Raw genomic sequence first — 57,671 nt, 5'->3', positions numbered from 1 at the left:
CGGCACCTCCCCGTACGCCCACACCCCGGACGACCCGGCCCTGCGCGCCCTGCGCGATCCCGGCCTGTTCCCGACGACAGGCGGCTGCACGGCCTGGGACGAGCACCGGACCGCCGCCGGGGACTGCACCCGGATCAACCGGCCCGCCGTGCACACCGTCTACCCGCCGGTCGCCGAGGCCTGGTTCCTCGCCGAACACCCCTTCGGCGGCGGGGTGCGCGGCGTCCAGGTGGGCGGCGCCCTGCTGGCCGTCGCCACCACCGGCGTGCTGCTGGCCGTCGGCGGGCGCAGCCGGCGGGCGGCGCTGTGGGGCTGGTGCCCGGGCGTGACGGTGTGGGCCGTCAACGACGCCCACGTGGACACCCTCGGCGCGCTGCTGATGGTGGCCGGCCTCGGCTGTGCGGCCCGCCGCCGGGCCGGGGCCGGCGGCGTCCTGCTCGGGGCGGCGGTCGCCACCAAGCTGCTGCCGGCCCTCGCCCTGCCCGGGGCGCTCTCGGGCCTGCTCGCCCGGCGGCCCGCCAAGCGCGACCTGGTGCTGCTCGCCTCGGCCCTCGGCACCTTCGCGGCGGCCTACCTGCCGTACGTCGCGCTCTCCGGCGTGGGCGTCCTCGGCTACCTGCCCGGCTACCTGCGGGAGGAGGGCTACGAGCAGGGCCACCTGGAGCGCTTCGGCCTGGTGCGGGCGGTGCTGCCGGACCGCTGGGCGCCGTGGGCGGCCGCCCTGGTGCTGGCGGCGGTGGTGCTCCGGGTGCTGCGGCGCGGTGACCCGGACCGGCCCTGGCGGGGCGCGCTGACGGTGACCGGGACGGCCCTGCTGCTGGTCGCCCCCAGCTACCCCTGGTACGGGCTGCTGGTGGTGGCCCTGGTCGCGCTGGACGGCCGCTGGGAGTGGCTGGCCGTCCCGGCGGCCGGGCAACTGCTCTACCTGGTGGGCGGCGAGGAGGCCCAGCGCACCGCGTACGGCGCCGCGCTGGCCTGCGTGCTGGTGGTCCCCGCGGTGCGCGGACTGGCCCGCGCCCTGCCGCCGCGGCCGGTGCGCGGCGCCGGGCCGGAGATGACGAAAGTCTGACGGGACGCCGCCGCGACTGGCCCCGGACCGGGTCGAACTGGTCGAATCGTCGCGTGGACAGTCGCGTGGACAGTACAGACGAAGAGGGCCGGGGCACCCCGGTCGGGCGCCGGGTGGTGCTCGGGCTGCTCGGCCTGGGGGCGGCCGGGGTGGCCGCCGGGCCGTTCCTGCAGCGGGTGGAGTCCGGGCTGGCGGAGCGCGACCCGAGCGGCCTGACCGGGCTGCTGCCCGGCAACAACGGCTTCCGCTACTACTCGGTGGTCACCTCCGTCCCCGAGCGCGGCGCGGCCGACTACACGCTCACCGTGGACGGCCTGGTGGACCACCCCGCCACCCACCGGCTCGCCGACCTCCAGGCGATGCCGCAGCGGCGGCTGGTCAAGGACGTCCAGTGCGTCACCGGGTGGCGGGTGCCGAACACCCCCTTCGAGGGGGTGCCGCTGGCGCACCTGCTGGACGCCGCCGGGGTGCGGCCGGGCGCGAAGGCCGTCCGCTTCAGCTGCTTCGACGACGCCTACACCGAGAGCCTCACCCTCGAACAGGCCCGGCGGGACGACGTGCTGGTGGCGCTGCGGCTGGAGGACAAGCCGATCGGCCACCAGCACGGCGGGCCGGTGCGGCTGTACGTCGCGCCGATGTACTTCTACAAGTCCGCGAAGTGGCTCTCCGGCATCACCGTCACGGACTCCGTCCAGCCGGGGTACTGGGAGGGCAACGGTTATGACGTCGACGCCTGGGTCGGCCGGTCGAACGGGCGGGACGATGCACCGACGAGCTGATCTGGTCCTGCGCTTCACCCGCGCCGAGCGCTGGGTGCACCGCACCACCGCCGCCCTGATGGGCGTCTGCCTGGCCACCGCCGCCTGCCTCTACCTCGCGCCGCTCGCCCAACTGGTCGGCAACCGGCCGCTGGTGGTCACCGTGCACGTGTGGTGCGGCCTGGCACTGCCGGTGCCGCTGCTGCTCGGCCTCGCCTCCCGGGCGCTGCGCGCCGACTTCTCTCGGCTGAGCCGCTTCACCCCGGCGGACCGGCAGTGGCTGCGCGCCCGCCGGGCCCGGGCCGCGCACCGCCCGGCCGGCAAGTTCAACGCCGGGCAGAAGCTGTACGCCCAGTGGACGCTGGGTTCGATGCTGGTGATCCTCGGCACCGGGCTGCTGATGTGGCTCACCCACCTCGCTCCGCCGGCCTGGCGCACCGGCGCGACCTTCGTGCACGACTGGCTGGCCGCCGCCATCGCCGTGGTGATCGCCGGGCACGTCCGGATGGCCTGGCGGGACGGCGAGTCGCGGCTGGGGATGCGCACCGGGCTGGTCGAGCGGAGCTGGGCCGAGCGCGAGCACCCGCAGTGGCGCCCGGCGCCCGAGGACCCGGAGCCCGAGGGCCCGGAGCCCGAGGGCCCGGAGCCGCTGCGGACGGGCGCCGGCGAGCGGACCTGACGGCCGGCCGTCACCGCGGGGGCAGCAGCAGGCTCCACACGTCGCGCTCGGCGGTGGCCGACCAGACCACGTCGCCGTGGCCGTAGTCCGGCACCACCCGGTAGTCGACGTTCGCGCCGCCCCGGGCGATCAGCCGGGCGCCGAGGTCGTGGTCGCCGCGCCCGAACTCGGCGTTCAGCCAGACCACTTCGGCCCGGATCGCCGCCCAGTCGATCGCGTAGGTCTCCGTCCGGCCGGCCCAGATCGCCGCCAGGTCGCGCAGCAGCGCGGTCGGCTGGAGGCCGCTGCCGAGGCGGGCGACCGCCTGCTGCCAGACGGCCAGCGGCGTGTGGGTCAGGGTGAAGCGGTCCTCGGCGGGGGTGGCGCCGAAGCGGTAGCCGCCGGTGCTGTGCCCGCGGTGGTGGATCCAGTTCGCCGGGCCGGGCAGGTCCCGGGTGTGGGTGAGGGCGTAGTGGAGCAGCCCGAGGTTGCTGAACGGGGCTGACCCGTCCACCGGCCGGGGCACCCCGCTCGGGGCGTCCGGGGCGGCGGCCGCGCGGGCGAACAGGCCCTTCAGCCCGGGGTCGACGGTCCGGACGCCGGCGTCCAGCTGCTGCCGGAACAGGTCGGTCAGCGCCTCGGCCCGGGCGAGCGACTCCGGCTCCCGCTGCGGGTGGTAGGGGCCGGTGGTGTCCAGGACGAGCACCCGCCGGGGGCCCGCGCCGCCGCTGCGGGCGGCGGTGGCCAGGGCGAGCGCGGCCCCGGCCGAGTGGCCGAGCAGCTCGTGCGGCAGGCCGGTGGCGGACTCGGCGGCGGCGATGACCCGTTCGAGGTCCGCCCGGTGGCCGTCCAGGCCCCAGTCGGCGCACCGGGGGCCGATCCGCTCGGGGACCAGCGCGTCCTCGCGGGGGGTGGTGCCGATCACCAGGTAGCCGTGGTCGGCGAAGTAGCGGGCCAGGCTGCGGCCCTGGGCGGTGCAGTAGTCGGCGTCGACGTTGAGGCCGCCGCCGGGCAGGAGGTGGAGCACCCGGTGCGCGGTGCGTCCGTCGCCGAGGACGTCCACGGTGAAGCCGTCGCCGTGCTGGTCCGGGACGGCCAGCCGGTGGTGACCGGGGCGGACCTCCCGTACGGCGTCGTCCCCGCCCCCGAGTGCCGCCGCCAACGCCCTGACGGTGTCCGTGCCCACCGCTGCCCCCTCCCGTACCCGTGCCGCCCGGTCCGCCGGACGACGCGCACCAGTGTGGCGCACGGGGCTCCGTGCGGGCCGGTTCAGCCCTTGCGCAGGGCGAGGAAGCGGCGGCCGTGCGAGGTCCAGCGCTCCGCCTCGACCAGCCCGGCGGCGCGGGCCCGTCGCAGGGCGGCGGCCGTTCCGAGCCGCGCCCAGGGGAAGGCCGGGCCGAGTCGGCCGTCCGGCCCCTCCACCCGGACGACGGACCGCTCGTCCACCTCCTCCGCCTCCACCTCCACCAGCAACAGCCCCTCGGGGGCGAGGAGTTCGGCACCCCGGCGGAGCAGGGCGTCCGGGTCGCCGCCGATGCCGAGGTTGCCGTCCGCGAGCAGGGCAGCGCCCCAGCGGCCCTCGGCGGGCAGCCGGTCGAACACCGAACGGCAGAGCGCCGCCCCGCCCAGGCCCACCGTGCGGGCCACCGCCGCCCTGGTGACGTCCACCCCGAGGGCCGGCACCCCGAGGGCGAGCAGCGCGGCCACCAGCCGGCCCGGGCCGCAGCCGAGGTCCAGGACGGGCGCGGCCAGCCGGGCGCAGCGCAGCAGCAGGCTGTGGTCGGCGCCGGCCGCCGGGGCGCACCAGCGCTCGATGTCCAGGTGCAGCCGCCGGCCGTCCTCGCGGCGCAGCCAGAGCGGGCCGTAGCCGGTGCGGACGGCCTCCGCGAAGGGGTCGTCCACCCAGGGTGCGGCGACCGTCAACTCGCCACCTCCGGAACGGAGTCGAGGGCGCGCAGCCGGGTGGCGAAGCGGCTGTGCGGGGCTTCCTCGGCCACCTGCCGGGCGTCGTCGACGGTGTCGACGTCGGTCAGCCGGGGCAGCCGGTGGACGGTCAGGCCGGCCTCCGCGAGCCGCCGGAGCAGGGCCGCGCCGGTGTCCGGGGTGGACATCGGGACGTCGTGCAGCAGGTGTGCCGCCAGCCGCTCGGTCGGCCGGGCCAGGCCGAGCGCCCAGAACCCGCCGTCGGCCGCCGGGCCGTACCAGGCGTCCAGGCCCGGCCGCCGGGCGGCGGACAGCGGTTCGGCGAGGGCGGCCGGGTCCAGTTGCGGGGTGTCCATGCCGACCAGCAGCGCGGGGGCGTCCGGGGCCAGCCGGGCGGCGTGGGCGAAGGCGGCGGCGAGCCGTCGGTCCAGGCCGCCGCCGCACTGGGGGAGGACGTCCCAGCCCGGCGGCAGCCAGTCGCCCGGCTCGCCGTCCAGGACCAGCAGGCGGCGCCCGGCGGGCATCGCGGTCAGGGCGTGCAGGGTGTCGGCCAGCGCGGCCTCGGCCAGGGCGGCGGCCTGCGCCGGGGTGCAGGGCGGGGTGAGCCGGGTCTTCACCCGGCCGGGGACGGGCGCCTTGGCGATCACCAGCAGGGTGGGCGGCGGCGCGGCCAGCACCGCCCGCATGTCGCGGACGGCCTGGCGGGTGCCGCGCAGGGTGCCGGTGACCTTGGAGCGGCCCGCGCGCGGCAGGTAGTCGACGGGCGTCTCGGCGATCCGCAGCCCGGCGGCGGAGGCCGCCAGGACCATCTCCAGCGGGTAGCCGGAGCGCCGGTCGCCGAGCCCGAGGGCGAGCAGCCGTTCCCGCCGGGCGGCCCGCATCGGGCCGAGGTCGTGCAGCCGGGCGCCGGTGCGGGCCCGCAGCCGGCGGGCGAGGACGGCATTGGCCAGCCGGGCGTGCACCGGCCAGGCGCCGGCGGTGGCGGGCCGGCGGCGGCCGAGCACCAGGTCGGCGGCGCCGGCCAGCACCGGGCCGGTGACCCGGGGGAGTTGGGCCGGGTCGAGCGAGCCGTCGCAGTCCATGAAGCAGACCAGCTCGGCGGTGGCGGCGCGCAGCCCGGCGTGGCAGGCGGCGCCGAAGCCGCGCCGGGGTTCCTCGACGACGGTGGCGCCGAGGGAGCGGGCCAGCTCGGCGGAGCCGTCGCGCGAGCCGTTGTCCACGACGACGGCCCGCCAGCCGGCCGGGATGCGTCCGAGCACCCAGGGCAGGGCGGCGGCCTCGTCGAGGCAGGGCAGGACGACGTCGACGACCGCTGCGGGAGCGAGGGGAGGAGTCACGCCGGTCACGCTAACCGCGGCCGGCACCGCCGGGGCCCAGCCGCGCCCTTACGGAAGTACGACGGCCGGGCGGCGGGGCCCGTTCGGGGGAGCGCGCGCCGGTGCCGGGCACCGCCGCGAGGTTCTTACGGAAGTCGGACGCGGGGCCCGCAGGCCGTCCGCCGGGGCCGGCGCCTCGTATCCTCGGCGGGGTGAACGAGAGCCCCATCCCCGCCGGAGCGGCGCCCATCCCCGCCGGAGCGGTGCCCGCCCCGGCCGGCCCGGCGACCGCCCCCGCCGGCCCGGCGCGGCCAGGCCGCATCCTGGTGGTCGACGACGACCCCACCGTGGCCGAGGTCGTCGCCGGCTACCTCACCCGGGCCGGTCACCAGGTCGACCGCGCCGCCGACGGCCCCGCGGGGCTGGCCCTGGCCCGTAGCGCCCGGCCGGACCTGCTGGTCCTGGACCTGATGCTCCCGGGCATCGACGGCCTGGAGATCCTCCGCAGGCTGCGGGCCGACCCGGACGGTGCGGAGCTGCCGGTCGTCCTGCTCACCGCCAAGGGCGACGAGACCGATCGCATCCTCGGGCTGGAACTGGGCGCGGACGACTACGTCACCAAGCCGTTCAGCCCGCGCGAACTCGTCCTGCGGGTGCAGTCGGTGCTGCGCCGCTCCCGTGCGGGCGCGGCGGCCGGACCGGTCGGCGGGCGGGTGGTCTCGGGGGACGTCGCGCTCGACCCGCAGGCCCGCCGGGCGTACCGGGACGGACGTGAACTGGCGCTCACCCTGCGGGAGTTCGATCTGCTGGCATTCCTGCTCCGGCACCCGCACACGGTGTTCGCCCGGCAGGAGCTGATGGAGCGGGTCTGGGGCTGGGACTTCGGCGACCTCTCCACGGTGACCGTCCACGTCCGCCGCCTGCGGGAGAAGATCGAGGACGACCCGGCCGCGCCGCGGCTGATCTCCACGGTCTGGGGCGTGGGCTACCGCTACGACCCGGCCCCGGCCGGAGGCCCGGAGTCCGGCAGAGCGGCGGGCGGCCCGGAGTCCGGCGGAGCGGCGGGCGGTCCGGAGACGGGCGGAGAGGGCGGGGCGGCGTGAAGGACCTGCTGCTGATCGCCCTGTTCGCCGCGCTCGGCGCCGGCGGGGCCGGCCTGCTCGGCTGGCTGGCGGTGCGGCTGCTGCGGCGCCGTTCGCTCGCGCTGTCGCTGTTCTGCGTCGCCGCCGTCACCGTGCTGGCGGTCACCTCCGGGACCTTCGCGGTGGCCCAGGCGATGTTCCTGTCCCGGCACGATCTGGGCGTGGTGATCACGGTGCTGGCGATGGCCGCCGTGGTCTCGCTGGCCACCGCGGCGCTGCTCGGGCGCCAGGTGGTGGCCGGGAGCCGGGCGCTGACCGCCGCCGCCCGGACGGTCGGCAGCGACACCGGGTTCGCCGCGCCGGAGCGCCCGCTGGGCCTGGAGCTGGCCCAGCTGGGCGCCGAACTGGCCGCCACCAGCGCCCGGCTCGCGGAGTCCCGGGCCCGGACCCAGGCCCTGGACGCCTCCCGCCGCGAGCTGATCGCCTGGATCTCGCACGACCTGCGCACCCCGCTGGCGGGCCTGCGGGCCATGGCGGAGGCGCTGGAGGACGGCGTCGCCGAGCACCCGCAGGACTACCTGCGGCGGATGCGCGCCGAGGTCGAGCGGCTCACCGGGATGGTGGACGACCTCTTCGAGCTGTCCCGGATCCAGGCCGGGGCGCTGGCCCTGTCGGTGTCCCGGGTGTCGGTGTACGACCTGGTCGACGAGGCGCTCGCCGGGGCCCATCCGCTGGCCCGCCAGCGCGGGGTCCGGCTGGAGGGCGGGCAGGTCGCCGCCGAACCGGTGGAGGTGGACTCCGGCGAGATCACCCGGGTGCTCGGCAACCTGCTGGTCAACGCCATCCGGTCGACCCCGGAGGACGGCGTGGTCGCCGTCTCCGCCCGCCGGGAGGCGGACGAGGTGGTGCTGGCGGTCACCGACGGCTGCGGCGGCATCCCGGAGCCGGACCTGCCCCGGGTGTTCGAGACGGGCTGGCGCGGCAGCACCGCCCGCACGCCCCGCTCGGCCGATCCGGGCAGCGCCCGGGAGCGGGGTGAGGGCGGCGCCGGGCTCGGGCTGGCCATCGTCCGCGGCATCGTGGAGGCGCACGCCGGGCGGGCCCGGGTGCGCAACGTCGCCGGGGGTTGCTGCTTCGAGATCGTGCTGCCGGCCGCCCGGGGCTGAGCACCGGGCGCGGTCACCCGCGCTGGGGCGCCGCCGCGAACTCCGTCATGCCCGCCGTGAAGGCCACCCGGGCCCGCCAGCCCAGCTCCGCGCGCAGCCGCGCGGAGTCCGCGGTGATGTGCCGGACGTCGCCGAGCCGGTACTGGCCGGTGACCACCGGCGCCGGCCCGCCGTGGGCGGCGGCCAGCGCCCCGGCCATCTCGCCGACCGTACGGACTTCGCCGCTGCCGGTGTTGTACGCCCGGACGCTGCCCGGCGGGCGGTCGCCGACGGCCGTGAGCGCGGCCAGGTTGGCGTCCGCGACGTCCCGGACGTGCACGAAGTCCCGGCGCTGCCCGCCGTCCTCGAACACCCGCGGCGCCTCGCCCCGGGCCAGCGCCGAGCGGAACAGCGAGGCCACCCCGGCGTACGGGGTGTCGCGCGGCATCCCGGGGCCGTAGACGTTGTGGTAGCGCAGCGTCAGGAGCCGGCCGCCGCAGGCGCGGGCCCAGGCGCCGGCCAGGTGCTCCTGGGCGAGCTTGGTGGCCGCGTAGACGTTGCGCGGGTCGGCCGGGGCGTCCTCGGCGACCAGGCCGGGGTGCAGCGCGGCGCCGCACTCGGGGCAGGGCGGCTCGAAGCGGCCGGCGTCCAACTCGCCGGGGTGCCGGGGGCCGGGGGCGACCTCCCCGTGTTCCGGGCAGCGGTAGCGGCCCTCGCCGTAGACCACCATGGAGCCGCCGAGGACCAGGCTGCGCACCCCCGCGCGGGCCATCGCGGCGAGCAGGACGGCCGTGCCCAGGTCGTTGCAGCCCGCGTAGGCGGGCGCGTCGTCGAGGTCCAGGCCCAGGCCCACCATGGCGGCCTGGTGGCAGACCGCGTCCACCCCGGCCAGCGCCGAGCCGACCGCCGCCTCGTCCCGGACGTCCCCGTGCCGGAAGTCGACGCCCTCCGGCAGCGCGGGGCACGCCCCGGTGGGGTGGACGGCGGGCAGCAGCGCGTCCAGGACCCGGACGTCGTGGCCCGCCGCGACCAGGGCCCGCACGACCGCCGAACCGATGAACCCGGCGCCGCCGGTGACCAGAATCCTCATGACCGGCGACGCTATCGCCCGCCGCCCCGGCGACGGGCCGATCCGGAGGTCGTGTCACGCTTCGGTAAGACTCCGGGCGGTGCCGTGCTCTGTCGACAACAGTCGACAACAGTCGACAACAGTCGACATCCGGCGACTCGGTCGACCGCGAGGTAGCGCTGGGTAGAGATGACATGTACGCTGCGTGTCGCCGGATGAACAGCAATCGGGCCCGGCCGCTGCTCCGTGGGGGGAGTCACGCCCAGGCCCGGTCACCGGTCGGGGCCCGGTCGCACTCGTGGGGGAGTTGCGGCCGGGCCCATAACCGGTTGCTGGTCTTATGCCCGCCCTGAAGCCCCGTCAGACCTGCCAACTGTCCAGTAGGAGACCGGTTCCGGGCTCGTCCGTCCAGAACTCCAGGTCAGCGAAGCGGGATTGGTCGGTCCTGGGGTCCGTCCACCGGGTCTTGCGGATCAGCGCGCGGCGGTGATCTTCTGCTTGAGTGCGCCGAGGAGGTCCTGGAGGAGCGCGATGGTGCCCTCGTCCACCAGGTCGCCCTGCTCGTCGAAGCGCTCGTGCGAGCGGAAGACGATGACCTCGGGCTTCACCACGACGTCGCTGTGCGTCCAGATGAACACCTGCCGCAGCGCCAGCTGGGCCCGGACCGAGCCGAAGTTGGTCGGGGCGGCACCGAGGATCGCGATCGGCTTGCGCTGCAGCGGAAGGCCCTCGGACTTGGTCCAGTCGGTGCTGACCCAGTCGATCGCGTTCTTCAGGACACCGGGGACGGAGTAGTTGAACTCCGGTGTGGCGATCAGCAGTCCGTCGGCCGCGGCGATGCGGTCGCGCAGCTCCTGCACGACGGCGGGCCGGGCCTCGGGGGTGTCCAGGTCGAAGTCGTAGGGCGGGATCTCCCGCAGGCGGTCGTACACCTCGATCTCCAGGCCGCCCGGGTTGAGCTTGCGGGCGGCGTGCAGCAGGGCGGTGTTGTGGGACTGCGTGCGCAGGCTGCCGGATATGGCGAGGATCTTCAGGTCGGTCATGGCTGGTCCTTGGCTCGGGAACTGCGGGGAACCCACCGGCCCCCCGGTTTCGACCGTAGGCGGGGCCGGGCCGCCCGGCGGGAGGCCGGACGCGTCACCGGGGGGACCGACGGCGCCAGCGGGGACCGTTCACGCCGGGAGGGGGGCACTTCGCGACCGGTGGGTGCCCCGGCCTTGCTCTCTGGCGTGCCATTAGACTCGCGCGCTGTGCACAGAGACACGGTTCCCGCCCACCTGGTGCGGCTCGTCCGCAACAGCGCGCTCCGCCTGGGGATCTCCCCGCAGGAGATCGCGCTGGCCACCGGGCTGGAACCGGCCGCACTCGCCGATGACCTGACGCGGGTCCCCACCGCCGCGATCAACCGGATCTGGGAGCTGATCTTCGCCCGGGGCGGGGACGGGGCCGGCCTCCTGGTCGCCTCGGACGCCCCGACGGGCAGCCTGCACGCCTGGGACTACCTGGTCACCAGCGCCCCCACACTGGCCGACGGCCTGCGGGAGGGCGCCCGTTGGATCACCGCGCTGACCGACCCGGCCGTCTCGCTCGACGTGATCGAGGACGGCCGGCGGCTCACCCTGAACTACCACGGGCTGCCGTTCCGGGACGGCGTGGACCGGGAGATCAGCGTCTTCGCCCTGGCCACCTTCCTGCGGCGGATGCGGGAGGCCGGCGGCACCTCGGCCGGATTGGCCCGGGTGGCCTTCGCCCACCCGGCACCACGACGGCACCGCCACCTGGTCGACGCCTTCGGCACCGCCCGCATCGACTTCGACCAGCCCGCCAACTCGATCGTCCTGCTCGACGCCGGGCGGGCGGCCGCCACCGCGGACCCGGAACTGGCCCGCATCATGCGGCGCTACGTCGAGCTGGGCCTGGCCGCGGCCAGGCCGGCCCCCGACTGGCGCGACACCTTCCGGGCCACCCTGGCCGAAGCCCTGGCCGACGACCTGCTCTCGCTGGAACGCGTCGCCGGCCGGCTCGCGGTGAGCCCGCGCACCCTGCAGCGCCGGCTCAGCGACCACGGCACGACCTGGCGCGAGGAGATCGACGCGGTCCGCCACGAACGGGCCGCCCACCTGCTGCGGGACACCCGGCTCTCGGTCCAGTCGATCGCCGCCCGCCTCGGCTACGCCGACCCGCGGGCCATGCGCCGGGCCTTCCAGCGCTGGACCGGCCACACCCCGGACAGCTACCGGAAGTCGGCCCTCCTCCCGGCGGGCGCCGCCGAGAACGGCTGAGACGGGCGGACCGCTCAGAGGGGCAGGTCCATCCGCTGCTCGACGGTGTCCAGGCCGAACTTGTGCGCCGGGCGGCAGACGGTGAGCTCAGACCATCCGGGCCGTGGTGGGGGCCTCCGCCCCCTGGCGGCGGGCATCGCGGCGGGCCCGCCCCGGGGTCGGTCCGGTGCCCAGCACCCGGCCGGCGCCGAGGGCCAGCCAGCTGCCCGGCGGCGCGCCCTCGGGGGCGGGGGCGGCCAGGGCGGCGGCGAGTTCCGTGTCGGACGGTGGCGGCGGGCCGGAACGGCCCTCGCGCCACTGGGCGGTGGTGCGCTCGCCGCCCGAGCGGCGCCGCCAGTGGAGGTGCTGGGCGACGATCAGCGGGCCGAGCGCGGTGAGCAACGGGAAGCCGGTGGACAGCAGGCCGAGCGCGAAGCAGGCGCTGACGGCGCTCGTCACCAGCAGGCCGGCCAGGGCGGCCGCCCACGCGGCGGTGCGGCCGTAGGCCTTGGCGGCGACCAGCGGGAACAGGACGAGCAGCAGCAGGTCGCCGAGGCCGACCGCGACCGGCTGGGGCCCGCCGGTGAGGGCCAGCATCGGGGCGAACGGCCGGTCGCGGACCTGCTCGAAGAAGCGGGCGGTGGTGTCGGTGAGAGTGGTGGCGACCAGGTCGTAGCCGGTGAGCACGGCGGCCAGCGCGGCGGTGTGGCCCGCCCGCAGGCCGCTCTGGGTCCACAGGTTGGCGACGCCGACCACCGCGACGGCGATCAGCAGGTCGCCGCCGGCCCGGGCGCCGCCAGGGTGGCCGGTGAGGGCGGCGAGTCCGGTGGCGGCGGTGCCGCCGAGGGCGGCCGCCCAGGACCACGGCGCGGCCCGCAGCCCGGTGGCGGCGAGCAGCGGGGCGAGGGTGAACTGCACGGCCAGGCAGAGCACCAGGCCGAACACGGCGGAGACGGCCGCCCCGGGCAGCGCGGTGTACAGCAGCGGCGCGACGACCACACCGGCGCACAGCACGGCGATGTCGCCCCCGGTGTACACCCCGACCGGCGGCCGGGGCATCCGGACCCCGGCCAGGTACCGGGCCGCGACGGCGATCTCGACGGCCACGGCGCCGCTCAGCGCGGTGAGCGCGAGGGGGCTGACGTCCATTCACGGCCTCCCGGGGCGCCCGGCGCCCGATGTCTCGAAGCTGTGTTCGCGCAGGTCGGCGCGGACGGGGGCGGTCGGCGGCATGGTGGCCCGGTCCTCGTGCAGCACGATGCCGGCCAGCCGCAGCCCGGCCTCCCCGGCCCGTTCCTCCAGCCGGCCGTGCAGGGCGGTCGCGGGCAGCCGGGGGACCAGCAGGTGCAGCCGGGCGGGGCCCTCCGGTCCGTCCGGCCCCTCGGTGAGGGCGTGGCGGGCGGGCAGCGGGACCTCCGGTTCGGCCTCCACCAGGTCGAGCACCTGCCGGGTGGTGACGGCGGTGCTCAGCGGGCCGGACCAGCGGCCGAGGATCTCCGAGGTGGCCGGCAGGTGGGCGAGTTCGCAGTCCGGCGGCCCGTCCGGGAGGCGGACCAGGTCCCCGGTGGCGTAGCGCAGCAGCAGGGTGCACTCGCGGTAGGGCACGTACGGGGTGTGCACCACGGTGCCGATCCCGCCCGGAGCGGTCGGCTCCCCGCTGACCGGGTCGAGCACCTCCAGGTGCCCGAACTCGGTGGTGTGGTGCAGATGGCCCCGGGCGCAGGGGGTGGCGCCGGACGGCAGGATCTCGGTCATCAGGTACGCGGAGGACACCGCGGCGCCGAACACCGCCTCGGCCCGGCGGCGCAGCGGCGCGGAGAGCACCTCGCCGCCGACGCTGATCGACTCCAGGCCGAAGTCGGCGCTCTGCCACTTCTGCCGCTCGGCCTCCTGGACCAGGGCGGCCAGGTAGGAGGCGGAGGTGGTCAGATGGGTGATCTGCGGGTCCTTGCCGGGCAGGCCGAGCGGGGCCGCCAGGCGGTCCAGCGCCAGCGCCGGGTCGACGGTGCCGAACTGGACGAAGCCGGCGCCGGTGCGGGTGGTCGACTCCTCGGCGTACACCAGCGGCAGGGTGGCGCGGGAGCAGCCGGCGTAGGCGACGGTGTGGCGGGGCCGCAGCCCGAGGCCGAGCACGGCGGAGATGGTGCTGAAGGCGATGGCGGTCTCGATCTCGTCGCGGGAGAACCACACCGCGGTGGGGGTGCCGCTGGTGCCGGTGGTGAGCGCCATCAGGGCCGGCGAGGCGGCGGCGGAGACGAAGGCGGCGGGCAGCGCGCGCAGCGCCTGCTTGGGGGTGACCGGCACCCGCGACCAGTCCTCCGGCTCCAACGTGGCCGGATCGAGGTCGAGTTCGGCGAACAGCCGGTGGTAGTAGGCGGTGTGCCGGGCGGCGGCGCGGGCGGTGGCGCGCAGGCTGCGCCGGGCCACCTCGCGGCGCAGCTGGGGGTCGACGTGCCCGGCCCGGCCGGGCAGCAGCGCGGAGTCCTCGCCGGGCTCGCCGAACTCGGCGATGGTGGCGACCAGGTCGCGGGCGAGGCGTTCCAGGTCGCCCGGCCGGATCCGGCGATTCGTCAGGATCGACGCGCCGTAGCGCAGTTGGCTCATTGCGGTCGCGAACAAGCGGGCTCCCCGGGCCAGGGTCGGACGGTACGCCACCCGGCCCTGGCCGGGGTCGTGCGGATCAGGCCATGTGCAGGAACATCGCGGCGGTGAGGGTGCTGAAGGCGTACTTGAGGTAGTGCTTGACCATGCTCGGTTCCTCCTCCGTGCGGGCGCGCGCGGCGAGTTGGGGCCGAGCGCGCTGCGGTGTCGCCCGCAGGACGTGGTCGGCGGGCAGCGGCAGTCTAGGGGCGGTGCGGGCGCCGGGAACAGCCCATGTGCATGGGTAATTCTCCTGTGATTCATATCAGTTGTCAGTTGCCCCGGCGGGAAGGCTCTGGTGGGCGCTCAGCGGCAGGTCCGGCACCCCGGGGTCGGACAGCCCGGCCCGCCGCCCTCGCGGGCGTCGTACGAACTCCTGTGCGCCCCTTGCGCCATTCGGGTTCTGACGGTCCGTCCCCGGCGGTTCCGGCCCGAACTCTCGCCAGTGGCGTGCCCCGGAGTGCAGGCTGCTTCCGTGGCCGCGCCAGTACGGACGCGGCGTGACCGGAAGGACGAACATGACGAGCACACGAGGCCGCGTCGCCGCCCTGCTGGGCGCCGTCGCGGTGGTCGCCGGCACCACACTGGCCGGCCCGGCCGTCGCGGCGCCGGCCGACCCGCGGCGGTACGGCGGCGGAATCACCGGGCAGGCGCCCTGCCCGGACGCGCCCGAGTTCACCTGCGGCACCCTCACCGTGCCGCTCGACCACGGCGGCGCCACCCCCGGCACCCTCCCGCTCGACGTGGCGATGAGCGGCAACGCCGACGCCCCCAAGGGCGACCTGCTGTTCCTGGTCGGCGGCCCCGGCCAGCCCGGCGTCCCGACGATCAAGCGGATGGCGGACAAGCTGGCGCCCGTCCTCAAGGACTACCGCCTGGTGATGTTCGACCAGCGCGGCACCGGCCGGGGCGCGCTCCAGTGCCCGGGACTCCAGGAGGACATGGGCTCCTCCGACCTCGCCCTGCCCCGCAAGCAGTCCATCGCCGCCTGCGCCACCGCCCTCGGCCCGAACGCCCGCTTCTACAGCACGGCCGCCACCGTCGCCGACATCGACCTGCTGCGGCGCGCCCTCGGCGACCGGCGCCTCACCCTGGACGGCGTCTCCTACGGCACCGTCGTCGCCAGGCGCTACGCCCTCGCCCACCCGGACCGGGTGGCCCGGCTGGTGCTCGACTCGGTGGCGCCGCGCGAGGGCTTCGACCCCCTGGACCTGGCCGCGCTGCCCGCCACCGCCCGGGTCCTGCGGGCCGCCTGCCGGGCCACCGGCTGCACCACCGACCCGGCCGCCGACCTCGCCGCCACCGTCCGGCGGTACGGCAACGGGGCGCAGATCCTGAGCGCGCTCACCGGCTACGAGTTCATCGACCCGGACTACGGCGCCGTCCCGGAGATCCTGCACGAGGCCGCCGCCGGGCAGCCCGCCAAGCTCCAGGACTTCTTCGACCTCGTCCACCGGGAGGTCGACGCCGCCCCGGCCGAGGAGCTCAGCCAGGGGCTGCACTCCGCCGCCCTGTGCGCCGACTCACGCTTCCCGTGGGGCACCGCCGACACCCCCGTCGAGGGCCGCGCGGCGGCGGTGGAGCGCACCCGGCAGCGGCTCACCGCCGAGCAGACCTGGCCGTACGACCCGGCGACCGCGACCGGGCTGGGCTCCCTGCTGGTCTGCCTGGACTGGCCGCGTGAGCAGGTGCCGCCGCTGCCGCCGGAGCACCGCAAGCTGCCCGACGTGCCGGTGCTGCTGCTCGGCGGGGACCGGGACCTGGCCACGCCGTACGAATGGCTGTACCAGCAGGCCGAGTCGGCGCACCACCCGGAGATCGTGATCGTGCCCGGAGCGGCGCACTCGGTGCAGAACCGGGCGGCCAACCCGGCCGGGCGGCAGGCGGTCTACGACTTCCTGCTGAAGTAGCGGACACCGTCAAGCGGGCCGTTCCGTACGGGGGGACGGAACGGCCCGGCCTCAGGGCCTGTCCACGGCCTCCTCAGCCGCCCTCGCGCTTGATCCACTCGCTGTAGCCCGGCGGGTAGTCGTAGCCGGGGCGGTTGACGTTCGCGCTGGTGCGGAAGGGCGTCCCGCGGTTGTCGACCCGGACGGTGCCGTGGCGGTCCCCGCTGGACCAGTCCACGCTGAGGTCCCAGCGGACGTCGTGCGCCTTGGCGTGCGCGACGACGTAGAAGACCTCCGGGTCGGACTCGCTGACCTTGTACGGGAAGTCGCGCTGGCCGCCCTTGACGGTGATCACCGGACCGCGTCGGCCAGGATCCAGCTCCGGTGCAGCTCCATCAGCTCTTCCGGCGTCGCGCGGCACAGGCGGGCGAACCGCTCCGCCGCCACGAACTCATGGGGCAGCGCCGTGCCGTTGCAGTAGCGGTGCAGCGTGGACGTGCTGGTGTGCAGCCGCTTGGCCAGCGTCCCGTAGCTCAGTCCGGAGCGGGCCTTGAGCCGGTCCACCCTACCCATCGCACCGGTGGACCTCCCGGCCGGGACGGCTCGCTCCGCACGCACCCGTGTTCGCCGTCCAACTCGCCCTCACCGCAGGCGAATCCGACCGGGTCGAAGGTCCTGCTGACGGACCACGTGGTGCCGGGGCAGCGGGATCAAGTGGCGGGTGACAGTGGTGTTCCCGGTGGCCGGTGGCAGCCTGAGCGCGGCCCGTCGCTCCCGCCGCTGACCTGCGACGGCCGTCGGGCGGCCGGGTTCGGCCGCCCGACGGTTCGGGTCTCGGCGGGGCTCTCCAGGAGCACCGTTCGGGCGGAACGGGTCAGGGCTGGACGGTCAGGGCGAACAGGTGGATCGCGGGGGCGTCGGGCAGGGTGACGGAGCGGACGGTCTTGCCGGGCGTCAGCGGGACGGTGTTGGTGAAGACGCCGTAGCCGATGCCGTAATTGGCCGGGCCGGTGGGCGTGTTGCGGTGGTCGGTGGTGAAGGCGGGCTTGGCGCCGTAGGCGTCGGTGGGGGCGCAGCACCAGTTGGGGAAGCCGAGTTGGCCGGTGCTGGTGGTGCCGTCGGTGTAGGTGACGGTGACCGTGCCGGCGGTGAAGCCCGCTTCGGCGCCGAGGAAGCCCAGCGCCTGGCCCTGGCCGCCGAGGGTGATCTGCTGGCCGGCGGCGGACACGTTGTCGGCGGTGCCCGGGTCCGCGGACGGCCAGGTGAAGCCGAGGCCGTTGGCGCTGATGGCGGCGCCCGGGGTGGCGCCGGCCTTGGCCAGGGCCTCGGTCGAGTAGCTGTCACCGTTGCCGTCGAAGTCGCCGGGCGCGGGGTCGCTCTCGGAGGTGGCGCCGACGTTGTTGAACGCGGCCGTCAGCGAGGGGTAGGGCACGACCTGCACGATCGTCTGATCGCCGCTGACCGTGTCGACCTCGGTCGGCCGGGCCCGGTAGCTCGCGGTGGCGGTGATCGCGGTGACCGTGGTGCCGGGGGTGCCCTGCGGGCCGTGCACCGTCACGATGGCCGAAGCCGTCCCGCCCGGTTCGATGCGGGGCAGGGCGGCGGTGGCCGGGGTGACGGTCCAGCCGGCGGGGGCGCTGATCCGCAGCCGGGCGTCGTCGAGCGGGACGGCGCCGTGCTCGGCCAGGGTGATCCGGTAGGTGCCGGGGGCCTGCGCGGTGCTGATGTCCTGCCAGGTGAGGGCGGTCGCCGGTGCCGCGCCGCGGGTGGCGCCGGGATGGACCCGGTAGAGGACGGTGGCGTGCGGTGGCACGTCCGCGGAGATCACGCCGGTCGTCTCGGTGACCTGCTTGGTCACCAGGTCCTTGAGCGCGTAGCCGGCGGTGGCGGGCAGGCCGGCCCGGGCGGCGGTCGTGGTGATGGTCTGCGCGGTGTCGGAGGAGTTGAAGAGCGCGACCGCGCGGTCCCCGCCGGCCAGCGGCTTGCTGAGCACGTCGTAGCCGGTGCCCTGCTGGACGATCTGGCCCTGGACGCCGAGCCGGTCCTGGTCGACGGCGATGACGTCCTCGTTGCCGAGGGCGGTCAGCGCGGCCGGGGAGAGGTGGGTGAGGTCGGTGCTGGAGATCAGTGGCGCGGCCATCACGGCCCAGAGCGAGACCTGGCTCTGGATCTCGTCCTGGCTGAGCCCGGAATCCCCGGCGAGCAGGAAGTCGGGGTCGTTCCAGCGGCCGGGCCGCTGGAACGCGGTCAGCCCGACGTTGTAGCCGTAGTTGTCCTTGATCGAGGCCCACTTGTCGCGGCCGGGGGCCTGGCCGAGCGCGATGTCGTCGCCCTCCCGCCACAGGTTGCCGAGCTGCGCGGACCAGCGGATGACGGAGTCCCAGTTCGCCGTGCCCTGGAAGTAGGCGGGTGCGGAGATCGAGAAGACCATCGGGCGGTGGGTGTTGAGCAGGGCCCGGCTCATCGCGGTGTAGGTGTCGCGGTAGCTCTGCTCGTCGGTCTCGCCGGGCTTGGTGGGGACGTTGCAGCCGTCGAGCTTGACGTAGTCGACCGCCCAGGACGCGAACAGGTCGGCGTCCTGCTGCCAGTGGTCGAGGGAGCCGGGATAGCCGCCGCAGGTGGTCGTCCCGGCGTCCTCGTAGATGCCGAACTTCAGCCCGAGCTGGTGGAGTTGCCGCCCGAGGTAGGCCATCCCGTGCGGGAACAGGGCGGGGTCGGCGACCAGGGCGCCCTTGGCGTCGCGCTGCTGGGACATCCAGCAGTCGTCGATGGTGACGGTGTCGTAGCCCTTCTTCGCCAGCCCGGTGGTGACCAGGGCCCGGGCGTTGCCGAGGATCGTCTTCTCGTCGATCCCGCACTGGTAGTACGACCAGTCGTTCCAGCCCATGGGCGGGGTGGGGGCGTAGTCGGGGTACTGGGCGGTGGCGCCCGGCGGGGCGGGCGGTGCGGCGGCCGCGGGGTGGGCGAGGAGCGTTCCCGTGGACGCCGCGGCGAGCGTCGTACAGCAGGCGACGGCGGCACGGAGCCACCGGGGGAGGGCAGTTGACACGCTTCGACCTCACGGAGTCTTCGGGGTCAGGGCATGGTGAACGGCGTTGCCTCAGCGGGATCAGTTGTACGGGGCTCTGCTCATTTCTGACAAGACCACGGCAGGATCAATCAGTAACGATCAGATCCGAGGCGGGTTCGGAGCAGGGGTGTGCATGCGGTGCGCAGGCAGAAACGGGAGCGGCCGGGCCCCGAGCGGTTCGACCGCACGGGGCCCGGCCACTTCGTGGACGGCGGGAATTGTCGGACACGCCCTACGGCAGGGTCCAGCGCTGGTTGGCGCCGGCGTTGCAGTCCCAGATCTCCAGGCGGGTGCCGTTGGCGGTGGCGAGGCCCGGGTCGTCCAGACAGCGGCCGGACTGGGTGCTCTTCAGGGTGCCGTCGGACTGGGGAGTCCACTGCTGGTTGGGGCCTGCGTTGCAGTCCCACAGTTCGACCGGGGTGCCGTTGAGGGTGGCGCCGCCGGTCACGTCGAGGCACTTGCCGTCGTGGGTGAGGGTGCCGTTGGACCAGGTCCACACCTGGGAGCTGCCGCCGGTGCAGTCCCAGAGCTGGACGGCGGTGCCGTTGGCGGCGGAATCGCCGCTGTCGTCGACGCACTTGCCGGGCAGGGCGGAGGCGATCGGGCCGGTGTGGGTGGTCGGCGTGCCGGGGGTGAGGCCGAAGCGGTCGAACTGGTCGGTCTGGTAGCCCGTCACCCCGAGGCCGGCCTGTCCGTTGGTGAAGCTCGCGTCGGTGGCGCTGCCCACCGTGACGCCGTCGATGGCGGCGGTGAGGGTGGTGCCCTGCATGGACAGCGCGACGGTGTGCCAGCGGCCGGTGCCCGGCGCCGTGACGGTGCCGCTCGCGAGGGTGGTGAAGTGCCAGCTGGTGTCGCTCTTGTCGATGGACCAGCCGCCGGTGTCGCTGAACCGCAGGTGGTAGGCGTTGAGGCCGTTGTTGTTGCGGCCCTGCTGGTTGACCCGGCCGAGCAGCTCGACGCTGCCCGACTGCTCGAACAGGGTGTCGGCGGACACGGTGTAGTTGGACCAGCTGCCGTCGCCCATGATCGTGTACGGGGCGTTGTACGGCTCGTCGGTCCAGCGGATCGGCGAGGTCGGGGTCATCTGGCGCAGGCAGCTGCCGGCGCGGCCGCCGCCGCACGGGACGGTCTGGAAGGCGCCGTTCATGTCGGCGAAGTACTTCGGCGAGGTGGTGGTGGCCGGGGTCTCGAAGTCGTCCGCGTAGGGCAGGCTCATCGGGGCGGCGGCCGGCGGGGTGGCGGTGCCCTTGCCCTGGCCGGTGGTGGTGGTCACGGTGTAGACGCGGCCGGGCTGGAGGGTGAGGGTGTAGGCGCCGCCGTGCGGGGTGACGTCCTGGGCGTGGACGAACCACTGGGACGGGTCGGTGGAGTTCAGGTCGGTGGACCAGACGTGCACGGCGCCGGTGGACAGGCCGCCGGTGACGGTGAAGCTCGCGGTCTGGGGCGCGGTGGCGTCCATGGTCTCGATGACGGTGCTGTAGTCGCGGTTGTTCGTGGACTTGAGCGTGACGTAGCTGCCGTTGGTGCGCGCGCCGCCGAGGTAGCCGCCGGCGGAGTCGATGTAGTGCCAGCCGGGCTGGGTGAACTGGGTGGTGTGCGCGGTGACCCAGGTGGTCTTGCCGATCGTGTAGTGGCCGGACCACGGCTGGTTGGCGATCGACATGCCGTCGCTGGAGAAGAACAGGTTGGGGTAGAGCGCGGCGATGACCGGCCAGTTGATGAAGGAGGTCATCCGGCCGTCGAGGTAGTCGCGGTTGATCCCGCGCGCGACCGCGCCGGCGCCGCCGTCGGCGTCCTCGGAGCCGTTCTCGCTGGCCCACAGCGGCTTGCCGAGCCCCTGGGCGGTGGGGGTGCTGGGACAGCTGGTGAAGTTGCTCATGTACCCGCAGGGGTAGTGCACGCCGACGACGTCGACGGCGTTCTTGAACGCCGGGTCGGTGGCCATGGCGTCGGCGACGGCCCAGGAGTCGTCGGCGGCGACGACCTTGGTGGAGCCGTAACCGTGCGACACCAGCGCGGACTTGAGGTTCTCGTACCAGGTGGCGTTGAAGCCGCGTTCGTTCCAGCCGCCGAGGTAGGAGACGTTCAGGTGGTGTTGGGCGGCGCAGCCCATCCAGTCCATCAGGTAGCCGACGGTGTCCTGGGACCAGAAGTCGCCGCCGCTGCCGGTGTTGCCGATCCAGCCGGGGGCGCCCCAGCTCAGGCCGTAGAACTTGATCTTCGGGTTGCGGGCCATCGCCTGCTCGGCGAGCCACCACTCGTAGCCCTGGTCGCAGTCGACGGTGCCCTTGGTGTGTTCGATGCTGGGCTCGGCGCCGTCGGTGGAGTTGGTGTCGCCGCCGATCTCCAGCTTGAGCACCTGCAGCGAGGCGCCGTAGCCGGGCTTGAACAGGTAGTCCAGGAGCTGGCTGCGCTGCGGCTCCGGATAGTCCACCAGCAGCCGGGAGTTGCCGCCGCCGCCGGAGATCGCGCCGACCCCGTCGAAGGCGAGGCCCGGGTGGGTGCCGTCGACGGTGATGGCGGTGGTCGGGGCGGGGGTGGCAGGGGTGGCGGGGCCGGCGGCCTGGGCGGCGGGGGGCGCGGCCAGGCCGCCGAGGGCGCCCAGCAGCAGGGCTGCGGCGCCGAGGGCGGAGCGGAGTTTCGAGGGCAGGTGTGTGCGGCCCATGGAGGTCTCCGAGGGGTGGGGGACGGGTGGGTGGGACGGTCGTGTTACGCGACGGTCCAGCGCTGGTTGGCGCCGGTGCCGCAGGTCCACTGGATGGCCTGGGCGCCGTCGGTCGTGGAAGCGCCGGTCACGTCGAGGCACTTGGCGCTGTTGGCGGAGACGATCTGTACGGTGCTGGTGCCGGGTACGGGCACCAGGGTCCATTGCTGGTTGGGCTTCCCGGCTCCGCAGGTCCACTGGATGGCCTGGGCGCCGTCGGCGGTGGAAGCGCCGGTCACGTCGAGGCATTTGGCGCTGTTGGCGGAGACGATCTGTACGGTGCTGGTGCCGGGTACGGGCACCAGGGTCCATTGCTGGTTGGGCTTCCCGGCCCCGCAGGTCCACTGGACGACCTGGGCGCCGTCCGCCGTCGAAGCGCCCGTCACGTCGAGGCACTTGCCGCTGTTGGCGGAGACGACGGCCTGGGTGGGCGGCGCGGCGAGCGGGGTGACGGTGGTGTTGGCGAAGTCGACGTGCTGGAAGCCGCCGACGCCCAGGCCGAGCTGCCCGGTGTGGTGGGCGGCGTCGGTGACCGAGGCGACCTGGTTGTGGTCGATGGAGGCGGTGATGGTCTGGCCCTGCATGGCCAGCGTGAGGTGGTGCCAGGTGCCGGCTCCGGCGCCGGGGTAGCTGCCGCCGGCGAGGACGGTGTCGGTGCCGGTGCGGTCCTCGGTGAACAGGCTCCAGGCGCCGGTGTCGTCGATCTTCAGGTGGTAGGCGCTGCGGTCGTGGTCGACGTGGTCGATGCGGCCGAGCAGTTCGGCCGAGGTGCCGGCCTGTTCGAGGTCGACGTCCGTGCTCGCCTGGTAGTGGGTCCAGGACGGGTCGCCGAGGAAGGTGGCCGGGGTGTAGTTCATGTCGTCGTGCCAGGGGATGGGGGCCTGGGTGATGACCTGGCGCAGGCACATCGGGGTGTTCGTCCCGGCCGGGCAGGGGGCGGTCTCGAAGGAGCCGGCCCAGTCGTGGAAGTAGCGGGCGGTGGCACCGGCCGGGTCCCCGCTGAGGTCGGCCTGGTACGGGAGCGCCATCGGGGCGGCGGCCGGCGGGGTGGCGGTGCCCTTGCCCTGGCCGGTGGTGGTGGTCACGGTGTAGACGTGGCCGGGCTGGAGGGTGAGGGGGTACGACCCGCCGTGCGGGGTGACGTCCTGGCTGTGGACGAACCACCGGGACCGGTCGGTGGAGTTCAGGTCGGTGTCCCACACGTGCACGGTGCCGGTGGAGAGGCCGCCGGTGACCTGGACGTTCACGGTCTGGGTGGCGGTGGCGTCGGTGGTCTCGAACACGGTGCTGTAGTCGTGCTTGTCGGTGGACTTGAGGGTGACGTAACTGCCGCTGTGCGGATCGCCGTTGGCACCCGTGCCGGGCAGGTAGCCGCCGGCCGAGTCGAGGTACTGCCAGCCGGGCTTGGCGAACTGGGTGGTGTGCGCCATCACCCAGATGTCGCGGCCCACCGTGTAGTTGCCGGACCAGGGCTGGTCGGCGCCCATCAGCCCGGCGCCCGCGTACGGCAGCTCGGAGGGCCAGGAGCTGACCAGGGCCCACTTGATGTCGGAGGTGACCTTGGCGTCGACGTACTCGCGGTTGACGTTGCGGGCCAGGGCCGCCGGGTCGGCGCCGTAGCTGTCGTTGTCGTCCTCGGAGGCCCACAGCCGCTGGCTCAGCCCGGTGGCGGTGCTGCTGCCGGGGCAGCCGGTGTAGGACGGGGTGGAGTGCCAGCAGGTGCCGTGCAGGCCGATGACGCCGACGGCCTTGGCGAAGGCGGGGTCACCGGCGAGGTCGGTGGCGATCGACCAGTTCTGGTCGTCGCTGTCGGAGGCGACCAGGGTGGTGCCCTGGTGGCCGTGACTGTCGAGGGAGGCGCGCAGCTTCTCGAACCAGGCCTTGTCGTAGCCGCGCTCGTTCCAGCCGCCGAGGTAGCCGACGTCGAGTCCGTGCTGCTGGGCGCAGCCGAGCCAGGACTGCAGATAGGTGATGTTGTCCTGGGACCAGATGCCGCCGTTCAGCCAGCCCGGGGCGGCCCACTCCAGGCCGTAGAAGGTGATGTTCGGGTTGCGGGCCTTGGCCTGTCCCATCAGCCACCACTCGTACCCGCGATTGCAGTCGACCTCGGTGGGGGTGCGCTGGTGGGAGGGTTCGGGGCCGTCGCTGGAGTTGGCGTCGCCGCCGATCTCCACCTTGAGGGTCTGGAGCGAGGCGCCGTAGCCGGGCTTGAACAGGTAGTCCAGCACCTGGCTGCGCTGGGGCTCGGGGTAGTCGACCAGCAGGCGCGAGGTGGCGCCACCGCCGCTGATCGCGCCGAGGCCGTCGAAGGCGCGCCCGGGCGAGGAACCGTCGATGGTCACCGTCCGGGTGGCGGTGGCGGTGGCGCTGGCGCTGGTGGGCGCGGCGACTGCTGCCGGTGCGCCCGCGACGGCTGTCGCGACGCCCAGGGCGAGGGCCGCCGCGGCGGCGAGTCCTCTGCGCCATGGTCGGGGGGATCTGCTCATGAACTGCTCCTGTCCGGCGGCTCTGGCGGTGTGGGGGTCCGGCAGGACTCGGGGCGCGGGGTCGGCGGAGCGGTGTCGTCGAGCGCGGTGGCGGGTACATGCCGGGACGCCGGGCAGGAGCGTAGACCCAACTTCCAACACTAATCAACAACTTGGTCCAGCAAGATTCAACGCCGCTGCCCGCTGTCGTCCCGCGCCAGTCCCGCCGCCACGACCCACCGCACACGATCGGACGCCCCCGGTCACAGCTCCGGGCGCCCGGAGCCGAGCGTGCCACCGGAACCGCCCCGCCACCTGCTATTGACGTCGTACCGGCGATACCTGAAGCTATCGGGGCGCTTACTTACCGGCTAGTAGGGGGCTTGGGGCGCTCGGGTCGATCGGGACATAACGAGACGGTGTCGAAACGGCCCGGATGGCAAACCCGAGCTTGACTCAGCTCTGAACTGGGCGTTTCCTGTTGGCTCATCGCGTTTGATTGCGATGTTTTCTGATCGGTTCTGTTGTTACTGGCCGATCTGCCCGACACCCTCAGGAGCCTTTCAGCATGCACCTCACCCTCCGTGGCCGCCTGGCCTCGCTCGCCGCGCTGAGCCTGGTCACCTCCGTCGGCCTGACGGCCTGTTCCACCGGCCAGACCTCCTCCTCCGGGGCCGACGCGCCGGTGGCCACGGTGTCCGGCAAGGTCTCGATCACCTACCTGCAGAAGCAGGGCGACCAGCAGTACTTCGTGGACGAGGCGGCCGGGGCCAAGGCCAAGGCCGCCGAACTGGGCGCCGACCTGAAGGTGGTCAACCTCGGCAGCGACGCCAACAAGACGGTCGGCGAGGTGCAGGCCGCGATCGCCCAGAAGAGCAACGGCCTGATCATCGTGGTGCCGGACCCGGCGGTCGGCCCGCAGGTGGTCCAGACCGCCCGGGACGCCAAGGCCGCGCTGCTCACCTCCGACGACCAGGTCTGCGCGAGCGGCCCCGACCCGGCCAAGTGCGCGGCCGGCGACCTGGTGCCCCGGATCGGCTTCTCCGGCCAGCAGATGGGCCAGCAGGTCGGCCAGCGCGCCGCCGAGGAGTTCAAGAAGGCCGGCTGGAACGCCGCCGACACCCGGATCATCTCCGCCTGGAAGCAGGACGTCACCGTCTGCGGTGACCGGGTCAAGGCCGCCAAGGCCGCCTTCGACCAGAGCGTGCCGGGCGTGCAGACCATCGACGTCGCCACCGACAACACCCCGACCGGCGCGCAGGACAAGGTGGCCGCCACCATCACCGCCAACCCGGGCGTCAAGCACTGGGTGACCTGGGGCTGCAACGACGAGAACGTCCAGGGCTCCGTCACCGCCCTGCAGAACGCCGGGATCAGCCCGGACGACATCGACGGCGTCGGCCTGGGCGCCTACCTGGCCTGCAAGGACTGGGCCGCCGGCAAGCCCTCCGGCATGAAGGCCGCCCTGTTCATCAACGGCAAGGACGTCGGCGCCCTGTCGGTGCAGACCATGTACGACAAGCTCAAGAACGGCAAGGACTTCCCCAAGGAGGCCTTCGCCCCGACCAAGATGGTCGACGCCGCCACCTGGCAGTCCGCGGGAGTGTCCTGCAGCTGACGCCGCGTTCGAGGCCGTGCCCGACGCCAGGTCGGGCCGGCCGTGCGGCGGGGCCACCGGGTTCCGCCGCACGGTTGCCGCAGCCGTCACCGCCGCAGCCGTCACCGCCGCAGCCGTCACCGCCGCAGCCATAGCCGTCGCGCCGCCGCCGCTTCCGCGGCCCGTCCGCACCTCCGCCCGTACCGCACTGCCAACGAGGCCCCGATGACCCCACCCGAACCCTCGCCCCTCCCGCCACCGGGCGGCTCCGCCGGCCTGAGCGCCGAAGCGGTGTCCAAGCGCTTCGGCGCCGTCCAGGCGCTGACGGACGTCACGCTCTCCTTCCCGCCCGGCCAGGTCACCGCGCTGATGGGCGAGAACGGCGCCGGCAAGTCCACCCTGCTGCGCATCCTCACCGGCGACCACCGCCCCACCGAGGGGCGCGTCCTGCTGGACGGCCGGCCGCTGGACCTGCACTCCCCGCAGGACGCCCGCCGCGCCGGGATCCGGATCATCCCGCAGGAACCCGAGATCATCCCGCACGTCCCGGTCGCCGAGAACGTCTACGCCGGCTCGCTGCCGCGCACCGCCCTGCGCCGGCTGGACCGCGCCGAGCTGCGCCGCCGGATCACCGCCGACCTGGCCCGCCTCGGCTTCGACAAGGTCCTCGACCCGGACCTCCTCGGCTCCGAACTCACCGCTGCCCAGCGCCAGTTGGTCGAAATCATGCGGGCCTTGACCGGCGCGGTCGCGCCGCGCGCGATCGCCTTCGACGAGCCGACCTCCTCGCTCTCCGAGCACGAGGTCGAGGCCCTGTTCGCGCTGATCGGACGGCTGCGCGACGAGGGCATCGCGGTCATCTACGTCTCCCACCGGATGAAGGAGATCTTCCAGCTCGCCGACCGCATCGCCGTGCTGCGCGACGGCCGGGTCGCCGGGGTGGTCCAGGCCGCCGCCACCGACGAGAGCGAACTCGTCCGGCTGATGGTCGGCCGCGACCTGTCCTCGCTGTTCGTGCGCCAGCAGGTCGCCACCGACCGCGTCGTCCTGGACGTCGCCGACGTCACCACCGACGACGTACGGAACATCAGCCTCCAGGTCCGGGCGGGCGAGGTCGTCGCCCTGGCCGGTCTGATCGGCGCCGGACGCTCCGAACTCGCCCTCGCCCTGGCCGGCGACGCCCCGATCCACTCCGGCACGGTGGCCCTCAACGGCGAGGTGCTGCGCCTGCGCAGCCCGCGCGACGCCATCGCCGCCGGCATCGGACTGGCACCCGAGGAGCGCAAGGCCCAGGCGCTGTTCCTGCAGCGCACGATCCGCGACAACACCTCGCTGGTCAGCCTGGGCCGCCTCAGCCGGTGGCGGTTCGTCAAGCACCGCCAGGAGAAGGCCCTCGCCCAGGAGTACGCCGACCGGCTGCGGGTCCGCGCCCCCTCCATCGAGGCGGAGGTGCGCACCCTGTCCGGCGGCAACCAGCAGAAGGTCGTCCTGGCCCGCTGGCTCGCCCGCCGGCCCGAGCTGCTGATCCTCGACGAACCCACCCGTGGCGTCGACATCGGCGCCAAGGCCGAGATCTACCAGATCATCGCCGACCTCGCCCGCGAGGGCACCGCCGTCCTGGTCATCTCCTCGGAACTGCCCGAAGTGCTCGGCCTCGCCGACCGGATCGTGGTGATGCAGAACGGCCGCACCACCGGCGAGCTCACCCGTGAACAGGCGACGGAGGAGGCCGTCCTGGCCCTCGCCATGGCCGATGACCTCTCCACGGCCGACGACCTCGCCTCCGCCGACCGGCTCGGCACCGCCGACCACCTCGCCACGGCCGACCACCGCGCCGCCGCCACCACCCCCGCCCAGACCGGAGAGACCCGATGACCACCGCCACGCCCCCGACCGCCCCGGCGCCGGACGCCGGAGCCCTGCCCGCGCGGTCCGGCGGCCCGCGCGCCCTGCTCGCCGCGATCGGCGGTCAGAATCTCAGCCTGATCGGCGCCCTGGTCGCCGTCGTCGCCCTGTTCGGCACGCTCAACCCCAACTTCGTCGGCTGGGACAACATCCAGGTCATCGCCGAGGCCGCCACCATCTCCGGCCTGCTGGCCGTCGTCCAGACCGTCGTGATCATCTGCGGCGGCCTCGACATCTCGGTCGGCTCCCAGGCCGGCCTGGCCTCCGTCACCAGCGCCATGGTCTTCACCTCCACCGGCGCCAACCCCTACCTCGGCATCGGCGCCTCGCTCGCCATCGGGGCGGGCATCGGCCTGTTCAACGGCGTCGTCATCATCTACGGCCGGGTCAACCCGACCATCGCCACCCTCGCCGGACTGGCCGCCTACAAGGGCGTCGCCCAGCTCGTCTCGGACGGCCGCGCCCAGGGCTACGTGCTCAACGACCCGGTCTTCGTCTTCCTCAGTCGGGGCAAGATCGCCGGCCTGCCCACCATGGTCTGGCTGCTGATCCTCACCGCCGTCGCCGTGCACGCCCTGCTGACCTACACCGACATCGGCCGCAACATCTACGCCATCGGCGGCAACGACACCGCCGCCCGGCTGGCCGGCATCAACCTCAACAAGTACCTGATCGCCGCCTACGCCCTCTCCGGCACCGTCGCCGCCCTGGCCGGCGTCCTGCTCACCGCCCGCACCGGCAGCGGCCAGCCCGTCTCCGGCAGCGAGGGCCTGGAGCTCCAGTCGATCACCGCGGCCGCGCTCGGCGGCTGCGCCCTCAAGGGCGGCAAGGGCAGCATCGGCGGCACCCTGCTGGCGGTGGCGCTGCTCGGCGCGCTGCAGAACGGCCTCACCGTCCAGGGCATCAACGCCTTCTGGCAGAACGTCGCCCAGGGGGCCCTGCTGGTGGCCGCGGTGGTCATCCAGCAGCGCCGCAACCGGGAACGGGCGGTCGGCCTGCCGGCCTGACGCCGCGCCGCACCCTCCTGCGCCCGCACCCTCCTACGCCCTCGCGCTCCCGCGGGACCGGACGGACTCTCCGTCGCCGCGGTCCCGCGGGCCGGGGGCCGGGAGCGCACCCGGCCCCCACACGGGTGCGCTCCCGCGCCTCCACCTCCGCGGCGGTCCGGTGGTCCGGTGGTCCTGTTGGTCCCGGGGTCAGGACCCGGGGCCCGTCGGGGGCGGGGATAATGGATCACGCAGGCTCCGGCCGCGTCGCCGGTCGCCGACGGGGACGCCCCGGCCGTACGCGCTCGTTCGATCGAAAGGTCCTCCGTGGCTGACCAGACGTTGCTCGCCGCCCAGCGCCAGGCGCTGATCCTGGAGGCGATCCGCCGGACCGGCGCGATCCGGGTCGCCGAGCTGGTCGAGCAGTTCGGCGTGTCCGACATGACCATCCGCCGGGACCTCGACGCGCTGGTGCGCCAGGGCACCGTGGAGAAGGTCCACGGCGGCGCGGTGGCGACCGGGACGGCCAGCACCTTCGAGCCCGGCTTCGACGCCAAGTCCGCCCTCGAGGAGGGCACCAAGGCCGCGCTCGCGGACGCCGCGGTGCAACTGGTGGAGCCGGGCAGCGTGGTGGCCCTGTCGGCCGGCACCACGACCTACGCGGTCGCCTCCCGGCTGCTGGAGGTCCCGGAGCTGACCGTGGTGACCAACTCGCTGCGGATCGCCGACCTGCTGTGGGCGGCGGGGAGCGAAGGGCGGGAGAGCGTCCCGACCCTGCTGCTGACCGGCGGGTCGCCGACCCGCTCGGCGGCCCTGGTGGGGGCGCTGGCCGACCAGACCATCCGTTCGCTGCACGTGGACCTGCTGATCCTGGGCGTGCACGGGGCGAGCGAGCAGGCCGGTCTCACCACGCCGAACCTGGCCGAGGCGCAGACCAATCGGGCCCTGATCGCCTCCGCCCGCCGCACCGTCGTGGTCGCCGACCACACCAAATGGGGCGTCGTCGGCCTGAGCAGCTTCGCGACCCTGGCGGAGGTCGACTGCTTCATCACCGACGACGCCCTGCCCGCGGCGGCCCGCGGGGTGCTCGCCGAGGCGGTCGGCGAGCTCCTGGTCGTCCCGGCCGCCGGCTGAGCCCTTCGCTCCCGGCGGCGCACTGGGCGGTTGGGCCGCCTGGTGGCCAGCCCGTCGTCCGGTCAGCCCGTCGTCTGGTCAGCCCACCTTGCGGGCGCCGGCCGAGGGAACGGCGGTGAAGGTGACCGGTTCGGCGAAGCCCGCGGTACGGAAGGCCGCCGTCACCGACGCCGAGACCTCCGCCACCCGCGCGGCCCCGACCAGGGCGATGACGGATCCGCCGAACCCGCCGCCGGTCATCCGGGCGCCCAGCGCCCCGGCGGCGACGGCGGCCTCGACCGCGAGGTCCGTCTCGGCGCAGGAGACCCTGAAGTCGTCGCGCAGCGAGGCGTGTCCGGCCGTCAGAATCGGGCCGAGCGCGGCGAGGTCGCCGCGGACCAGGTGGTCGACGGTCTCCAGCACGCGCCCGTTCTCCGTCACCACGTGCCGTACCAGCGGCCGGAGTTCACCGGGCAGCCGGTCCAGGGCCGGGCCCAGGTCGGCGGCCGCGAGGTCGCGCAGCGCGGGCAGGCCGAGCAACTCGGCGGCGCGCTCGCAGCCGGTCCGCAGGGCGGCGTAGGCGCCGTCGCCGAGGTCGTGCTTGACCCGGGTGTCGATCACCAGCAGCCGCAGGTCCGCCGCCGCCAGGTCGAACGGGACGTGCCGCTGCTCCAGCGTCCGGGTGTCCAGGAACAGCGCGGTGCCGTCCGTGCAGCAGGAGGAGGCCATCTGGTCCATCACGCCGCAGGGCACGCCGACGAAGGCGTTCTCGGCCCGCTGGGCGAGCACGGCGAGCTCCGGCGCGCTCAGGCCGAGGCCGTACAGGTCGTTCAGGGCGGCGGCGGTCGCGCACTCCAGGGCGGCGGAGGAGGAGAGGCCGGCTCCGCTCGGCACGTCGCTGGCGAAGAACAGGTCGGCCCCGCCGACCGCGTGCCCGGCCTCGGCGAGTGCCCAGAACACGCCGGCCGGGTAGCCGGCCCAGCTGGTGACCACGCCGGGCGCCAGGCCGTCGAGCGCGAGGTCGGTGATGGTGCCCCCGCCCTGGGCGCTGAACAGGCGCAGCCGGCCGTCCTCGCGGCGGCGGGCGGTGACCCGGGTGGTGTGGGGGAGGGCGATGGGAAGGACGAAGCCGTGGTTGTAGTCGGTGTGTTCACCGATCAGGTTCACCCGGCCGGGGGCGGCCCAGGTGCCGCTCGGGCGTACACCGTGGACGGCCTCGAACTCGGTGGCCTCGTCGATCATCTGCAACTCCATGCCTGGGGTGCGCGGTGGTTCCCGCCGTCGGCCTGCACCGGCACGCGGGAAGCGAATTCCGACATAATCAAACACGACTGCCCCCAGGGTCAATATCTGCCGATGTCCATGTTCATTTGCGTCGAGCAGACAGCCGGAAGCGGTATCACCAGCAGAGATGCTTGTTGACAAGCGATCGTCTCTGTTTGAATCTGTTGAAGCTCGAACTGCCCGGGCCGACGTCCCACGCGCGTAAGGAGTACAGCGGTGCACAGAACCGCCACCAAGTTGGCCGACGGCCGCGAACTGGTCTACTTCGACCAGGGGCCGGGTGCGCTCCGCGAGGTCCCGGACGAGCGGCCGCTCGAACCGACCGCGAGCCTCTCCGAGACCCGGCTCGACCCGGTGCTCGGCGAGTGGGTGACGGTGGCCGCGCACCGCCAGCAGCGCACCTACCACCCGCCGGCCGGCGAGTGCCCGCTGTGCCCCTCGCGCGACGGACGGCTCAGCGAGATCCCCGCGCCGGACTACGAGGTCGCGGTGTTCGAGAACCGCTTCCCCTCGCTCGCCACCGGCTCCGCCGACCACGTCGCGGCCCGGGACGAACCCCTGCACACCCTCCGGCCCGGCAACGGCCGCTGCGAGGTGGTCTGCTTCACCTCCGACCACGACGCCTCCTTCGCCGACCTCGACGAACCGCGGGCCCGCCTCGTCCTGGACGCCTGGACCGACCGCACGGCCGCGCTGTCCGCGCTGCCCGGCGTACGGCAGGTGTACTGCTTCGAGAACCGCGGCGAGGAGATCGGGGTCACCCTCGCCCACCCGCACGGGCAGATCTACGCCTTCCCGTTCATCCCCTCCCGCACCGCCCGGATGATCACCCGGGCCGAGGCGCACCGGGCCCGCACCGGCCGCAACCTCTTCGAGGACCTGCTCGCCACCGAACGGAACACCCCCGAGCGGCTGGTCCTCCAGGGCGAACACTGGACCGCCTTCGTCCCGTTCGCGGCCCGCTGGCCGTACGAGGTCCACCTCTACCCCCACCGCCGGGTCCCCGACCTGACCGCGCTCGACGAGGCCGAGCGCGCCGAGTTCCCCGGCCTCTACCTCGACCTGCTGCGCCGCTTCGACGCCCTGTTCCCCGCCGGGCCCGGCGGGGCGCCCAACCGCACCCCGTACATCGCGGCCTGGCACCAGGCGCCCAAGGACAGTGGCGCCGAACTCGCCCTCCACCTGGAGCTGTTCACCATCCGGCGGGCGCCCGGCAAGCTCAAGTACCTGGCGGGCGTGGAGTCCGGGCTCGACGCCTTCGTCACCGACGTCAGTCCGGAGGCCGCCGCCGAGCGGCTGCGCGCCGCCGGGCCGGCCTGACGCCGGACCCCGGACATGACGGTGGCCTCCCGCCCCGGCAGGGGGTGGGAGGCCACCGTACGAGGGGGAGACCCCGTTGCCCGGTGTCGCGTCGGGTCAGACGGACGGCGTGGCGGTGGGCGTGGTGGAGGGCTTCGTGGAGGGCTCGGCGGTGACCAGGGCGGTGATCTCCTTGGCCAGGTCGGGTCCGAGTTCGCCCCAGCCGGCCTTGTAGCCGTAGACGCCGGCCAGGGTGCGGGCCTCGTAGTCGCCGTTCATGATCTCGATGTCGTCGGCCGTGATGAGCGACGGGTGGGCGACGCCGACGGCCGAGGAGACCTTGAGCAGTTCCTTGCGCAGGGTGCGCAGGTAGACCGCGGCGCGGGTGGACTTGGACGCCGGGTCCAGGCCGCGGGCCAGCCACTGGTTCTGGGTGGCGATCCCGGTCGGGCACTTGTCGGTGTGGCACTTCTGGGCCTGGATGCAGCCGATGGACAGCATGGCCTCGCGGGCCACGTTGATCATGTCGGCGCCGAGGGCGAAGGCGACCGCGGCGTTCTCGGGCAGGCCCAGCTTGCCGGAGCCGATGAAGGTCAGGTCGTCGGTCAGGCCCAGTTCGGCGAAGGTGCCGTAGACCCGGGAGAAGCCCATCCGGAACGGCAGGGACACCGAGTCGGCGAACATCCGCGGTGCGGCGCCGGTGCCGCCCTCGCCGCCGTCGACGGTGACGAAGTCGACGCCGCGGTCGCCGCGCTCCATCAGCGCGGCCAGCTGCTGCCAGAAGCCCAGGTCGCCGACCGCGCTCTTGACGCCGACCGGCACACCGGTCTCGGCGGCGAGCAACTCGACGAAGTCCAGCATCGAGTCGACGTCGCCGAACGCGGTGTGCCGGGACGGCGAGGCGCAGTCCTGGCCGACCGGGATGCCGCGGATCGCGGCGATCTCCGGGGTGACCTTCGCGCCCGGCAGCATCCCGCCCAACCCGGGCTTGGCGCCCTGGGAGAGCTTGATCTCTATCGCCTTCACGGGCGCGCCGGCGACCACGTCCTTGAGCTTGGCGAGGTTGAAGCTGCCGTCCTCGTTGCGGCAGCCGAAGTACGCGGTGCCGAGCTGGAGCACGAGGTCACCGCCCTGGCGGTGGTACGGGGAGAGGCCGCCCTCACCCGTGTTGTGCATCGCGCCGGCCTCCGCCGCGCCCCTGTTGAGCGCCGTGATCGCGGCGCCGGAGAGCGAGCCGAAGCTCATCGCCGAGATGTTCACCACGCTCGCCGGGCGGAACGCCTTGGCCCGGCCGCGCGGCCCGCCCAGCACCTTGGCCGAGGGCAGCGGGGACTGCGGGTCGTGGAGGTCGGGCAGCGCGTCGGCGAAGGTGCGCTGCTTGACGTAGGCGTGCCCCTGGACGTGCTCGACGTCGACCTCGGTGCCGAACCCGAAGTAGTTGTTCTGCTCCTTCGCCGACGCGTAGATCCAGCTGCGCTGGTCGCGGCTGAAGGGGCGCTCCTCCTCGTTGGAGGTCACGATGTACTGCCGCAGCTCGGGCCCGATCGTCTCCAACAGGTACCGGGCGTGGCCGAGCACCGGGAAGTTCCGGAGCAGCGCGTGCTTCTTCTGGATGAGGTCGCGGGCAGCCAGAAGCGCCACCGCAGTCGCGGCGGCCGCGCCGATCTTCCGGGCTTGCATGGAGATTCCTCCTCGGTGCACGACTCCATCGCCGTCGGTGGAGCCGTCGTGTCGTGCGTCGGGTGGTGCAGGACGTGGAACGTGCGTCGGGTGGTGCAGGACGTGGAACGGTGGCGGGCGCCCGGCCGGTCCGGCTTCGGCGTCCGTCGAAGAATGCGGACCGATCGTAAGAGGCCTCCCCGAGCGGCCCGCGCCCAGGGGGCGGTTCAGGGCAGGGGCCGGTCGCCGCGGTGCTACTCCACCGCCGTGCGCACCGCCAGCGCGGCCTCTCGGACGTCCGCTTGTGGGTGTCGTCGGAGCGTACGGAGGGCGGCTCGCCACTGTGGCTGCCATCCGGTGCGCGGGCCGAGGGCGTGGGTGAGGCCGACCGCGAACAGGCCGTGCGGGCAGCCGCCGTGGGCGGCGAGCCGGTCGACGGCGTGCCGCAGTACTGCCGGGTCGCCGGGGCGGCGGGTGGCGTTGAGCCGGGCGTGCAGGGCCTCGGCCGTGCGGGCGGCCAGGATCGGGCGGTCGGCGTGCAGGGCGGCCAGTCGGTCGAGTTCGGCGAGCAGGTGGTCGTGCGGTGCGTCGAGATCCAGGGCGGCGGTCCGGAGCTGGATGGCGTGGGAGACGAAATCGGTTGCTGGGGCGAGGAGTTCGGCCGCCTCCTGGGCCGCCGCCACGGCGGCCGCCGTAGGGCGGTCACCGGTGCCGGCCCGGAGCCGGGCCACCAGGAAGTCGATCCGCTGCCGGGCCGGCCGGTCGCGGTCGGCCGTCGCGTCAAGCCCGTCCCCCTCGGTGCCGACGACCTCGGCCTCGCTCGCCAGCAGCCGGGCGAGGGCCTCGGTGAGCCGCCGGCCGGTACCGCCGATGGCCATGGCCACGAGGCCGCTCGCGGAGGACCGCCAGGAGGCGCGGTCGGCGAGGTCGACGGTGCCCGCCAGCAGGAGGTCCTCCGCCGCGGGGTACCAGGGTGCCCAGGCGGCCAGCAGGTCGAGTGCGGTCCGGGCGGTCTCCGGGTCATCACCGCTCGCCACCCGGCTCACCAGGGCGGCGTAGCGGGGGCGGTCGGCGGCGGGCAGGTCCAGCGGCCGGGTGCGCAGCACCGCGGACCGGGCCACGGGCGGGCCCGCCGCGGCACCGTCGAGCATCCGCCAGGCCGCGGGCGCGGGGAGCAGGCCGACGGCCGCGGCCACGGCGGCCGCCCGCACGTCGCGGTGTTGCCCGGGCAGGTCGTGCACCTCGGTGAGGAGCGCGAGGGCGGTCTCCACCGGCAGCAGGCGGGCGGCCAGCCGGACCAGTTCCTTGCGGCTGGTGACCTTCACCCCGCTCCCGGTGGTCGTCCCGCTCCCGGTGGTCGTCCCGCTCCCGGTGGTCGTCCCGCTCCCGGTGGTCGTCCCGCTCCCGGTGGCCGTCCCGCTTCCGGCGGTCGTCCCGCTCCCGGCGGTCGCCTCCCGGCCGGGAGGCGCCGTCTCGGCGGGGCTGTCCGGACCGGGCAGCAGGGCCGACCGCAGCACGGGCGCCAGCCGAGAGGGCGCGACGAACCCGGCTGCCCGCCCGGCCGCGTACAGTGCCACCCGCGCCCGGTCGTTGCCGGCCTGGGCCAGCAGCAGCGGCAGCGCCTCGGCGGGCCGGTCCGTCCAGACCAGCGCTCCGAGCGCCGCCTCGGCGAGCACGGTGTCCGGGGCGGCGGCGTAGCGGCGGGCGGCGGCGAAGCCGAGCTCGGGGACCGCCACCATGGCGCGCAGGTGCCCGGTGCGTACCTGGGCGGGCAGCGAGGCGTCGTCCGTCGCCCTGGCCAGCAGGCGGGCCGCGGCCGCGCGCTGCCTGGGCACCCAGCACTCGATCCCGCTGACCGGCGGCAGCCAGTGCGATCCGGCGGCCAGGAAGCGCCCGTACGGCGGGGTGTCGGCGAGCACGGTGTCCAGCAGGTCGGTTCGCCGGCGGGCCAGTACGGCCAGCACGGGCGCCAGGACGGCGGCCGACGGCTCCAGTTCCAGCACCCGCGCCACCCGCTCGCCCCGGTGCGCGGGGTCGGCGAGCCAGTAGCCGACGGCCCGGCTGACGGTCGCGTTGTCGCCGAACTGGATCGCCTCCCAGAGGAGTTCCTGCAGTTCGGGCAGGTGGTGGGCCCGACGGCCCAGGGCCCCGGCCAGGGCGAAGGTCAGCGTGTGGTCGACCTTGTCCGCGCCGGCCGCCAGCCACGGCCGCAGCGCTTCGAAGACCTGGACCTCCTGGCCGTGCCGCAGCACGGTGTCCAGCCGGCCCAGCGGCACACTGCCGAGGGCCCCGGAGAGCTGCCGCAGGGTGGCCAGGGCCCAGCCCAGCAGCGGCTGTTCGCCACTCACCGCGTGCTCGCGCAGTACGGCGAGGGCCAGCCGGGAGAGGGCCTGGCGGGTGGGCCAGGAGGTGTCCCGGGCCTCGACGGCGTCGGTGACGATCCGGCCGAGGGCGTCGGCCGCCGCGCCGGTGAAGAGCGCGGGCGGGACGGCGGCCAGCGCGACCAGGGCGGGGGAGCGGACCGGATCCTGCTCGTTGCGCAGCCGCAGCAGCTCGTCGAGCAGTTCGCCGACCGCAGCCTTCTCGCCCGAGCGGGCGGCGTTGCGCACCAGCAGCGGGTAGGCCAGCGCCCGGTCCTCCGCGGCGGGCCTGCGGGTCGCGGCGAGCAGCAGCGGCCGGGCCTCGGCCACCGGCAGATGGGCGACGTGGGCCAGCACCACCGACCACGCGGCGCCGCGCTCGGTGGCCTGCGCGGCCATCCGCCGGGCCTCGGCCTGCGCCCGTCGCCGGGGCAGCGCGTCGAGCACGGCCTCGGACAGGTCGCTGTGGCCCAGCTCCCGGCCGGCGGTGGCGTGGTCGTAGAACGCCTCGCGCCGGGACGGCGGCAAGGCGCGCAGCAGCTGGGCGAGCCACAGCGGGGCGGTGCTCCACGCCCGGCCCAGGTCCGCCAGCTCGGGCGGGTCGAGCCGGGCGGCCCGGGTCAGCGCGCTGCGGGAGATCGACGCGGTGGCGGCCCGTTCGGGCAGCGTGATCAGCCGGATGGTCCGGCCGGGCGCGGCGGTCAGCAACCGGCCCAGGCACTCCAGCACCGGCTGCGGCAACCGGGTGGGGCAGTGCTGTTCCAGCAGCTCCAGCACCCGCTCCGGCCGCTTCCCGGCCACAGCGGTCAGGGCGTCACCGTTGCGGTACCACCAGGTGTCGCGGGCCGGCTCGGGCAACTCGGCGAGCTGGCGGGCCACTTCGTCCAGCAGCAGGTCGGGGTGGCGGCGGGCCAGGTTGCGCCAGTGGGTGACGGCCAGGAACAACTCGGGCAGGAGCCTGGCCACGGTCTCGGGCCCGCAGCCCGGCAGCAGCCGGGCGGCCGCCGTATCCCCCCACGACTGCCGGAAGGACCCCAGCAGCCGCTCCGCCAGCGCGGTGCGCCCGCGGGCCACGACCAGGGCGGTGAGCCGGTGGCGCAGGACGGCGGGTGCGTCGGCCAGCGCCGCGGCCAACGCCTCGTCCGCGACCGGCAGATGGAGCGCGGCCTTCAGCGCCTGGCGGCTGACCGCCGGGTCGGGATCGGTGAGCCGTGCGGCGATGAACGCGGCGTCGCGGGCGACCGTCGCGGCGACCCCGGCCAGCCCTCGGCCGTAGGACCCGCGGGTGTCCAGCTCCGCCAGCAGCGGGCCGAGGCGCTCCGGCCCGTCGTCGTGGCACAGCTCCTTGGTCCAGGCGGCGAGCCGCCGTATCCGGGCCGGGTGGGCGAGCGGGTCGAGCTCGGCGAGGAGGAGGTCGACGGCTTCGGCGGGACTCTGCGGTGCGCTGGACATGGGCGCCATTCAACAGGGCCACCGGCTCCGCCGTCGTACGGTTTTCGGGCGGACGGGAAGAACGGGAGGGATGGCGGGCCGGTGTGCGCTCGTCGGGCCGCGCGGGGCCGGGGCCGAGGGTCGGGTGCGGTGCCGGGGTCACGGGTGAGGTGTCGGGCGTGGTGCCGGCTGCGGTGTCGGGTGCCCGGTGAGGTGGGCCTGGACCATGGGCAGCGCGACGCCCTCCAGCGCGCCCGGGCCGCTGATCGCCGGGTGGACGTTGACCTCGAAGACGCATCCGCCGTCCTCGACCGCGAGGTCGACGCCGCCGAAGGACAGTCCCAGCGCGCGGGTCGCCGCGATCGCCAGGTCGGCGAGCCGGCGCGGCAGTTCCTCGGGCGGCAGCACGGTGGAGCGTGCTCCGCGTGCCTCGTTGCACGGCTCGTCGAGCGCCTGCTGCACGTGCTCGCACACCCGCAGCACGCGCTCGCCCAGCACGACGACGCGCAGCTGATGCCGGCGGCCCCGGGCGTCGAAGTTGCGGGCGTCCCGGGAGAGTTGCCACTTCTGGCCGGTGGCGGCGTAGCGGTCGCGGGCGGTGAGGAGTTGGGCGGTGGTGGTGGCGTGGAACACGTCGTTGCCGCCCAGTCCGGTGGCGGGCCGGGTCCACACGTCTCCGCCCAGGCGGCCGAACGCGGCGAGCGCGGAGTCCTGGTCCGGCGCGTGCAGGGTGATGGTCGGGGCGTGCGGGACGCCGTGCCGGGCGAAGCGTTCGACGGTGCGGCTCTTGTCGGTGGCGTTGCGCCAGGCGGCACTGTCGGCGGCGCCCAGGCGGGCGGTGTCGCTGCGGGCGAGGACACGTTGGAAGTCCTCGAAGCGGTGGCGGTCGCCCGGGGGTATCTCGTAGACGATCACGGTGTCGGGCGTGAGACTCAGGCCGTCCTCGGCGAGATGCAGGGTGAGGCGGCCGTGGCGGACCTCGGCTCGGCCGGCGCCGCCGGACATGAACTGACGCGCGTCGAGGGGTATCGCGGCGGTGCCGGTGAGCTGTTTGACGGCGGCTTCGAGGACGGCGCTGCTGCCCTCGTCGGAGCCGTGGTCGGTGAGGACCACGATGCGGCGCTCGCCGTCGGTACCGCGGGGGTGGGGAGTCGTGGGCACGGCGGTCGCTCCTGGGTGCTCGGGTGGCGGGCGATGGCGGCGGCGGCCGTCTCGACGGTGCGGGTCGTCCTGACGGTGTGGGGGTCCAGGCCGGCGTCGTCCAGGGCCGCGATTCGCCGCACGACCCACTGCCCTTCCCTTCAACGCCTCGACCGACTCCGGTCGATCCCTACCCGCGCGGACACCGGCGACACGGTGGGGACCAGCCATCCCACGACAAGATGGCCGGCCGGTCGCTAAGAGGCTCCGCCAGGAGGGCATCGATGAGATCCGGCTGCTGACCACACCTAGTCTCGAAGGGGTTATTGCCTGGAGCGGGCTTCACACTGCTGGGGTCAGCCGGATAGTGTGCGTTCGCTGATGCGGTCTTCAAGCTGAAAAAAGAAGAACATGCACATCCTGGAAGACCGCTCGGGTCTCTCCCTGCGTGCCATTGCCCTGCTCGACCGCACCGGATGCCGGCAGGAGCCGACGGAGCCCAGGCTCCCCACGGAACTGCTGCGGGTCCGTGACCGCAAGGGCCGGTCGATCCCCGCCCCGATGGAGCTGGTGATCCGGCGCGAGGGCTTCGCGCAGAGGTACGGCGGACTGCGCTACACCGTGCGAAGAAGCCTCGTGGGCGCGAACGGCGGGCGCTCGGAACGCAGCCTTGAGTGGAGCCACGAGCTGGGGCCGTACGTGTGGCCCGATCCCGTGCGGGGCTGGTTCTTCGACTGGTGGGGACCGCGCGCCGCCCACCCGATCCGCTACCTCCTCCACACCGACGGGCGCGTGGGAGCCGAGAACACCGCCGGCGACGGTGTCTTCCAGGAGATGGAGGCATCCATGCTCCACCGGATCGAGTCCCACGCCGTTATGGACGAGGTGTCGGCATGGGATCCGTGGCCGATCGACGGCGGCGGCCTCGCCATCGCCCGGCACCTGAACAACCTCAGCGAGATCGCCGAAGCGTCAGGCCCCATGCGGCGCTGGCGGATGTCCGATGCCGTCGCCGTCATGGAGTTCGCCTACGTGAGCCGGGAGTTCCCGCGCGAACGTCAGGCGTGGATCTGGTTCCGGGGCGAGGAAGGCCATCGGCAGGTCAGCGCAGCAGCCCTGCTTGCCCACCCATGCGGAACCCTCCCTGAACACCCGTTTCCCGGCTGCGCCGCACGCTAGCGGCCGCCACTGACAGGGCCGACCGGACCGCTCGACGACCCCTGTGTACTCGGGACCTTCGCGTGCAGCCGCCCGAAGCCCGTCGCGCAGACCTGCTCCTGCCGGGCACCGGTGCGCCACGGCAGCAGCCCGGTCCGGCCGGCGCGCAGCAGCACCTGGTCGGCCACCGCGAGCGCGGTGAGCGGCGGGACGACCCCCGGCAGCGCGACGAGCGCGAGCATCCCCGTGCGGCCGGTGTCACCGCCCTTCTCGCCAGCTGCAGACCGCCGAGGCCCAGGCCGGGAACTCCTTCCGGTACGTGGACCCGCCCGCCCTGGACCCCGCCGAGATGTCCGACCGCCTCCACCCCAACGACAGCGGCTACCGGCGGATCGCGCAGGCCTTCTACGGCGGGCTGGACCAGGCGTTCTCCGAGCGTGCGGCGCAGGCATCCGTGACCTCGAACACCGCCAGCGAGTCGGGCGGCCTCGGCCGCGTCCGGTACGCGGACTTCGACGGGGACGGCAAGGCCGACTACCTCACCATCGGAGCCAACGGCGCGGTCGACGTCTGGCTGAACAAGGGCGGTGACGGGCGCGGAGGTTGGCAGCCGCTCGGCCAGGTCGCCACCGGTGTGACCACCGACCCGGCCCAGGTCCGCCTGGCCGACAGGTCGGCGAGCTGCTGGGAGGGCTGGCGGTGGGAGCAACCCCCGCGCTGGCGGGGGTTGCTCCCGGGGAATGGCGACGCCGAGGGCGAGGACGACGAGCGGCCACACCAGGGGGGAGTTGGGCGGGACCGTACCGGTAAGCAGGGCGCCGCCGACCGTGCCGGTGCCGGCCATGGCGGTGCAGGTCGGTGCGGCGGGCACGCGCACCAGCAATCGCCGACGCCAACGCGGCCGGCGCAGCCGGTCCGGCCGTTCGCGCGCGACGTCCTGGTCGCGATCGAGGTCAGCGTGCCGTCCACGCGGGTGGTCGATACCGTGCCCAAGTCCGCGCTGTACGCCGCGGCCGGCATTCCGCACTACTTGCGCCCGGAGCTGGACCCCGCCCCGCGCCTCTACCTCGGGAACCTCGGGAACCTCGAGCGCGGCACCTACGTCGACCGGCTCGTCCAGGTCGGCGAGGCCACCGCGCTCACCGACCCGTTCCTCCTCGACATCGACCCAGTGAGGCTGCCCCGGTAGACCGGCGTGAAGCACCAAGACGGCCGGACCCCGGGGACCGACCGCCGCGCGCCGAATCAGGACCGCCATGACTGCCAGCGCGTCCGCACCCCCAGGCGGATCATCGCCACCGCGCTCCTGCTCACGCGCTCGACGGGTACTCGTCCGCCCATCCTGCCGACAGGAACGACGCACCACCGGCCGCTTGGCGCGGTGATCGGGCCGCCGCCTGAGGGCAGAGTGGTTCCTGGGAGCTCGGAGCCGGGGCAATGGGTGTCGCCGCAGCATGAAGGCTTCGGCGGTGGGGCCCCGCACCGAATCCTGTCGTACCGGGAGTGCACAATCGGCGCATGCCTGAAACCTTCGTTGACCTGGGATCCGTCGATACGCCGTCCGGTGTGCTGGTGCTCGGCATGGCCGGGTGGATCGATTACTGGCGGGAACTGGGGCAGCCTCTGTCCGAGCGTGCCAGGGCGGCAGCGTCGTCGGGGGGAGGCCATCTTCGTGAGTGGCTGTGCGAGGCAGTCGCGGTCCCAGCCGCTGATGACCGGCCGTTGAGGGTGCGGGCGAGCACCTCGCCGTCCCCGTTCGACGAGGAACCGACGATCGCAACCCTGGAGATCAGCCTCGGACTTCCCTGGCTCGAGACCGCAGACCGATCGGTGCCGATCAGACTCGGGGACCTGCCCGTCGACCGGTGCGGAATGGTCATCGGCGACGCCTCGGGGCTGGACGCGTGGACAGGAATGGAGGATGAGCCGGCCGACGGGCTCGCCGACGTCACCTACTGGGGCCGGTACGAGGACGACGCGTACGGGCAGTTCGGCGGCGAGCGGATCGCGCAGTACGGCGTCGACGGACCGCATGGGTGGCCCGACCTCCCGCTGGCCGAGGCAGCCTCACGCTCGGCCGAACTCACCGCCTGGCGTGACCGCCTCTACGGCAACGGTCTGATGGTCTCGATCGACAAGCACACCGACTACCAACGCTTCCGGCGAGCCGGGTGGCACCACCCGCTCCACGTCGGTGCGATCGAGGTCGGCGGCTGCCAGGTGCTCGGCATCGAATGGGACCAAGGCGACCACTCGATCAGGCACCGCGGTGAACGGGACGCCGACCAGGTCTATCCGGTCACGCTCGAAGCCGATGACGCGGGCGAGACAGTGATGCGATGGACCATCCCGCCTTACGACCTCGACGACGAAGACGAGTGACGAGCACAGCCTCTGGGGTCCGCCACCGTAGTGAGAGGCGCTGCTGCGGGGCCGGGTTTTCGGAGCCGACCCTGATACCCGATCCCTGGTCCGGCCGGGGCACGAGTACCGCGAGCTCGTCGGCGGACCCACCGCTCCGGCGGTGAAGGTGGCCAAGCTCCGCGGCTATGGCGTTGACGTCCGCCTGGTCGGCGCCAAGTACGCCGAGGCCCTGGCCGCCTGCGAGGAGTTCGCCGCCGCCACCGGCGCGCTCACCTCGCGCGCCTACGACCACGATTGTGACGGAGCGCCATAGTTTGCGAGTGATCGTTTAGAACTCGCTGGTCATGGCCGTGATGGGGCACCGCAGTTTGCGATGGCGGAGCGCGGCATCTTGCGAGTGCCATAACCGAACGGCCCACAGGGGCGGGAAAGGCACAGGTCAGACGGGCCTTCTTGGCCGCTCGCAAACCACCGTTGATGAGGATCCGCGAAAACGGCTCTGCCCGGAGTTCCGTGAAACCCCAGGTCAGCGGCATGCATGCAGAATCGTTTCCCTGGGGGATGACCTGCGCGTGGCTCTCCGCTCGATCGAAGATGTGCTGTTTCCCGGAGTCGATGTTGAACTGGAACGGCTGACCGCCGCCCAAGGGGCCGTGCTGGTGGAGGTGGCCGCGTGCGGCCCGCCGGCCCGTTGCCCAAGCTGCGGAAGCCCGGGAAGACGGAGGCACTCCACCTACTGGCGAACGCTTGCCGAACGCCCGCTGGCAGGAAGGAAGTTGGCGATACGCCTTCGCGTTCGGCGCTACTTCTGCGATCGCGCGCGGTGCCGGCGGACGACCTTTGTCGAGCAGGTCTCCGGACTGAGCGAGCGCCACCTGCGTTCCAGCATCGGGCTGAAACAGTGGCTGCGGGACGTCGCCGTCGAGCTGGGCGGCCGGGCCGGCGAACGGCTGTGCCACAAGCTCAGCATCGCCGCCGGCCGGACCCGCCTCCTCGGGCTGCTGGAGGAGCCCGATGTGCCGGAGCGGGCACCGCGGGTGCTCGGCGTCGACGAGTTCGCCTTCCGCAAGGGCCGCACCTACGGGACCGTCCTCGTCGACGTCGAGACCGGCCGCGTCGTGGACGTGCTCCCGGACCGCACCTCGGAGACCTTCGCCGCCTGGCTGCGCGAGCACCCCGGCGCGGAGATCATCTGCCGCGACCGGGCCACCGCCTACACCCGGGCGATCAAGGAAGCCGCACCAGACGCGATCGAGGTCGCGGACCGCTGGCACCTGCTCCAGAACCTGTCCGCCGCAGTCGAGAAGACCTGCCACCAGCACCGCTCCTGCCTGCGCAAACACGCCGACCAAGAGGAGGCGCCCGAGCCGCCGGCGATCGACCTGCCGATGCCGCAGCTGCCCCGCACGCCGATCATCGAGCGAACCCGAGACCGCTATGCGGACGTGCACCGACTGCTGGACCAGAAGTGGACGATCAGCGCCATCGCCCGCCACCTCCACCTGGACCGCAAGACCGTCCGGAGGTTCAAGACCACCCCGCTGGACGAACTCCTCGCCTCCGCCCGGAACTTCGGAGCCAGCAGGCAGGGGCTGATCGACCCGTTCAAGCCCTACCTGAACAGTCGCTTCACCGCCGGGTGCACCAGCGCCCAGCAACTGTTCCGGGAGATCCGCGAGCGAGGCTACCGGGGCAGCGTCCTGGTGGTCCGCCGCCACGTCGCCTCCCTGCGCGAGGGAACCGCCGAACCGGTCCGCGCCGACATCCCCAGCCCCCGCCGGATCACCTCATGGATCATGCGCCCGACAGGCACGCTCACCGATCACGAACAGGGCAAACTGCTGGGCGTCCGGATCGCCTGCCCGGACATCGCCCGGGCCTACGACCTGGCCCGATGCTTCCACGACCTCATGACGAACCGACTCGGCGCCCTCCTGCACGACTGGATCCGCGAGGCCGAACAGGACGCCCCCGCACCCGTCCGTTCGTTCGCCGGTTTCCTCCGCCAGGACCTCGACGCCGTCACCGCCGGCCTCACCCTCGAATGGAGCTCCGGCAAGGTCGAAGGCAACGTAAACCGGATCAAAACCCTCAAAAGAGCCATGTATGGGCGCGCCTCGTTCCGCCTCTTGCGGACACGGATCCTCACCCGACCATGAGCATCACGGAACTCCGGGCAGAGCCGTTTTCAGGGATCGCCATCACCGTGCGCGCTGTAGCACTAGAACTTGATCGTTTGCCAAATAGCCTTGACTGGTTGTTCGAGTGCCCTGCGCTCAGCGCCGCCTCACCACTGCGCAGTGCGGCCGTGAAATCTCGCGTCGGATCGCACCCTGCCGCTCGGGCCTTGTAGGGCATCGGGATAATGATCTTGGATGCTGGCTGATGCGGGGCAAGGGGGCGGGGTGCGGATCAACGTTCTGGGGCCGCTTCAGGTCGTACGGGGTGGGGACGGGGCGGCCTTCGAGGTCGGCGGGGCGCGGCTTCGACTGCTGCTGGTCCGGCTGGCTCTCGACCCTGGGCGCGTGGTCACCCGTGAGCGTCTGGTGGACGACCTGTGGGCGGACATGCCGCCGGAGGAGCCAGCCGGTGCCCTGCAGTCCTTGGTTTCCCGGCTCCGCCGGGCGCTGGGGGGCGACCGGACGGCGGTCGGTTCGCACCCTGCCGGGTATCTGCTGGATCTGCCCCGGTCGAGCGTGGACGTCTGGGACTTCGAACAGCGGGTGGCCGCGGGGCGGGCGGCGCTGACGGCGGGCCGGTTCGCCGATGCGGTCGCGCTGCTGGAAGGGGCACTGGAACTCTGGCGCGGGGCACCGTTCACGGACGCCGAGGGCGCCGGGTTCACCTCTGCGCCGGCGGCCCGGCTGACGGAACTGCGGTTGGCGGCGGTCGAGGACCGGGCGGACGCCCTGCTCGCCCTCGGCGGCACCGAAGCGCTGCCGCGGCTGGTCGCCGAGCTCACCGGACTCTGTAGCACCCACCCGCTGCGCGAACGAGCCGCCGTCAGGCTGATGCGCGCGCTCCACGCGGACGGGCAGCAGGCGGCGGCGCTGCAGGTGTTCGAACGTACCCGGCGGGCGCTGGCCGAGGAACTGGGTGCGGATCCGTCGGCTGAACTGCGGGACGCCCACCTGCAGGTGCTGTCCGGCGCGAAGTCGGCGGGGCACGGGCCGGCCCCGGCTCCCGCCGGCTACCCGGCAGGGCGGGCGGCACTGCCCACCTGGCTCACCGGTCTGGTCGGCCGCGATGAGGCGCTGGCAGCGGTTCGGGTGCGCCTGCACCGTTCCCGCCTGGTGACGCTGACCGGGCCGGGCGGCGTCGGAAAGACCCGGCTGGCGATTGCGGCCGCGAGGGCCGCCCCGCCCGCGACGGACGTACGGCTCGCCGAACTCGCGGGCGTCAACAGGCCAGACGCAGTGACCCAGGCCGTGCTGACCGCTGTCTGCCGTCCGGGCGAAGCCGGCGTGCTGGCCAGCGGCCTGCCTGCCGGCGATCAGGCCGGGGATCCCGTCGACCGGATCGTCCGGGCCCTGGAGGGTCGTGAGGTCCTGCTCGTCTTGGACAACTGCGAGCATCTGATCGAGGATGCGGCCCGGTTGACCCATGACCTGCTGGCCGCAGCGCCCCGCCTCACGGTGCTGGCCACCAGCCGCGAACCGCTCGGTGTCACCGGCGAGGCGCTCTGGCCGGTGACACCGCTCGCCGTGCCCGAGCCCGGCTCCACCGCCCAGGAAGCGCTCGCGCACCCGGCCGTCGCCCTCTTCACAGAGCGGGCTGCCGCAGCCCGCCCCGGCTTCACGCTGGACCACGACACCGTCGAGCCGGTCGTCCGGATCTGCCGCGAGCTGGACGGCCTGCCGCTGGCCCTCGAACTGGCGGCGGCCCGGCTGCGGGCCCTGAGCCCCGGACAGGTCGCGGCGCGGCTGCACGACCGGCTCCGACTGCTGGACCGCGGCTCACGCACCGCTCCCGACCGGCACCGCACACTGCGCGCCGTCATCGCCTGGAGCTGGGAGCTGCTCGATGAGGACGAGCGCGTCCTGCTGCGCCGGCTCTCCGTGTTCGCCGGCGGGGCGACCCTCCGCGACGCACACCTGGTCTGCGCCGCGCATTGGCCGGGCGGGCCGGCGCCCGACCCGACGGCCGTGGAGGACCTGATGGCCTCCCTGATCGACAAGTCCCTGGTCGTGGCCGCCGACCGGGAGACCGGGACGGTGCGCTACCGGCTGCTGGAGACGGTTCGCGCCTACGCCGCGCAACGGCTCGTCGAGGCGGGCGAGGACGACCGGACCGGCGCTGCCCACCTGAGCTGTTTCGTCGAGCTCGCCGAGAACGCCAAACCCCTGCTGCGGACGGACGGCCAGGTCGGCTGGCTGGCCCGGCTGGACGCGGAGCAGGGCAATCTGGACGCGGCACTGGGCCGGGCGGTCGCCGTCGGCCCGCCGGAGCACGCGCTGCGGCTGGCAGCCGCGCGGGCCTGGCCCTGGTTGATGCGCGGTCAGGGCCGTGAGGCCGGTGAGTGGACGGCGGCCGTTCTCGCCGCCCACGGCTGCAGTCCGCCGCCCGGTCTGGAGCGGGCGCACGCCCTGTGCGTGCTCCTGGCGCAGCTCACCGCCCCGCTGAGGGAACCCGGTGACACCCCGATCCCGCCGGAGGCGATGGGCACGGCGCTGGTCACGGCACAGCAGGGCGACCACCCGGTCGCGCTGGCCGCCGCGCTGCTGCTCGCCATGGCCGGGCCGCCCGAAGCCGTGGGTGCGACCGCGCAGCGCTTCGCCGAGCACCCCGACCCGTGGACGCGGGCCGCCGCCCATCTGGTGCTCGGCCGGATCGAGCTGGGCGCGGGCCGGATCGGGCACGCCGAGCACTGCCTGCGGACCGCGGTGGACGGCTTCCGTACCCTGGGCGACCGCTGGGGGCTGGCCATGGCGCTGGTCACACTGGCCGCGCTGCTGTCCGTCACCGGCGCGGCCGACGAGGCCCTCGCGGCGCTGGCGGAAGCCGGTGAACGGGATGCCGAGATGGGCGGCTCCGGCGACGCGCCGTTGGCACTGGTGCTGTCGGGCCGCCTGCGGGCGCGCTGCGGCCAGCCGGCCGCGGCCCGGGTCGACCTGGAGCGCGCGCTGGCCGGAGCAGAACGGGCCCGCGACCCACACCTCCAGGCCGCCGCCCGCTACGCGCTCGGCGAACTCGCGCGGCGCGAGGGGGACCTGGAGACAGCGCTGAACGAACAGCGTGAGGTGCTGCGGCGCCTGGAGCAGCTGCCGGCGACCGGCCCCGGCGACCCCACTCGACTGCACCTGCTCGCCCTGCTGCACACCAGCCTGGCCCGCACCCAGCAGCGGCGCCGCGCACCGAACGCGGCCGGGCCGCTGCACCGCCGGGCCCTGGAGCTGGCCGCGGAAAGCGGCGACCGGCCGGTGCGGGCGGATGTGCTGGAAGGATTCGCCGAGTACTGCCTCGCGCTCGGCGAAGCGGCACGCGGTGCGGCGGCACTGGGCGCCGCGTACGGCCTGCGTGGGGCCCACGACGCGGGCGATCCGGAGCTGCGGGCCGTCCTCGACGGCTGCGCGCAGGCCCTCGGAGAGGCCGGCTTCCGGGCCGCCTGGGAGCGCGGCCGGGCGCTGTCGCGACCGGAGTCGCTGGCCCTGGAGGCGGGCTGACCGGCCCCCAGGAGCGCGTCGGCCGCGCCCCCGGGGGCGGGTGGCGCCGCCGGCCCGATCGTGCGATCAGCCGCTGAACGGCGGTTTGGTGGGGGCGCAGACCGTACCGGGGGCGGGCAGGATGCCGTCAGTCAGGTAGCGGGTCTCGTGCTCGGCGGCGCAGTCGCTGGGGTTGACCAGCACGGTGTGGCCGTAGCCGTCGACGGTCAGCAGCCGCGCGCGGGCGAGCGAGCGGGCCATCGCGCGGGACCCCTCGTACGGCATGGCCGGGTCGCCGGTGTTGGCGACGACGAGGATCGGCGCGGAGGTGCGGTGGTTCCACGGGCCGTCGTAGCGGTCGCGGTCGCGGGCGGGCCAGTCGGCGCAGCGCTCGTCGGCCCAGGCGAAGTACGGGCCGGTCTCGCCGGAGCGGGCCCGGGCGTGCTCGGCCAGGGCGGGCCAGTCGGCGGCGGCGGGAGGGTTGGCGGAGTCCGAGCAGACCACCGCGAGCGCCTGGTCCGGAGACTGGCGCAGGACGGGCGCCGGCGGCGTGCTCGGCCCGGCGTCGGGTGCCTCGGTGGCGGTCCAGAGCCCCTGGAGCGTGGCGCCGAGCTCGGTCCAGCCGATGGGCAGCTTCGCGACGGGATTGGTGGCGTACAGCGCGATGATCGTCGCCTCCACGGCCGAGCCGGCGGTGAAGGTCCTCCCATCGAACGCGACCGGCCGGGTACGTAGCCGCTGGAGCAACTCGCCGTACCTGGCCCGGGTCGCGGCGGCCGTCCCGGCGGAGAAGGCGCAGGTCTGGGGGCCGGCCTGGCCGCACTGGTCGAGGAAGGCGTCCAGGACGCGAGCGGCGGCCACGTCGCTGCCGTTGCGCAGCAGGGCGCCCGTGGTGGCGGCCTGGTCTCCGCGGCCGGTCGACCAGGCGACCGGGTCCGGGGCACTGTCGAGGACCATCGCGCGGACGCGGCCGGGAAACAGGTTGGCGTAGGTGGCGCCGAGGTAGCTGCCGTACGAGGTTCCCAGGTAGCTGAGCTGTCGGTCGCCGACCGCGCGGCGGAGCAGGTCCATGTCCCGGGCCACGTTCGCGGTGGAGATGTGCGCCAGCAGATCGGGGTTGCGGGCCGCGCACTGCCGGGCCAGGCGCTGGTAGGCGTCGGCCCAGGCGTTCTGCTGGTCCGGGCCCTCGGGGTAGCCGGCGGCCGTGCCCGTCAGCAGGGCCTGCTCGTCCGCCGGGTCGTCGAAGCACTGGACGGGAGCGCTGCCACCGGTGCCGCGCGGGTCGAAGCTGACGATGTCGAAGCGCCGGCGCACTTCTTCGGGGAACTGCCCGAGCATCATGGGCAGGGCCACGGTGCCGGCCGCAGCAGGGCCACCGGGGTTGTAGAACAGTGAGCCGATCCGGTGGGCCCGGTCCTGCGCCGGGTGCCGGATGACAGCGAGGTCGATCCCGGCGCCGCGCGGGTCGTGGTGATCGAGCGGGACGCGGGCGGTCGCGCACTCGAAGCCGTCCGCGCACGCCGCCCAGGCGAGTCGCGGCACCGGGGTGGTGTCTGGCGCAGCCACCGCAGTTGCCGGGCACACCGCGGCCAGCAGCGCGGTCGCGGCGGCACTGGCGACGAGCCGCCAGGAGCCTACCTCTCGCCGTTTGGTGTGGAAGGCCTTGGGTTGGCGCCGTCCTGCGACCGAGCCAGTGGGAGGGGAGGTACGAGTCACGCGAGAGCCCTTTCGTCAACGGGCCGGGCGGTCGTCCGCGCTCCTCGGTCGCGGTGTACCGCCCGGCATGTCAGACGGTTCCGCACCTCGGTGGCAGACCGCTGTCATCCCGCTGGCAGGGGGTCAGGCGGCCGTCCGGTAACAGGACAGTGGGCACTTGCAATTGCGAGAGGGCTCACTGAGACCGGGTTTGAGAACTGGGTCAGTGGCCTAGTGATCTTGACCGTTTCAGGAGCTGGCAACGCACCGCATGGCAGCCGAGACCGGCGCAGAGCTTGCCGGAAACTCGTTCGCGTCCCGGCCCGTCCACAGGCACAATCGGCCGGTGGATCTGCCCTTGCTGCTGGCTGCTGTCGAACGCGGAGACGACGACGCGGCGCTCGAACTCCTCTATGACGCCACCGCGGACGACCTGGCCGGCGACGACTCCGTGACCCTGCTGGCCGCCGCCGCAAGGGCCGGACGCCAGAAGGTCGTCGACCATCTGGTCGTCTGGGACGTGGACGTGACCCGCCCCTGGGCCGGAGGTGTGGACCCTGTGACGTGGGCGGCCGAGAACGGCCGGTACTGGGTGCTGCAGGCGCTGCTGTCCCGAAGCCGTGATCCCCTGAGCAGCGACAGCCCGCACCGGCGTGCGCTGTGTGCCGCGCAGGAGGCCCTAGCGTCTGGCATGGAGGCCGGGAGCGAGCCGCCGCCCGCGCACCGGGCGGTCATCACTGAAATGGAGGCCGTGCTCGGCGTCCGTCACTCGCCGGACGAGCTGATGGCCCGTGCCCTGGTGCACGCCGACCCCGACCACGACGACTGGTTCGCCTCGGTCTACAACCTGGGGCTCTGGATCGACCGGGAGACCTTCGACTGGGCCCTCGAAGCAGCCCGGCACGCGTCCGACCGTGACCGCAGGCGCTTCGGACTCGACACGATCAACCACCTGGGAATCGGGTTGAGCGTCCGCGTCGACGTCGACGACACCGAGCTCCCCTTCGCCCGCGAGGCGGAGGAGTTCCTGCGCCCGCTGCTTCACAGCGAACAGGACCCCCGTACTCTCGCCATCGTCATCGCCGCCTTCGCAGAGCACTGCTCCGGCGACGTGGTCCCGGCGCTGCTGCCCCACGCCAGCCACCCCGACCCGCACGTCCGCAGGACCGTCTCCGCGCTCCTCCGCACCAACACCACCAAGCGCGAGGAAGCCCTCGCCGCCTTGATGTGCCTGGCCGGCGATCCCGTGCCCATGACGCGGGCGAACGCGCTCAGCGAGCTCCTGATGTCCGCTGTAGACACCCCGGAACTGCGCGGCGTCTTCGCCGCGCACCTGACGGACCCGTACTTCGACGCCCGCCTGGAGGCCGCCGCCGGCCTGGCCCTGCGCGACGACGAATACGGCCGAACGGTTCTCGACGAGATCCGCTCCGGCATCAAGAACATGAACAGCCCCGGCTGGGGCCGTCTCTCCGACATCGACCACCTGCTGCGCGTACACGCCGAAGCAGCAGAAACAACCGCACGAGATCACTGACGGTCCGTCAGGGTAGAGCGGCAGCAACCTGGGGCGGGCCGAGATTGCTTGGCAGACAGTCGAGATCGCCTGTCAGAGGACAGCGGGACTGACATTGCTGCCCCGTCTCGCTATCAGAGGGTCAACGGGCGCCGACCTGCCCGGGAAGCCGGCCCGGGTGCTCGAACAGCAGGGTCTTGATGCCGCCGAAGGCGCGCTCGACGGCGAACTTGTCGCTGGCCCGCAGCGTGCGGGCGGGCAGGATCGTGCAGCCCAGCTCCCGTTCCGCCTCCACCAGGGCGTGGTTCTTGTAGGGGCTGCCGCGATCGGTGGTCACGGTCTCGGGGGAGAAGAAGGGCAGGGCCGCGACCTTGTGGCCGGCGAACTCGGCGATCAGCTCGGCCGGGACACCGGGGTAGGGCCACTCCATCTCCGCTCCCCAGCCCTCGCGCATCGGCAGGGGCAGCATCACGTCCCGCGGCAGCATCGCGACGTCGACCGAGGTGTCCGACCCCAGGGTGAGGCGGAACGCCGGCAGCGAGTGCGTGAACAGGTCCAGCCCCAGGGTCAGCGTGGCCCCTACGGCCTCCCCGAAGACCGTCTCGCGCAGCATGACCGGCAGCGGGGTGGAGTCCAGCGCCAGGTCCTGACCGGGGCGGTGGACCACCACCCGGGTGCCGACGCCGGCCTGGGCCGCGGCGTCGGCCGAGCGCAGGTAGCGGGCCCGACCGCCTCCGGGTCCGAACCACTCGGCCCCGCCCCGGGCCAGGGTGAAGCGGGAGGGGATCTTCTCGGCGGGGAAGTCCTCGAACCTCTCCGCCATGTGCTGGTGCAGCAGCCGGTGCTTGGCCCGCATGCTGGTGCGGGCCCGGTCCTTGCGCTCCTCCCTGACCGCGAAGATCGCCTCTCGGACCTCCTCGGTGACCGTCGGGTGCCCGCCTTGGCGGCGCGTCCACCGGCCGTCCGCGCAGGCCAGCAGCAGGCTTCCCTCGCTGCTCAGCGTCGTCAGCCCCTGCAGGGTGCGCAGGCCCAGGCCCTGGAGCCCCAGCCGCGCGGCCTCGTCCGGCGCAAGGGCCGCCAGTTCGGCGACCTTCGCCGCCCGGCGCTCGGTCAGCGTTGTGGTGTCCGGGTCGTAGGCGGGCCGCGGCTCGCCCGGCCGGGCCCGGGCGCGGTGTCCGTCGCGGAAACCGGTCGCCGCCTCCAGCACGTGCTCGGCCCGGATCTGGGCCCGGATGAGCTGGTCCTCGGCCAGGTCGGCCAGCGACAGCGGCTGGACAGCCCGCTGCTGGCAGCTGACGTCGCCCGCCTTCCCGGCTGGCCGCAGGTCCGGGTGGTGGACCAGCCAGCGGATCGAGCGGTACTCGGCCCGTCCTTCGCCGTCGACCAGGACCAGGCGGCCGAACTGCGGCTCGGCCGACTCGACGGTCCACGGCACCCCGTTGAGCAGGAGCTGGCCGCCGGCCGCCAGCTGCAGGCGTCCTCGCCCGCCCGCCATCACCGCACCTCCGCAGGCCCGCCGCCGGGCCAGAGCAGCGAGCCATCGTCCAGCGGGCGGCCCAGGTCGATCCCGAGGCGGCGGCGGTCTGTTCGCCGGTGTCGCACCGCCGCCCAGCACCACAGCATCCGCACCGTCGCCGTCGAACCGGAGAACTCCCGCGCGCTCAACGCCGCGACCGAGGCCGGCCGCCCGGTCGACGTCACCGTCGACTCCATCGCCGCCGACTCCCTCGGCGCCCGCCACACCTCGCAGATGGCCCTGCACGCCGCCCAGAAGGACGACGTGCACACCGTGCTGGTGCAGACGACGGCAAGCTGAACCTCGGTGCCCACCCTCCCCGGGACCTGCCGAGCGCCTGGCGCGTCTGCGAGCTGTCCGGACCTGCCAATTCGTCCCCGTGCGGAGGCCCATTCTGCGGGCACCGGCAGCGTGTTGCGGGGCCACCCGTCAACTCACCCCGACCTGCCACAAGATCAATTATGGATGGACCTGAGATCTCCGGGCCGAGCGTCAAGGTTGGTGTGCAAGGCCGACGGAACCGGGTAACGTCCTTGTCATGTTCTTCCAGACGCCGATTTACGAGTGAGCGCGTGATGGGCCCCTGCTGACGTCCTTCGACGTCGCCGCCCGTCCCCCACCGATGAATCCGTAGATCACTTCACTTCATTTCACTTCACCACCAGGAGAACCCACGACCGTGAGCAAGAACATCAACAACCCCGTGGGCATGGGCGGCGGCCAGCGCAAGAGGCAGTCCCGCGCCGAACGGCAGAACAACGGTCCGCACCGCAACCTCGACCGCCAGGGCGCAGCCGACCAGAAGGCGGAGCTGGTGCGCAAGATGCGCGAGAAGGCAGGAACGACTGAGGGCGCCGGGCAGGCGGGCGGCGACACCGTACAGGGCTGACGCGCCGCCGCCGCAGCGCGGCACCGCACGGGGCAGGGCTCGGACCGCGACGCGCGGTCCGGGCCCTGCTGCCGTACCGGGGCTCTGCTGCCGTACCGGGCGCGGCCGGTCCCGCTCAGCTCTCGGCCGACCACCCAGGGCAGCCGCAGAATCGGCAGCCCCGTCACCGCCATCACCCCGAGCTGCACCAGCAGCTCAGCACGTCCCCGTGCCCAGCCCGGGCAGCACCGCAGCTGGCGGTGGCATCGCAGCAGAGGAAGCGGACACGGCCGCAGGACAACACTGACGGACACCTCAGTGGGACAACCGCGAAGCCCGCTGGCCAGAACGGCCGCCGATCGGAGGCCAGCAGTGGACCCCGGCCGCCGACGTCTTCGCCCGGCTCCGCGCCGCCGGCGGCGACCGGTGACCGACCAACCCGAACAGCCGGCTCCGCTGCACGTCTTTCTCTCCGACGCTGCCGAAGCCGCCCTCGCCGCGCTGCGCCCGGGTGAGCTGGACGCGGTCGAGAAGCTCGTGGAGCGCCTGGCGGTCTTCCCGCGGCTCGGCATCCCGGTGCCCGGCGGCACTGACCCCGAGGTCGACGACTACACCGCCCGCACCGACCCGGCCTCCGACCCCGGCGACCGCATCAGCGTCGTGTACCGCCTGCATGAGGGCATGTCAGCAGTCTTCGTGACTTGGGTGATCGCCGGACCCTGACCCCGCACCAGCACCACCCTGGACATGGCCGGGCCCCTCACGCTCGTCGACGTGAGGGGCCAGGCCATCAGCGTACGGGGAGAACAGCGCAGGTCGGCTTCGGGTTGATTCTCCGCTGCGCCCTGGGGTCGATGGACTCATGGTTCATTTGGTGATTGTGGTGTCCCCCAAAATGAACCATGGGTCCATCCCAGCTCCCACCGCTCGCTCTCTTCGTCCGGTCGGGTGGCGGCTCCTACCCTGCCGGACAGCCGGGTCCGGGCGGTAACCCGATGATTCACGCGGACCTGACCATGGAGGTGGCTTGGCGCGGCGCGCTCCGCTACCGCACCCTGGCCAGCGCCCGGATGCGCTGGACCATCCTTCGCTGCCGCCTGGACTGCGCCGCCGGATCCGCCGTCAGGGCCGTGACCGGCCCCGTCGCCGCACCGGCCGGACCGTGGACGGCCCGGCCGGGGCTTCCCTGTCAAGTCAGCGTGTTGAGTGACAGCGGCCACTGGGACCACCGACCTTGAGAGCTGATTTGTCGGGTCACCCCGGTGAAAACAGCACCTTGATGCACAGCGTCTCGGTGCCGTGGAGGACCTGCATCGAGTAGCCCGGCGCGTTGCACTGGTCGCCCTTGTTGGGGCCGAGGATCTGGGAGATCTGGATGATGTAGGGGCGACCAGAGGGGGTCTGGGTGTTGTTGCAGAACCAGCCATCCCGTGGGTAGCCAGCCTCGAACTTGCCATTGCCGCCGCCGAGGAAGCAGTCGCCGACGCGGAATTGACGGTCTACGCACAGGGTGATGAGGGGGCTGCCGCCCAGGTGGACCCATTGTGTACTGCCTCCGCCGGGAGGGCCCGGGCACTCCTCAGTGCCGGTGGGCACCATCTTGGTGACGCGGTAGTACGCATTCCACGCGTCGCAGGGCACTATGTTCGGCTTGAAGGTGTCGTTCGGCTGGTCGATCACGAAGTCACCTGGGGGGCCGTATGCGTCTTCTCCGTAGAAGCAGTCGCCCACTCGTGCCGCTGCGAAGGCCTGGCCGATGGCGTCCATCGTGGGGCTGGGCGTCGGCCTGGGCGTGGGGCTGGGCGTAGGGCTGGGTGTGGGCGTAGGGCTGGCACTCGGAGTGGGGGTCGCGGTGGGGCTGAGCGTGGCCGTAGAACTTGACACGGCGTCGGCCTGCGTGTGGGAGAAGGGGGGCAGCCCCGCGAAGGCGGTGGCGGCTAGCAGGCCGAGGACGAGGCAGGCGATGCTGATCCATGCGAGGTTAGGGCCGAACCGCCTCCGCTGTGAGGCCGATTCGTCGGGACGGACGCTGCCGGTGCCTCCTGGTGTCCTTTCCTTGCGGGGACTGGGGCTGGAAGGAGGCGATGGTAATGGTGCCGGGGTTTGCACTTGGCGTTCGTCGATCATCGTCGTGATCGGCGCGGGGAGCCATTGGACGATGGTCTGGGTGGGAGTGGTGAGTTCCCTGAGGATGTCGGCCACTTCGGGGCGGTCCCCGGGGCTCTTGGCCAGGCAGCGGTGCACCAGGTCCGCCAGGTAGGCGGGTAGGCCGGTCAGGTCTGGTATGTCGTGGACGATGCGGTAGACGATCGCTTCCGCTGAGCCGGTGCCGAATGGGCTGCGGCCGGTGGCTGCGAACGCCAGGACGAGTCCGAGGGAGAACACGTCGCTGGGCGGGCCGATCTTGTGGCCGCGTGCCTGTTCGGGGGACATGAACGACGGGGTGCCGATCACGGAGCGGGAGACGGTGGTGGAGGTGGCGTCCAGCGCGCGGGTGATGCCGAAGTCGATGACGCGGGGGCCGTCGGCGGCCAGGATCACGTTAGAGGGTTTGAGGTCGCGGTGCACCAGGTTGCAGGCGTGGATCGCACGGAGCCCCTCGGCCAGTCCTGCTCCCAGCACGGTGATCCCCTCCGCGGGCAGCGGACCGTGCCTCTGGACGGCCTCGTGGAGGGACGGGCCTGGTATGTAGGCGGTGACCAGCCAAGGTGGGTCGGCATCGGGGTCAGCATCGACCACTTGGGCGGTGTAGAACCCGCCGACCCGGCGGGCCGCCTCGACCTCTGTGGCGAACCGGCGTCGAAATCCGAGATCGCCGGCCAGCTCGGGCCGCACCAGCTTGACCGCGACCGGGCGACCGCTAGGAGAGCGCCCCAGGAATACCTGCCCCATCCCGCCACCGCCCAGGCGCCCCTCCAGCCGAAAATCCCCTACCGCGTGCGGATCACCCTGCCGTAGCGGCTTCGGCCAGGCCGGGGAGTTCAGGTCGGCTGTGGGCGTCTGGTTCGGCTCGTTTCTGGAGGGCTCGGGCGTGTGATCATTCGAGCTGGACATGGTGCTCCCCCTTCGGACGTCGGCCGGGCGGAATCTTATGGAACTTCATTCCCTACGCGCGATTCTGATGCTGCGTCAATGCCCGAAGGGTGGGCCAGCCGCAGCGGTGCGACGTTGGCGCTGCCGCTGAGTACGTCTCGGAGTTCCTGGTTCTCCAGGGTGAGCCTGGTGTTCTCGGCGAGGAACCCTTCGACGTCAGCCTCCAGGCGGGTGATCAGGGTGTTCTTCTTCCCGATGGTCGTCTGGAGGCTGACGATCTTCTGGCGGAGCCGGGCCTCGACGTCCGAGGTGCCGCTGCGGTTTCGGACGTGCTGATCGGTGCGGATGGTGTTGGGGCAGCCGGAGACGCACTGGTCGAGGCTGGGGGCGTCGTGTTGGCCGTCCTTGGTGCACAGGGCCCGGTCGCGTCGGTAGAGGCACAGCAGCAGGGCGTTGGGGTTGTCGTACAGGACGGTGCCGTCGCGGGCGAGGTGGCGGCGGGCGGCGGCGTGTTTGCGGGTGAAGTCGAGCCCGACGAGGGCGCCGTGGAAGGCGGGTCCTCGAGTGGCGGCGAGGATGGCCGGGCGGGCGGCGGGGCCGGAGATTGCTTCTCCGGCTTGTAGGCGTTCGTGGAGGTCGGCGGCGGCCAGCGCGGTCTCGATGTCGATCAGGGGGTGCATGCCGGTGCGGGAGCGGTTGCCGTAGCGGCTGGCGGTGTCGGTGTCGAGGGCGGTGCGCAGGTGGCCGTACTGGATGGCGAGGGCGACCAGGCCGCCGGGGCGGCGGGCGATGTGCCAGGCGAGGTTGTGGATGCTGTTCTGCGCTGACCATTGACCACTGGCAGGTTGCGACGGCCTCCTCGTGGCTATGAAGCCGTCAGTCGTCATGGATGTCGTTCCAAGATGGTTTTGGGAGTCACTGACGCACGATTTTCTTGATCAATGTCAGTGAGGACCGCTGTCCTGTGTCAAGGGACAGTAGGAGTTCCCCGCTCGCGGACAGTTGATCTCCCCACTGGCGGACGTGGAAAGTCCCCGGTGGACAGTTGATCTCCCC

40 protein-coding genes and 4 pseudogenes (1 of these 44 running past the window's edge) are annotated in these 57,671 nt (G+C 73.6%); 22 read left to right on the top strand and 22 right to left on the bottom strand.

The genetic code is table 11. The annotated features are described in order from the left end of the window. From ACZ47G_RS35915 to ACZ47G_RS35905, 3 genes are all read left to right on the top strand, one after another. A protein-coding gene (locus ACZ47G_RS35915) for a hypothetical protein (RefSeq protein ID WP_465750075.1) crosses the window boundary here: on the top strand, positions 1-1,069 show its 3' portion. Its footprint begins 320 nt before the window's first position; the window shows 1,069 of its 1,389 coding nt (coding positions 321-1,389); its start codon lies beyond the left edge, outside the window; its stop codon occupies positions 1,067-1,069. A 65-nt stretch (positions 1,070-1,134) separates the two neighbouring features. Further along, positions 1,135-1,848: a molybdopterin-dependent oxidoreductase gene (locus ACZ47G_RS35910; protein ID WP_465750073.1), complete on the top strand. Its 714-nt coding sequence runs from the start codon at positions 1,135-1,137 to the stop codon at positions 1,846-1,848. Then, entirely contained in the window at positions 1,832-2,506 is a 675-nt protein-coding gene (locus ACZ47G_RS35905; protein WP_465750070.1) for a cytochrome b/b6 domain-containing protein, read from the top strand. Before ACZ47G_RS35910 ends, ACZ47G_RS35905 begins: the two co-directional genes overlap by 17 nt. 10 nt (positions 2,507-2,516) lie before the next feature. Here the strand turns inward: ACZ47G_RS35905 and ACZ47G_RS35900 are convergent, their stop codons facing one another. The 4 genes and pseudogenes from ACZ47G_RS35900 to ACZ47G_RS35885 all read right to left on the bottom strand — a co-directional run. Beyond that, entirely contained in the window at positions 2,517-3,671 is a 1,155-nt protein-coding gene (locus tag ACZ47G_RS35900; protein ID WP_465750068.1) for a thioesterase domain-containing protein, read from the bottom strand. 83 nt (positions 3,672-3,754) lie between these two features. Then, a complete protein-coding gene (locus tag ACZ47G_RS35895) occupies positions 3,755-4,408 on the bottom strand; it encodes a methyltransferase domain-containing protein (RefSeq protein WP_465750066.1) in 654 nt (217 codons plus the stop codon). Next, positions 4,405-4,932, bottom strand: coding sequence for a TIGR04282 family arsenosugar biosynthesis glycosyltransferase (locus ACZ47G_RS35890; RefSeq protein WP_465750116.1), 528 nt, complete (start codon positions 4,930-4,932; stop codon positions 4,405-4,407). Before ACZ47G_RS35890 ends, ACZ47G_RS35895 begins: the two co-directional genes overlap by 4 nt. Positions 4,933-5,034: 102 nt before the next feature. Next, positions 5,035-5,745, bottom strand: a pseudogene (locus ACZ47G_RS35885) (glycosyltransferase family 2 protein); the annotation flags it as partial. Between the two features lie 299 nt (positions 5,746-6,044). Here ACZ47G_RS35885 and ACZ47G_RS35880 point away from each other — a divergent pair. Then, positions 6,045-6,827, top strand: coding sequence for a response regulator transcription factor (locus tag ACZ47G_RS35880; protein ID WP_465750114.1), 783 nt, complete (start codon positions 6,045-6,047; stop codon positions 6,825-6,827). Continuing rightward, a complete protein-coding gene (locus ACZ47G_RS35875; RefSeq protein ID WP_465750064.1) occupies positions 6,824-7,972 on the top strand; it encodes a sensor histidine kinase in 1,149 nt (382 codons plus the stop codon). The genes ACZ47G_RS35880 and ACZ47G_RS35875 overlap by 4 nt, the downstream gene beginning before the upstream one ends. Before the next feature lie 13 nt (positions 7,973-7,985). Here ACZ47G_RS35875 and ACZ47G_RS35870 read toward each other — a convergent pair whose 3' ends face one another. Together ACZ47G_RS35870 and ACZ47G_RS35865 are read right to left on the bottom strand one after the other, a co-directional pair. Beyond that, positions 7,986-9,041 (bottom strand): NAD-dependent epimerase/dehydratase family protein, encoded by a 1,056-nt coding sequence (locus ACZ47G_RS35870; protein WP_465750062.1) that lies wholly within the window; start codon positions 9,039-9,041, stop codon positions 7,986-7,988. A 452-nt stretch (positions 9,042-9,493) separates the two neighbouring features. After that, positions 9,494-10,063 (bottom strand): NADPH-dependent FMN reductase, encoded by a 570-nt coding sequence (locus ACZ47G_RS35865; protein WP_465750060.1) that lies wholly within the window; start codon positions 10,061-10,063, stop codon positions 9,494-9,496. Between the two features lie 207 nt (positions 10,064-10,270). Between ACZ47G_RS35865 and ACZ47G_RS35860 the strand changes: the two genes are divergently transcribed. Continuing rightward, complete coding sequence (locus ACZ47G_RS35860; RefSeq protein ID WP_465750058.1) at positions 10,271-11,302, top strand: AraC family transcriptional regulator ligand-binding domain-containing protein; 1,032 nt, start codon at positions 10,271-10,273, stop codon at positions 11,300-11,302. Between the two features lie 87 nt (positions 11,303-11,389). On the opposite strand, the gene ACZ47G_RS35855 is transcribed toward ACZ47G_RS35860, so the two are convergent. Together ACZ47G_RS35855 and ACZ47G_RS35850 are read right to left on the bottom strand one after the other, a co-directional pair. After that, positions 11,390-12,430, bottom strand: a complete 1,041-nt coding sequence (locus ACZ47G_RS35855; protein ID WP_465750056.1) for a hypothetical protein — start codon at positions 12,428-12,430, stop codon at positions 11,390-11,392. Beyond that, the gene (locus ACZ47G_RS35850; protein ID WP_465750054.1) at positions 12,431-13,900 is read right to left on the bottom strand and encodes a phenylacetate--CoA ligase family protein; all 1,470 of its coding nucleotides are present in this window, start codon (positions 13,898-13,900) and stop codon (positions 12,431-12,433) included. It abuts the gene before it with no gap. A 539-nt stretch (positions 13,901-14,439) separates the two neighbouring features. On the opposite strand from ACZ47G_RS35850, the gene ACZ47G_RS35845 reads away from it, so the two are divergent. Next, on the top strand, positions 14,440-15,831 hold the full coding sequence (locus ACZ47G_RS35845) for an alpha/beta fold hydrolase (protein ID WP_465750052.1): 1,392 nt from the start codon (positions 14,440-14,442) through the stop codon (positions 15,829-15,831). A gap of 73 nt (positions 15,832-15,904) precedes the next feature. Here ACZ47G_RS35845 and ACZ47G_RS35840 read toward each other — a convergent pair. From ACZ47G_RS35840 to ACZ47G_RS35820, 5 genes and pseudogenes are all read right to left on the bottom strand, one after another. Continuing rightward, positions 15,905-16,168: pseudogene (locus ACZ47G_RS35840) on the bottom strand (transcriptional regulator); the annotation flags it as partial. Beyond that, a complete protein-coding gene (locus tag ACZ47G_RS35835) occupies positions 16,162-16,383 on the bottom strand; it encodes a helix-turn-helix domain-containing protein (RefSeq protein WP_465750050.1) in 222 nt (73 codons plus the stop codon). The pseudogene ACZ47G_RS35840 and the gene ACZ47G_RS35835, both read right to left, overlap by 7 nt. A 301-nt stretch (positions 16,384-16,684) precedes the next feature. Next, positions 16,685-18,859: an NEW3 domain-containing protein gene (locus tag ACZ47G_RS35830; RefSeq protein ID WP_465750048.1), complete on the bottom strand. Its 2,175-nt coding sequence runs from the start codon at positions 18,857-18,859 to the stop codon at positions 16,685-16,687. A gap of 253 nt (positions 18,860-19,112) precedes the next feature. Then, entirely contained in the window at positions 19,113-21,545 is a 2,433-nt protein-coding gene (locus ACZ47G_RS35825; protein ID WP_465750046.1) for a ricin-type beta-trefoil lectin domain protein, read from the bottom strand. Positions 21,546-21,589: 44 nt separating this feature from the next. Next, on the bottom strand, positions 21,590-24,070 hold the full coding sequence (locus tag ACZ47G_RS35820) for an RICIN domain-containing protein (protein WP_465750044.1): 2,481 nt from the start codon (positions 24,068-24,070) through the stop codon (positions 21,590-21,592). Positions 24,071-24,617: 547 nt separating this feature from the next. Between ACZ47G_RS35820 and ACZ47G_RS35815 the strand changes: the two genes are divergently transcribed. The 4 genes from ACZ47G_RS35815 to ACZ47G_RS35800 all read left to right on the top strand — a co-directional run bounded on the left by ACZ47G_RS35815 (position 24,618) and on the right by ACZ47G_RS35800 (position 29,671). Then, entirely contained in the window at positions 24,618-25,667 is a 1,050-nt protein-coding gene (locus ACZ47G_RS35815; RefSeq protein ID WP_465750042.1) for a substrate-binding domain-containing protein, read from the top strand. A 204-nt stretch (positions 25,668-25,871) separates the two neighbouring features. Then, complete coding sequence (locus ACZ47G_RS35810) at positions 25,872-27,521, top strand: sugar ABC transporter ATP-binding protein (RefSeq protein ID WP_465750040.1); 1,650 nt, start codon at positions 25,872-25,874, stop codon at positions 27,519-27,521. After that, complete coding sequence (locus ACZ47G_RS35805) at positions 27,518-28,558, top strand: ABC transporter permease (RefSeq protein WP_465750038.1); 1,041 nt, start codon at positions 27,518-27,520, stop codon at positions 28,556-28,558. Before ACZ47G_RS35810 ends, ACZ47G_RS35805 begins: the two co-directional genes overlap by 4 nt. A 306-nt stretch (positions 28,559-28,864) precedes the next feature. After that, a complete protein-coding gene (locus ACZ47G_RS35800; RefSeq protein WP_380462965.1) occupies positions 28,865-29,671 on the top strand; it encodes a DeoR/GlpR family DNA-binding transcription regulator in 807 nt (268 codons plus the stop codon). A 78-nt stretch (positions 29,672-29,749) separates the two neighbouring features. Here the strand turns inward: ACZ47G_RS35800 and galK are convergent, their stop codons facing one another. Beyond that, positions 29,750-30,892: a galactokinase gene (galK, locus tag ACZ47G_RS35795; RefSeq protein ID WP_465750036.1), complete on the bottom strand. Its 1,143-nt coding sequence runs from the start codon at positions 30,890-30,892 to the stop codon at positions 29,750-29,752. Positions 30,893-31,150: 258 nt separating this feature from the next. Here galK and galT point away from each other — a divergent pair, with 258 nt between their 5' ends. Then, the gene (galT, locus tag ACZ47G_RS35790; RefSeq protein ID WP_465750034.1) at positions 31,151-32,254 is read left to right on the top strand and encodes a galactose-1-phosphate uridylyltransferase; all 1,104 of its coding nucleotides are present in this window, start codon (positions 31,151-31,153) and stop codon (positions 32,252-32,254) included. Positions 32,255-32,350: 96 nt separating this feature from the next. On the opposite strand, the gene ACZ47G_RS35785 is transcribed toward galT, so the two are convergent. The 3 genes from ACZ47G_RS35785 to ACZ47G_RS35775 form a co-directional block, all read right to left on the bottom strand. Beyond that, on the bottom strand, positions 32,351-33,913 hold the full coding sequence (locus ACZ47G_RS35785) for an FMN-binding glutamate synthase family protein (RefSeq protein ID WP_465750032.1): 1,563 nt from the start codon (positions 33,911-33,913) through the stop codon (positions 32,351-32,353). A 233-nt stretch (positions 33,914-34,146) separates the two neighbouring features. After that, complete coding sequence (locus tag ACZ47G_RS35780) at positions 34,147-37,704, bottom strand: hypothetical protein (RefSeq protein WP_465750030.1); 3,558 nt, start codon at positions 37,702-37,704, stop codon at positions 34,147-34,149. A gap of 138 nt (positions 37,705-37,842) precedes the next feature. Continuing rightward, positions 37,843-38,844 (bottom strand): ATP-grasp domain-containing protein, encoded by a 1,002-nt coding sequence (locus ACZ47G_RS35775; RefSeq protein WP_465750028.1) that lies wholly within the window; start codon positions 38,842-38,844, stop codon positions 37,843-37,845. Between the two features lie 390 nt (positions 38,845-39,234). On the opposite strand from ACZ47G_RS35775, the gene ACZ47G_RS35770 reads away from it, so the two are divergent. Beyond that, positions 39,235-40,002, top strand: coding sequence for a hypothetical protein (locus tag ACZ47G_RS35770; protein WP_465750026.1), 768 nt, complete (start codon positions 39,235-39,237; stop codon positions 40,000-40,002). Here the strand turns inward: ACZ47G_RS35770 and ACZ47G_RS35765 are convergent. Then, positions 39,999-40,223, bottom strand: a complete 225-nt coding sequence (locus ACZ47G_RS35765; protein ID WP_465750024.1) for a hypothetical protein — start codon at positions 40,221-40,223, stop codon at positions 39,999-40,001. The genes ACZ47G_RS35770 and ACZ47G_RS35765 overlap by 4 nt on opposite strands. A 77-nt stretch (positions 40,224-40,300) precedes the next feature. Between ACZ47G_RS35765 and ACZ47G_RS35760 the strand changes: the two genes are divergently transcribed. The 5 genes and pseudogenes from ACZ47G_RS35760 to ACZ47G_RS35740 all read left to right on the top strand — a co-directional run bounded on the left by ACZ47G_RS35760 (position 40,301) and on the right by ACZ47G_RS35740 (position 48,008). After that, positions 40,301-41,170 carry an FG-GAP-like repeat-containing protein gene (locus tag ACZ47G_RS35760; protein ID WP_465750022.1) on the top strand — a complete coding sequence of 290 codons (870 nt, stop codon included), beginning with the start codon at positions 40,301-40,303 and terminating at the stop codon, positions 41,168-41,170. Between the two features lie 329 nt (positions 41,171-41,499). Next, complete coding sequence (locus ACZ47G_RS35755) at positions 41,500-42,363, top strand: hypothetical protein (RefSeq protein ID WP_465750020.1); 864 nt, start codon at positions 41,500-41,502, stop codon at positions 42,361-42,363. 130 nt (positions 42,364-42,493) lie between these two features. After that, a pseudogene (locus ACZ47G_RS35750) lies at positions 42,494-42,637 on the top strand (threonine/serine dehydratase); the annotation flags it as partial. A 52-nt stretch (positions 42,638-42,689) separates the two neighbouring features. Then, on the top strand, positions 42,690-44,504 hold the full coding sequence (locus ACZ47G_RS35745; protein WP_465750018.1) for an ISL3 family transposase: 1,815 nt from the start codon (positions 42,690-42,692) through the stop codon (positions 44,502-44,504). Positions 44,505-44,720: 216 nt separating this feature from the next. Next, entirely contained in the window at positions 44,721-48,008 is a 3,288-nt protein-coding gene (locus ACZ47G_RS35740) for an AfsR/SARP family transcriptional regulator (RefSeq protein ID WP_465750016.1), read from the top strand. Positions 48,009-48,074: 66 nt separating this feature from the next. On the opposite strand, the gene ACZ47G_RS35735 is transcribed toward ACZ47G_RS35740, so the two are convergent. After that, complete coding sequence (locus ACZ47G_RS35735) at positions 48,075-49,553, bottom strand: alpha/beta hydrolase (protein ID WP_465750014.1); 1,479 nt, start codon at positions 49,551-49,553, stop codon at positions 48,075-48,077. A 400-nt stretch (positions 49,554-49,953) separates the two neighbouring features. Between ACZ47G_RS35735 and ACZ47G_RS35730 the strand changes: the two genes are divergently transcribed. Then, complete coding sequence (locus ACZ47G_RS35730; protein WP_465750012.1) at positions 49,954-51,219, top strand: HEAT repeat domain-containing protein; 1,266 nt, start codon at positions 49,954-49,956, stop codon at positions 51,217-51,219. Between the two features lie 121 nt (positions 51,220-51,340). Here the strand turns inward: ACZ47G_RS35730 and ACZ47G_RS35725 are convergent, their stop codons facing one another. Beyond that, a complete protein-coding gene (locus ACZ47G_RS35725; RefSeq protein WP_465750120.1) occupies positions 51,341-52,693 on the bottom strand; it encodes a hypothetical protein in 1,353 nt (450 codons plus the stop codon). Between the two features lie 76 nt (positions 52,694-52,769). Here ACZ47G_RS35725 and ACZ47G_RS35720 point away from each other — a divergent pair. The 3 genes and pseudogenes from ACZ47G_RS35720 to ACZ47G_RS35710 all read left to right on the top strand — a co-directional run. Next, positions 52,770-53,008 (top strand): annotated as a pseudogene (locus tag ACZ47G_RS35720) (pyridoxal-phosphate dependent enzyme); the annotation flags it as partial. A gap of 385 nt (positions 53,009-53,393) precedes the next feature. Next, complete coding sequence (locus tag ACZ47G_RS35715; RefSeq protein WP_465750010.1) at positions 53,394-53,603, top strand: DUF6243 family protein; 210 nt, start codon at positions 53,394-53,396, stop codon at positions 53,601-53,603. A gap of 405 nt (positions 53,604-54,008) precedes the next feature. Beyond that, positions 54,009-54,305 carry a hypothetical protein gene (locus tag ACZ47G_RS35710; protein WP_465750008.1) on the top strand — a complete coding sequence of 99 codons (297 nt, stop codon included), beginning with the start codon at positions 54,009-54,011 and terminating at the stop codon, positions 54,303-54,305. Positions 54,306-54,836: 531 nt separating this feature from the next. Here the strand turns inward: ACZ47G_RS35710 and ACZ47G_RS35705 are convergent. Together ACZ47G_RS35705 and ACZ47G_RS35700 are read right to left on the bottom strand one after the other, a co-directional pair. After that, entirely contained in the window at positions 54,837-56,636 is a 1,800-nt protein-coding gene (locus ACZ47G_RS35705) for a serine/threonine-protein kinase (protein ID WP_465750006.1), read from the bottom strand. 35 nt (positions 56,637-56,671) lie between these two features. Continuing rightward, on the bottom strand, positions 56,672-57,502 hold the full coding sequence (locus ACZ47G_RS35700) for a hypothetical protein (RefSeq protein WP_465750004.1): 831 nt from the start codon (positions 57,500-57,502) through the stop codon (positions 56,672-56,674). Between the last annotated feature and the right edge of the window lie 169 nt (positions 57,503-57,671).

Source organism: Kitasatospora sp. NPDC030952 (assembly GCF_055571335.1).
This window is presented reverse-complemented; position numbering and strand designations above follow the sequence as displayed.

What these genes read in the sequence shown, in the direction of transcription:
- ACZ47G_RS35905 (WP_465750070.1), top strand. Translation starts at nt 1,832, where the DNA reads ATGCACCGACGAGCTGATCTGGTCCTGCGCTTCACCCGCGCCGAGCGC.
- ACZ47G_RS35890 (WP_465750116.1), bottom strand. Translation starts at nt 4,932, where the DNA reads ATGCCCGCCGGGCGCCGCCTGCTGGTCCTGGACGGCGAGCCGGGCGAC.
- ACZ47G_RS35870 (WP_465750062.1), bottom strand. Translation starts at nt 9,041, where the DNA reads ATGAGGATTCTGGTCACCGGCGGCGCCGGGTTCATCGGTTCGGCGGTC.
- ACZ47G_RS35865 (WP_465750060.1), bottom strand. Translation starts at nt 10,063, where the DNA reads ATGACCGACCTGAAGATCCTCGCCATATCCGGCAGCCTGCGCACGCAG.
- ACZ47G_RS35855 (WP_465750056.1), bottom strand. Translation starts at nt 12,430, where the DNA reads ATGGACGTCAGCCCCCTCGCGCTCACCGCGCTGAGCGGCGCCGTGGCC.
- ACZ47G_RS35845 (WP_465750052.1), top strand. Translation starts at nt 14,440, where the DNA reads ATGACGAGCACACGAGGCCGCGTCGCCGCCCTGCTGGGCGCCGTCGCG.
- ACZ47G_RS35835 (WP_465750050.1), bottom strand. Translation starts at nt 16,383, where the DNA reads ATGGGTAGGGTGGACCGGCTCAAGGCCCGCTCCGGACTGAGCTACGGG.
- ACZ47G_RS35825 (WP_465750046.1), bottom strand. Translation starts at nt 21,545, where the DNA reads ATGGGCCGCACACACCTGCCCTCGAAACTCCGCTCCGCCCTCGGCGCC.
- ACZ47G_RS35820 (WP_465750044.1), bottom strand. Translation starts at nt 24,070, where the DNA reads ATGAGCAGATCCCCCCGACCATGGCGCAGAGGACTCGCCGCCGCGGCG.
- ACZ47G_RS35815 (WP_465750042.1), top strand. Translation starts at nt 24,618, where the DNA reads ATGCACCTCACCCTCCGTGGCCGCCTGGCCTCGCTCGCCGCGCTGAGC.
- ACZ47G_RS35810 (WP_465750040.1), top strand. Translation starts at nt 25,872, where the DNA reads ATGACCCCACCCGAACCCTCGCCCCTCCCGCCACCGGGCGGCTCCGCC.
- ACZ47G_RS35805 (WP_465750038.1), top strand. Translation starts at nt 27,518, where the DNA reads ATGACCACCGCCACGCCCCCGACCGCCCCGGCGCCGGACGCCGGAGCC.
- galK (WP_465750036.1), bottom strand. Translation starts at nt 30,892, where the DNA reads ATGATCGACGAGGCCACCGAGTTCGAGGCCGTCCACGGTGTACGCCCG.
- ACZ47G_RS35785 (WP_465750032.1), bottom strand. Translation starts at nt 33,913, where the DNA reads ATGCAAGCCCGGAAGATCGGCGCGGCCGCCGCGACTGCGGTGGCGCTT.
- ACZ47G_RS35780 (WP_465750030.1), bottom strand. Translation starts at nt 37,704, where the DNA reads ATGTCCAGCGCACCGCAGAGTCCCGCCGAAGCCGTCGACCTCCTCCTC.
- ACZ47G_RS35770 (WP_465750026.1), top strand. Translation starts at nt 39,235, where the DNA reads ATGCACATCCTGGAAGACCGCTCGGGTCTCTCCCTGCGTGCCATTGCC.
- ACZ47G_RS35765 (WP_465750024.1), bottom strand. Translation starts at nt 40,223, where the DNA reads ATGCTCGCGCTCGTCGCGCTGCCGGGGGTCGTCCCGCCGCTCACCGCG.
- ACZ47G_RS35755 (WP_465750020.1), top strand. Translation starts at nt 41,500, where the DNA reads ATGCCTGAAACCTTCGTTGACCTGGGATCCGTCGATACGCCGTCCGGT.
- ACZ47G_RS35745 (WP_465750018.1), top strand. Translation starts at nt 42,690, where the DNA reads ATGGCCGTGATGGGGCACCGCAGTTTGCGATGGCGGAGCGCGGCATCT.
- ACZ47G_RS35740 (WP_465750016.1), top strand. Translation starts at nt 44,721, where the DNA reads ATGCTGGCTGATGCGGGGCAAGGGGGCGGGGTGCGGATCAACGTTCTG.
- ACZ47G_RS35730 (WP_465750012.1), top strand. Translation starts at nt 49,954, where the DNA reads ATGGCAGCCGAGACCGGCGCAGAGCTTGCCGGAAACTCGTTCGCGTCC.
- ACZ47G_RS35725 (WP_465750120.1), bottom strand. Translation starts at nt 52,693, where the DNA reads ATGGCGGGCGGGCGAGGACGCCTGCAGCTGGCGGCCGGCGGCCAGCTC.
- ACZ47G_RS35705 (WP_465750006.1), bottom strand. Translation starts at nt 56,636, where the DNA reads ATGTCCAGCTCGAATGATCACACGCCCGAGCCCTCCAGAAACGAGCCG.
- ACZ47G_RS35700 (WP_465750004.1), bottom strand. Translation starts at nt 57,502, where the DNA reads ATGACGACTGACGGCTTCATAGCCACGAGGAGGCCGTCGCAACCTGCC.